Raw genomic sequence first — 49,443 nt, 5'->3', positions numbered from 1 at the left:
TCCATACATGCCATAATTTGTCCGACTGCTCCTGCCGCTACAGTGAAGCGTCCATTATCAAGCGCTGCCATCGCAATTTTGAATCCTTCTCCTTCTTCCCCAAGTAAGTTCTCTTTCGGCACTTTCACATTTTCGAAAAATAGCTCGCCTGTATTTCCAGCACGGATTCCTAGTTTTCCTTTCGTTGCGATGGAAGAAAAACCTTCCCATGTACGCTCTACGATAAATGCAGAAATTGCTTTATGTTTTTCTGATTTGTCTCCCGTATATGCAAAAACTAAAAAGTGGTCTGCCACATCGCATAGAGAAATCCATGCTTTTTGTCCATTTAAAATGTAGTGATCTCCATCTTTGACAGCAGTGGTTTCAAGCGCTGCCACATCAGACCCAGCTGCAGGCTCTGTTAAACCAAACGCACCGATTTTCACTCCTTTTGCTTGAGGAACTAAATACTTCTGTTTTTGTTCTTCCGTTCCCCACTGCAAAAGTGTCAAGCTGTTCAACCCAATGTGTACAGAAACCGCCGTACGGAAAGCCGTATCTCCGCGCTCTAGCTCTTCGCAGACGATAGCTAGCGAATTGTAATCCATCCCGCTTCCACCATATGGTTCTGGAATACATACACCCATCAATCCAAGGTCGGCAAGTTTTTTATAAATCGCTGGGTCTGATTTACCTGCACGGTCCCATTCACCGATATAAGGTATAATTTCTTTGTCAACAAATCCTCTAACCGTTTTACGTAACATGTTTTGTTCTGCTGAAAATGAAAAGTTCATCACTTATCTCTCCTCTTTAATTGGTTGTTTGTGTAGTTCCTAATCGATTCATAATTTCCTCATTATGCTCACCCGGGTTAGGTGGATGGCGCTTCATCTGAACCGGCGTCCGAGATAACTTAAGTGGACTTCCTATCAGTTTAATACGACCCGCTGTTGGATGATCTTGCGTGATAAACATATCACGCGCTTGCAGCTGTTTATCTTGGACAACTTCTTTTAAATTTTGAATTGGTCCACTTGGAATATTGTTTTTTCTACACTGCTCTTGCCAATAAGCAGTCTCTTTTGTTAATAAAACAGCTTGTAATAATGGAACTAGTTCATCTCTGTTTTTCACGCGGTTAGGATTCGTTTGAAAAAGAACATTTTCAGCATATTCGGGTTTTCCAAGCACATCGCAAAATGCTTTAAATTGATGATCATTTCCTACGGCTATAACCATTTCCCCATCTAGCGTTTGAAATGCTTGATACGGAACAATATTTGCATGCGCATTTCCGAGCGCTTTCGGAATTTGTTCTGATATTAAATAATTACTTCCAATATTCACTAGTGCACTTACAGCAGAATCATAAAGAGAAATATCTAGTTTTTGTCCTCTGCCTGATAGCACACGCTCTAGTAATGCTGCTTGAATTCCAATGCATGCATATAAACCAGTCAAAACATCGACAATTGCGACCCCTGTCTTTTGTGGCCCAGACTCCTTTGTACCAGTGATGCTCATTAATCCACTCATCGCTTGAATGATAAAATCATAACCTGGAATATGTCGATCCGGTCCCGTTTCTCCAAAACCTGTAATCGAGCAGTACACAATACGTGGGTTAAGCTCCGCCAAGACGTCATAACCTAAACCGAAACGATCCATTGTTCCTGTTTTGAAATTATTAATAATTACATCACTTTCTTGCACCAACTTTTTAATAATTTCAACCCCGGCTTCTGATTTCAAGTCTAAAGTGATTGCCTTTTTGTTTCGATTCGCACTTATATAGTAAGCACTTACTTCTTCTTTAAAGGGAGGACCCCATCTACGTGTTTCGTCACTCCCACCAGGTGCTTCTACCTTGATAACCTCCGCACCTAAGTCACCCATGATCATCGTGCAATATGGACCAGCGAGAACACGTGATAAATCCAAGATTTTAATATTAGCAAGTGCTCCGGTCATTTAAACAATCACACCTTTCCTTAGTCAATTCAAAAAGCCAATTCAAAAAGATTACAGACCCGCTGTAAATCAAATTGAACTGGCTTATTATCTGCGGTAAAAAATCCTGGTAAGAATTTTTAACAGATTAGGCAGTATTGGCTTTTATATTTTTCAAAAATAGTCATGGTTGTGAACGTTAAATCGTTTCGGCATGACTTATTGCTTCTTATTCTAGTACACCAATACGAGTTTTTAAACCCCTTTATCCAAATTTTACGAAAATTTAAGTTTTATTTTTTCTCAGCTATATACAAATCATAATGCTTATATAAATCTTTCAGTGCAGACATTACCGCATTTCCCGCTTTACCTAAATAATGATTTTTTATATTGGTAAGCGGCTGTTCAATCCCATCTTGCAAACTATGTCCTCTCAACAGTTGCTGTACAAACGCTCGTCCATGTTCTGTTGCTAACGTACAGCTCGCCGCAACAATCACTCCATATTTTTTATCGATTTCCACTGTAATTGTCAATGTTTCATATAAATTTTGTGCCGCCATTCCTGCTGGTAGCCTTGCATGTCCTGCTATAAAAACTGTATTCATAACCATATCCCCTTTTGTCTAAAAGCTTGCTTTAGTATAAGAATACAGGAAGCAAATAATATTTAATAGAGGTTAATGGGAATATTCAGTATAATACGTATGTGTTTATTTATTAATAATATACATTATTTGATTATCTTCCCATTTATCGTTAATTCGAACATTTTCTTTAGCAATACCTTCCTTATGAAACCTGGCATTTACTAACACTTTAATAGATTCTAAATTATGAGGCATCACTCCAGCTTCAATATGATGTAGCTTTAACTCCTTAAATCCGAACTCTACTGTCTTTCTTACAGCTTCGGACATATATCCTTTGCCATTTTGTCAGGAAACTTTTCTCCTTCTCCGTTCACAATAAGACCACCAGTAACAGTGAACCTTGGTTTTATGAAGGGTTCTTTTATTTAGTCGAAAGTAGGCTACTTTTTTAGACTTGTTTCTTCTATTTTTTATGACCTAACTATGTTTGTTTCTTTAAACGAAACATTTGGGCTACAGCTACTATTAGATGAAATTTTCTGATATTTCCTAGGCAATATTTTAATAGACCCCACAATTTCATTTTTCTTTTCATCTACAATGATACTAACCTCAGTAGTTTGGTGTTGTTAAATACGTTTTAATAATCGAACATCCTTCAACATTACTCAGATTTATGTATTGACTAATAAAAACTTATTGGACAATATCTTCCGCTTTCGCTTCGCCTTTTACAAATGAATAAGTAAGACGAACTAAGTAATGGCCGTATACATTCATCGCTTGCATAAGCAAATGAACTTTTTCTTACCGATCCAACTCTTCCTATCCATTCGGTTTCAAATAATAAAAAAACTTTTAACGGAGAAATAGCTACAAGTCATTCATACCTTAACCCACCTGAAAGCTCCTCTATCTTTGTCCACTCTATAACAATTATTTCTTTCTTATTCTTCTCAATGACTTTATCAAAAACTAGTTTTTCCATAATTCGATTTAAATGCCTAGTCGTTGTTCCTATTAAAGAAGCTATTTCCATACTATTTGCCGTTTGAATTTCTTTACCAAAGCTTACACCATTTCGAACCGTACACAAATAGCTCGCGAACCTCGTTTCTACGGAGGCTAGTAAATTAATGCGAGATGCCGTGGTACATGTTTGAAGTTTGTATGTAGCATGAGCTAATAGTTGCTGTAAAAAAGCTATATCTTTCATTAATTCGTTGTATATATATGTTTGATCAATAAAAATAAAATCTGTATCTTCCACTGCTGTAACATGGGATTGAATCGGAACCTTTTGGACTAATTCAATATCTCCCATAAAGGAAATCGCTGAGCAAAACCTGAGCAATAGAGCTTTTCCCGTAATAACACTTGTTGTGATTTTCGTTCTTCCGGAAACTTGTATATAGAAACCATCGATATCTTCACCCTCCTCGAAAACAACTTCGTTGCGACTATATCGTCTAATTTGAAAGGGGTGTTCTTCACTAGTAAAAACTTTTTTTAATTCTTTATGGTTCAAATAATAAGTGCAAAGTACATTATCTTGGATTATTTGCAACGTAAAAACTCCTTTTGGGACATTTGTCCTTTTCATTATATCGAAAATTTTCTACTATTAAGAGAGTGAAAGGACGGAGAGCGATGAAGTTTGTTTTTGATCTAGATGGCACCATTTGTTTTAAGGGGCAACCTTTATGTAAAGAAATAACGGAGGCATTACAATATTGTCGCCATATCGGACATGAAGTCATTTTTGCTTCTGCAAGACCAATTCGAGATCTACTTCCTGTGCTTCCAAAAGAAATGCATACGTATCCAATGATTGGCGGGAATGGGGCATTTGTTGCAAACGAAGGAAAAGTTACACATCTAACATCATTTGATAATCAAACAAAAAAACAGATAGTAGAAATTATAGAAGAATTTCAATTAACTTATTTAATCGATAGTGCTTGGGATTATGCATATACCGGAAGTACAGAACATCCCATTTATCGAAATCTGGACCCTGATCAGTTAGCAAAAAACATTTCACTGCATAAGATTAATGAAATGATTAAAATTGTTTTGTTTCCAAACGAACAGGCAAGTGAAATAGTATCTATATTGAAATTTCTTCCAGTTCGAACATACACCCACGGGCAAGAAAATATTTTAGATATCAGTCCAATTGGTGTTGATAAATGGGTGGGCTTACAAAAACTAAATGTGAAAGAGCAAGAATTCATCGCATTTGGAAATGATGCAAATGATATTTCTATGTTTCAATTTGCAAAAGAATCTGTTTGCGTCGGTAAACACGAAGAATTGCAGAAAGCAGCGACATTAAATGCTGAAAGTAATGCAGGGGCAGTCGCAGATAAGATTAGGGAGCTTAGTAAAGTTTATGCTGCTCATTTGGAAATGAACAGATGAAGATTCTCGTATTTCAGTTATAGCTAATCGCATTTTGATACTTTTCTAACTAAACTTGAAATTTTTCCAACTAAATCATTGTTTTTTCCAACTAACCAACCAAATTTTCCAACTAAACCGATATTTTTTCCAATTACGACTTGTAGCGAGGATAAAATTGTTACACCAATACCAAAAAACTGTAGACAGCTCCTCAAAAGAGTGTCTACAGTTTTATTATACTAATCGCTTTTTAGCTTCTTCAATTTGAATAGCAACTTGGTCAAAGCCCGTTCCGCCTAAAGAATTTCTTCTTCTCACAGCAGCAAGCGGTGATAATACGTCATAAATATCCGACTCTATTAAGCTGCTTGCTTCTTGTAAATCTTCTAGTGGAAGATCTAATAAGAAATAGCCTCTTTGGATGCAAAGGAAAACTAATTTCCCTGTTACTTCATGTGCTTCACGGAATGGAAGTCCTTTAGCAGCAAGATAGTCTGCAAGTTCTGTTGCATTGGAGAAATCTTTGTGTACAGTATCGTGCAGACGTTCTTGGTGAACAGTCATCGTACGTACCATACCTTCAAATATCTTCAATGATCCGACGATTGTATGCACTGTATCGAACATGCCTTCTTTGTCTTCTTGCATATCTTTATTGTAAGCTAGTGGCAATCCTTTAATTACTGTTAGTAAGCCCATCAGGTTTCCATACACACGCCCTGTTTTCCCACGGATTAATTCAGCCATGTCAGGGTTCTTCTTCTGAGGCATAATACTAGAACCAGTAGAGAAAGAATCATCTAGTTCGATAAAGTTAAATTCGGAACTTGACCACAAAATAATTTCTTCTGCGAATCTTGATAAGTGCGCCATTAACATGGAAGAGTTACTTAAAAATTCTACAATGAAATCGCGATCACTTACTGCATCCATACTGTTTGCATATACATTTGCGAAGCCTAAATACTCCGCTGAAAGTTTACGATCAATTGGAAAAGTAGTTCCTGCAAGCGCACCTGCTCCGAGCGGTGAAATATCGATACGTTTAATCGAATCTTTAAAACGATCTTTATCTCGGTCCAACATCCAGAAATATGCCATTAAATGATGCGCAAAAGAGATTGGCTGCGCACGCTGTAAATGTGTATATCCCGGTGCAAGGGTTTCTATATGTGTTTGGGCTTGTGCTACTAGTGTTTGTTGGAAAATCTCGATTAACTCGATAATTTCTCCGACTCTATTTTTTAAATATAAATGCATATCCGTTGCTACTTGATCGTTTCGACTACGTCCAGTGTGCAGTTTTCCACCTACTGGGCCAATCAAATCAATAAGCATTTTTTCTAAGTTTAAATGAATATCTTCATTTGCTACTAGAAATTCTAATGCATTATCTGCTGCTAGTTTTTTTAATTGCTCCAAACCACCTAGAATTTGCTGCACGTCTTCTTGGGGCAAGATATTACATGCCCCTAGCATTTTAACGTGCGCAATACTACCATCTAAATCTTCTATTACTAGTGTTTGGTCAAATCCGATAGAAGCTCCAAATTCATCTACCCATTGTTCGGCAGATTTTTGGAATCTTCCTCCCCAAAGTTTGGTCATGCTTTCACCTTCTCTGCTCCCTTGTTCACCATAGCGTGAACTTTTGTTGGAAGACCCCATAGTTCGATAAATCCAACTGCTGAAGCATGGTTAAATTCATCTTCTGCTGTGTAAGTTGCTAGTTTTTCATTATATAAAGAGTTAGGAGATTTACGTCCCTCTACAATTGCATGCCCTTTAAATAGTTTCACACGAACTGTACCATTTACATACGTCTGTGTTTCTTTTAAGAACGCTTCTAAAGCAGTTCTTAGTGGAGAGAACCATAGTCCTTCATAAATAAGCTCTGTTAGTTTTTTCTCCATAACTGGTTTGAAATGCGCTAATTCTTTTACTAGAGTTATATCTTCTAATTCTTTATGTGCAAGTAATAATGTATGAGCACCTGGAATTTCATATACTTCACGTGATTTAATACCAACTAGACGGTTTTCTACGTGATCTATACGTCCAACTCCATGCTTCCCAGCTAAATCATTTAATTTTAAGATTAGTTCATAAAGTTTATATTCCACACCGTCAAGCGCAACAGGTACACCATTCTTGAACTCGATTTCAATTACATCTGGAACGTCCGGAGCATTTTCAAGTGAAACAGTTAAATCATATGCATCTTCTGGTGGTGCTGCCCACGGATCTTCTAGGATACCGCATTCATTTGCACGCCCCCAAAGGTTTTGGTCGATTGAGAACGGGCTATCTAGGTTAATCGGAATTGGAATATTTTTTTCTTTTGCATATGCAATTTCTTCTTCACGGCTCCAGCTCCACTCACGTACTGGTGCAATTACTTCTAATTCTGGGTTTAATGCTTTAATAGAAACCTCGAAACGAACTTGGTCATTCCCCTTACCTGTACAGCCATGCGCTACTGCAGTTGCTCCTGTTTGTTCTGCGATTTCCACTAGTTTTTTCGAAATTAACGGTCGTGATAATGCAGAAACAAGCGGATATTTGTTTTCATACCATGTATGTGCTTGTAATGAAATTAATGCATATTCATTCGCAAATTCTTCTCTTGCATCAATCATATAGCTTTCAATTGCCCCGACTTGCAGCGCTTTGTTTTTTACGAATTCTAGATCTTTTCCTTCACCAACATCTAGACATACTGCCACTACATCATATCCTTGTTCCTTTAACCATGTAATTGCAACAGATGTATCTAATCCACCTGAATAAGCTAAAACGACTTTTTTATTCATTTTATATTCCTCCTATGTATCTTTATACGTAATTTTAGTATTAATATACACAATGTATCATGAGTAATGTATAAATACAACTAATAATTTATGATTATGAGAAATATTTTTATGAGACAGACAGATTAATTGATTCCGAGTGAGGAAACAAAGATAATGGAAAAAAGGAGTGATTTTGTTGAGTCATTTATTTTCACCTATTACACTAAAAGGTCTAACATTAAAAAACCGTGTAGTGATGCCCCCTATGTGTCAATATTCAGTTGAGGCAAAAGATGGTATACCAACAGATTGGCATTTTGTCCATTATGTTTCTAGAGCGGTTGGAGGTACTGGGCTTGTGATCGTTGAAATGACCGATGTAGAACCTGATGGCAGAATAACAGATTTCGATTTAGGATTATGGTCAGATGAGCAAATACCGGCTTATGAAAGAATCGTAAAAGAAGTACATAAGCATGATGCAAAAATCGGGATTCAAATTGCACATGCCGGAAGAAAAGCAACAGATGCAAATCCACCTGTTGGTGCTTCTAACATCCCTGTTGCTGAAAATTGGAAAGTGCCAAGACCCCTTTCCACGCAAGAAGTGAAAGAGATGGTTATTAAGTATAAGGATGCAGCGAAACGAGCTGTGGCTGCTGGTTTCGATACAATTGAACTCCACGGAGCACACGGATACTTAATCCATCAATTCCATTCACCAGCTATTAATAATCGAACAGATGAGTATGGTAAAAACTTATCCAAATTTGGAGTAGAAATTATTCAAGCAGTGCGCAGTGTGATACCAGAAGAAATGCCGCTTCTTTTCCGTATATCCGCGATTGAATATATGGACGGTGGCTATGATTTAGAGCATTCATTAGAAATTGCTAAAAAGTACAAAGAAGCTGGCGTAGATGTTTTTCATGTGTCGAGTGGCGGTGAAGGCCCTGCTGGCAAATTAAAACCTGCTAACACTCCGGGATATCAGGTATCATTTGCACGTGCATATAAAGAGGCATTAAATGTACCAGTAATTGCAGTTGGTATTTTAGAAGATGCAAATTTGGCAGAGCAAACAGTTGCAAATGGTGAAGCAGAGCTTGTGGGAGTTGGTCGTGGAATGCTGAAGGATCCATACTGGGCATTGCATGCAGAAGAAACAATTACAGGAAAAGTAACTCCACCAACACAATATGAAAGAGGTTTTTAGTTACACTTCACCTGCCATAATGTTATAATGGCAGGTGAAGATGAGTATATAAAAAAAGACTGCTCGGTGCGCCAACACCAAACAGTCTTGCAATAAAATAGTATCGCTTCAAAGGCGATCAGCAATAAGGACGAGTAAACCTTCCCATGCTTGCTAGGCTCAGGGACGGTTTACTTTTTTTATATGCAACTTCTTCTCAGTATTCTTTGAAACAAATGATATGATAAAATCATTCTGTGTAGTCTTGAAAACTGTTTATTTTGAAAATAAATAGGCCTAGAAAATCTAACCTATACTAAAAACAAAAAATAGAATGTAAACAGCTCGTTTATTATGTGATTGTCTACATTCTTAAAAGTTTATATTTGAAAGTCAATTAACCAATAAGCGTTTTAATTATTTCCTTTGTAATTGTTGGAATCACTTCGGTAGAAAATTCAATCTCCATACGTTCATAGCGTTTGTGAGCATCATAACCATAAGGTCCAATATTAATGGCAGGTACATTGATTTCTCTTATATCTTCATAATTCACGTAATGCTTTGTGCCCCAAGCAGGATTATTATTAATCACAGATTGGATAGATTTTTCATCATCTTTTAAAGCAACACAGCTCATGTCACAAATATACGGGAAATAATTTTTAGAAACGATTGGATATTTATATTGTGACTGAACCTTTTCTATTGCTTTATCTAAAGCCGAAATCAAATTTTCTTCTTGCTCATTTTTACCTGTAAGGTCTAAGCAAGGGGAATATAGGGATGAATAAAGTAAAATAATTGCTGGGCTTTGATCTTTCATCCATTTCCATTCCTCTTCCACAACCCTAGCTGCAAACATTCTTGTATCTAATTTTTCATCTAATAGTAGATTCGCTTTAAACTTGTTTATATGCGCTACAAAAACTTCCCCATGTTCCTCTTTTAACGATTTCGTCATGTCTTCATACAAGATTACCCGAGATTTCCATGGTAATTGCTTGAAAGGTTGCTGACTTAGTCTACAAAAACTTTCATAACGTTCGTTCATTGTATTGAGAGCGTTTTCAAAAGCGATTACTGCTTGCTCCGAAAGCTTGGTTAGAACCTCTTGTGGAGACCATGAATGCACGAATAGATTAAAATATACATAAGCAGAAAGAGCTGTTTGCACTGTATAGTTAGGCTTTAAATCCATCTGTTTTAAAGAAATTGGAGGAGCGGGTGTTTCACCTAAATGACGATCACAAAGTTCTGGATTGTAGCTAATTTGTCTTGTTAATTCAGCTGCGATATAATTGGGATCTAATCCTTCGAAAGCAGAACCAACATGCGTTTCCGCTCCCGTAATGAAAAAAGAAGGAAGTAATTTACCAACAGTTCCTTTATAAACATAACGATTTTCATCACCGTCATATAAAGGAGCAACGAAATCCGAATTTATTAATCCTATATATTCGAAATCACGCTCTTCTTTCCATTTTTTTAATTCTTTAAGCCCTGATAAAACGCCTTTGGAACTTACTTCTTCGTCACATTCCGAAAAGAAAACAAGATTTCCAGCTAATTCTTCTGGGTGTTCAGAGAAATACTTTAGTAGTGACATATGACTTGCTACACCACTTTTCATGTCTAATACACCTCTACCAAAATACCATTCTCCTGAATCAAGCTGCTCTTTTACTAATTCCGGCAGTTGTTCATCATGTAATTTTTTCATCAGTTCTTCAGGATTACATGCAACATCTTTTAAATTTGTATAATCATCGATTCCAACCGTGTCCAGATGTCCCATTAGGATAATCGATTTTTTGTTTCTTTTCTCTTTTGTTCCTTCTACAAATGCCAGGACGTTATATCTTTCCAATTGGTCATCACTAGTTTTTGAAAGAATTACTTGATCAGGTTTTTGGATAAAGTAAGGCATCTCAGAAATTATTTCATATATTTTCTTAGCAGCATCAATTTCACCTGGCGTTTCTACTATACTTTCAACACGAACTAGTTCTTCTGTCAATTTCAGGATTTCATTTTTTGTAGTAATCATACTTCCTACTCCTTTTCTTTATGCTTTACAGTTGGGTCTTTTACTTTTATGAAGAGAAAGCTTACTTTTTTAGTTTTTTGCCTACTCCTCCCGTATCTAATCTATTCTCAACGTAATTGAGTAGTAGCGTGAATATTAATACTAATGCTAAATAATAGAAACCTACAACTAAATATGTCTCAAAGGGCATATAGTTTTCAGCTGAAGCAGTTAAGGCATGGCTAAATAGCTCAGTAACAGCAATATAAGCTACAAGGGATGAATCTTTAAGACCAATTATAAACTGATTACCCAAAGCAGGAATCGCTCGTTTAAAAGCTTGCGGTAAAATAATCGTACTCATTGTCAAAGGAGCAGTCATACCAAGTGATCGTGCTGCCTCGTTTTGACCTCTATCTACAGATTGGATTGCCCCTCTGAAAATTTCTGCCAAATATGCACCCGAATGAATCCCTAATGCAACCGCACCAGCGATAAAATCACTAAGTACAATAACACTGGAAATTCCGTAATAGAGAAACATAATTAAAACTATTAATGGAAGACCACGAACTATAAAGATATAGAGATCTGCTAGTTTCACAAGTATCCAAATATTCGATACTTTAAAGAAGGCAAATACTAATCCTATTACAGTTGCAATTACTAGAGAAACAGCTGTTATAGATATCGTTATAGTAGTCGCTTCTAAAAAGGCAGTTCCATGTTTTTGGATAATGGACACAATACTTTCGAAGAAATTCATTGTCAGTTATCTCCTTTACTAAGGGAACCTTAAAGTTGTAGTTTAGTCCTCCATAATATTTACGCCAAACCATTTCATACTTATTTTTTCATATGTGCCATCTTCTATAATTTCTGCGATGGCCACATTAATCTTGTCTAGTAAAGCTTGATGGTCTTTATTAATTGCTACAGCTATTTCTTCTCTATTTAGAACACCATCAACTGTTTTTATTTTCATTCCCTGTTCCTTAATCGCTGAGACTCCGACGATTTTGTCAGTAATCACTGCATCAATACGCCCTGGTATTAAATCTTGTAAAGCAAATATTTCACTAGGATAACCTTTCACATCGTTCGATAATGTCTCTGCTACTTCTTTATGAGTGCTAGCTTGCATTACACCAACTGACTTCTCACCTAAATCATCTTTTGATTGAACTGTGTCGTTTGTTTCTGCGACGAAAATTTGTGCACCGGAAATATAATATGGGTCGGAAAAGTCAACTTGTTTTAATCGTTCTTCTGTGGCAGTCATACTTCCTATGATTACATCATATTTATTTCCTTTTAATCCTTGAAGTATTGTTTCCCAAGGATTAGTTACTGGATTCGGCTCGAGCCCAATACGTTTTGCAATTTCGGTTCCAATTTCAACATCAAAACCAACAAGTTTGCCATTATCCTTATAATTTAAAGGTTTAAGTAGACCACTCATAGCAAAAGTAAGTTTTCCATCATGCACTAATTTCAAATCCTCTTCACTTTCTTTCACTGTAGCACTAGCATTCGATGAATCTTCTTTCTTTGCGCATCCTGCTAATAGTAAAATAAGAGTTGTGCATAAAATCATTATGGCGAACAATGTATTCTTTTTCATCTTTTTTCCTCCTTCTCTATATTTACAAACTATTTATTATTTTTTATAAAATTTTCGATAGAAATGTCTTTGTACGCTCATGTTGAGGTTTACTAAATAATTGGGTCGGGCTAGCTTCCTCGATGATATATCCTTCGTCCATAAAAATTACACGATCCCCTACTTCACGTGCAAACCCCATTTCATGGGTAACAACAACCATCGTCATTCCATCTTTAGCTAGCTCTTTCATCACATTTAGAACTTCTCCAACCATTTCAGGATCGAGTGCAGAAGTTGGTTCATCAAAAAGCATTACTTTTGGCTCCATTGCAAGCGCCCTTGCTATCGCAATCCTTTGTTTTTGCCCTCCAGAAAGCGAGTCGGGATATGCTTCTGCTTTCTCGACTAAACCCAACTTTTCAAGTAGATTATATGCCATACCTTCTGCTTCTTGTCTGCTTTTTTTTCGTATTTTCATAGGGGCAATAATAATATTTTCTAAAACTGTTTTATGAGGAAATAGGTTGAACTGCTGAAAAATCATTCCGATATTTTGTCGCACTTTATTGATATTGATCTTTTTATCTGTAAGGTTAATATTATCTAATAGAATTGTTCCGGAAGTTGTCTCTTCTAGTTTGTTTAAACAACGTAAGAATGTTGATTTTCCTGATCCAGAAGGACCTATGACAACAACTACTTCTTTTTGGTTTATTTCCACATTAATATCCTTTAGAACTTCTAGATCCCCAAAAGATTTTTTCAAATTGGATACTTTTATCATGCGAGACACCACCTTACTTTTAATATCAATGACTCCCCATTAACAAGTGATTTAGATGTGTTAATGGGGAGAAAACCTTATGATCTTATTTTTTCTATTTCTTTACTCTTTTTTAAGTAAGACCTCCATGTAATTGCCCATTTTTCAGGGTTTTCAAAGAAATCTTGCTCATCTACTCGGTGAATAGTGCTATTATATGGGGCATTTTTTACTTTTTCAGGATTTTCATATGCTTCGTTTGCAATATATGTTAATGAAGCAATATACTCGTCTAGATCTGATTTCGAAGTTGACTCAGTTGGCTCTAACGTAAAAGGTTCAGGAACAACGTATGGATGATGACTAGTCCAATATTGATGAGCAAAGTCGGCCATTCTTCGTGATATATCATCGGTTGTAACTCCTGTCTCTCGAGTTAACTGCTCCCAGCTATATCTCACTTGCTCCAATCGTTGACCTTTAATATATGGAGCACTTGCACCACGAATTTTCAAAATATGGTGATACAAGTAATTGTTGTTCAAAACTGCTATTTCAGCAACATCTTTTAATCCTTCTGCACCAATCGCTCGAATCCATGCATATGCGCGGACTACCATCTGAGGTACCCCTTGAAACGAACGAACTTTTCCAATGCTATGCTTCATATCACTTTTTAAAGTATATTGATCACCTTGCTTTTCAACTATTGGACCAGGCAAAAACTCTTTTAGTTTTGCAGCTACTCCTAGTGCCCCTGTTGCTGGACCTCCACATGCATGTGGTGTAGAAAATGTTTTATGAAGATTAAAGAAGCACATATCAAATCCTGCTTCTTTAGCTCTAGTAATTCCAAGCAAACCGTTTGCATTTGCCTGATCGTAATAGCAAATCCCACCAGCATCATGAACAACTTTTGTAAATTCTTTTATACGTGTATTGTATATACCAGTATCCTCTGGATTTGCTACTACAAATCCAGCTGTACGGTCAGATACTACTTCCTTTAACTTTTCAAGATCAGGAAAACCGTCTTTATCAGGATACAATGTAATGATTTTATATCCTTTTACAGCTGCAGTTGCTGCTTGAGATGGATGCGAGAAGATAGTTGTAATAATTTCATTTCGTTGCTCACCTTCCCCATTGCTTTCATGAAAAGCTCGAACGATGGAAGCCATGGTAAACAACGACTGTGTTCCACTGCCCGGTTGGAAAGAAAAGTAATCCATACCGGAAATTTCTCTCAAACAAAGGTCTAATTTATGTGTTATTTCTAAAATACCTTGCACAGTACTTTCATCTTGTAGAGGATGAAGCTCTGTCATTTTGGGAGATGAAGCAATTTCTTCATTAATCTTAGGTGAATATTTAATTGTACAAGTACCTTGACCTATTTCAACGTTAAGAGCGCCTCCTAACATCTCTTGTGAAAGTCTTAAATAGTGACGAAGCACTCTGTTTTGCGAAATTTCAGGTAATTTAGGAGCTGATTTTCTAATTAAAGATGCAGGTAATGCTGATAGCCCATCCCCTACACAATCTACAATTTCACTTTCCACGTGAGGGAGTAAAACACCTCTTTCACCAGCATTATGAAGTTCAAAAATAATCGGTTCATCCCATTTAGCTTGCTGGAAATTTCGTACTTTATGTTCGCGGTTAATTTTCTTCATAGCAACTCATCCTTTTCAATTTATTTCATTTTGAGTTTATGCACTGCTTAATAACGGAAACAAGCTGGTCGATATCTTCTTTTGTATGAATTTCTGTTACACAGAATAAAGCACTTTGTTGTAATTCTGGAAAATCTTCAGAAAGGTCTTTACCTCCAAAAATTCTATTGTCTAGAAGATACTTATTAATCTCTTTTACTGATTTCCCAGTATAGGAGAAGTCCACAACGAACTCTTTAAAACTAGTTGACTCAAATCGTGATGCTACTACATTTGGAATACTTCCTATCTGTTGCATTGCATATTGCGATTTTTGCATAATAGATTTTCCAAGCTCATACATTCCCTCAGGACCCATTAAAGATAAATAAACTCCTGCAGTAATACCCCATAATGCCGTCTGTGTACCTACGAATTCTTTTCCTTTTTCTCTTTGTGCAAAGGAAGTTCGATCATAATACACATCACCAAACCCATACTCACCTTCTACAACTGTAGGTGCAATTCCAAATAATCTGGATGGGTATTCTTGCACAAATTTGATATCATCGTGGGTTGCAATAAACCCTGATTGACCACCACCGTAATTCATATGCATACCTAATGGTTGAAGATCACCACAAACAATTTCAGCGCCATAGTGACTAGGTGGCTCGACAATACCTAGCGAACTAGGATCGACTCCCACAATCGTAATTGCTCCATGTTTTTTTGCTAGTTTACTAATTTGTTGACCTTGTGTTTCTAAAAATCCTAAATAGGATGGATTTTCAAAGTAAACAGCTGCTGTATTAGATGATACTTTATTTTCCAAATCTTCGAGATCAATTTGTCCAGTATCTTCTTTATAGTCAATCAAACTTACATTTATATACGGAGAGCAATAGTTTTTAATAACTTTTAGCCGATCAGGTGAGATTGTTTTGGGTAATAATACATCTGTACGATTTGTTATTCGGGTTGCCATCCGAATAGATGTTGACGCTGCTTGCGCCCAATCAAATGTCGGAACATTGACAACATCCATATCGACTAACTCTGCCATTAAACTCTGGTACTCAAAAAGAGCTTGGAAGCGACCGTGATCTTCGTATGGATCCCCTGCATACCCAGTTACAAATTCTGCACGAGAATTTATTTCATCACAAATAGCTGGGATAAAATGATTCCAACAACCAGCACCTAAAAAGTTCAGATATTCTGTTGTACTCGTATTTTTAGATAATAATCCCTCCATATATCTACGTAGTTCATATTCCGAAAGTGCTTTCGGAATGTGCAATGTTTCACGGTAATGCAGCTCTTCTGGAATCCCGGAAAATAGCTCCTCAATCGTCTTTACTCCAATTTCTTTTAACATTTGCTCTTTGATTTCAGGTACTGTATTTGGAATATAAGGATGTGCAACTTTTTTCAATTCTTTCATAACAATTTCCTCCTCATTTATTATGCTAGGCCTCCGCCATCAACCGTAAGAACCGTTCCCGTCACCCATGAAGCCAAATCACTAGCCAAGAACAATACACCTTTACCGATATCTAACGGGGTTCCAATTCTATTTAGTGGTCTATCAACCGCAGAAGATGCTAAAAAAGTATCCTCATCATGTTTTAATTGTTTTGCTTCATCTCTTAGGAGAGGTGTGTCTGTATCGCCTGGACAAATACAATTCACTCGAATATTTTGAGGGCCATGATCAATAGCCATTGCTTTTGTTAAATTCACAACACCAGCTTTCGCTGCGCAGTAGGATGCTGCCAAATCCCCACCTTTCAATCCCCATCCTGATCCAGTATTAACAATACTTCCCCCACCATTTTTATCCATGATAGGAATAATATATTTAGACAATAGAAATGCTCCTTTTAGAGAAACATCTAGTACTAAATCCCAATCCTCCTCAGAATGATCAACAACCGTTTTTCGCCGGATGACTCCTGCATTATTAAAAAGCACATCAATTTTACCGAAGTCATCTTCAATTCTCTTTGCAGTTACCCTGCAATCCTCAGAAGATGTCACATTGCATTTGTAAAATTTCACATTTATGTTTTTAATAATCATTTCCTCAGCAACTTTTTTTCCTTGGTCTTCATTGATATCTAATAATGCTACTGAGGCACCTAGTTCCCCAAATAAATTTGCAGTTGCTAAACCTATTCCTGACGCAGCACCTGTAATCGCAACTACCTTATTTTTAACACCTAGTAAATCTTCGTAATTCAAATACATCTCTCCCCTTTCTACGTAAATTAATATTGCAATTTTTGTGCCAACTTTTTTAAAGTAAAGAAGCACATATAAAACACAGGAAATTGCTAACGATTATAAATTAATTCAATTAATATCTAGTGTCATAGATGACAAAAGTATGACTGTTTTGTCATCTACGTCACTCGGTAAAAACTAGTGAAGTTATGCTAGCTCTCCACCGTCAATTGGAATATGTTGTCCTGTAATATACTTCGCCTCTGAAGATGCTAAGAAAGCAAATAGTCCAGCAACTTCTTCAGGTTGAGCATGTCGTTTTAATGGTATTTTCTCATTTACTTGCTCTAATGCTTCTGGGCTATATTCTGCAATTTGCATTGGGGTAAGTACATATCCTGGACAAACTGTATTTACACGAATCGTTGGTGCTAATTCCAATGCCATTGTTCGAGCTAAAAGATTCACTCCAGCTTTAGATGCGTTGTAATCAGCATACTTCGGATGACCAACTAAACCATTTGTAGAAGCTGTCATTAAAATAACCCCACTTTTTTGTTGGATCATTCTTTTTGCCGCTTCTTGTGATGCATAGAATATACCATTGAGATTAACCCCAATTACTTTATCCCACTGTTCTGGAGTAATATCTATAAAACTAGATCTAACGCTTATGCCGGCATTTGCAATAAGGATATCAATACCCCCAGCCAAGTTATCCATTTCTAGAAAGGCATTTTGTACACTTTCGTAATTGCTTACATCCGCGAAGATACCGTGTTTTATTGTCGGATATTCTCTCAATATTCTATTTAATGACTCTTTATTATTATCAATAATAGTAACAATAGCTTCTTCATCTGCAAATCGAAGAGCAGTAGCTAAACCAATGCCACTTGCACCTCCAGTAATAACAACACGTTTATCCATTAGACTATCCTGATAATTACTCATAATTGTATCCACCTTTCAAATTTCAAAATTTTATTTCGTTTTAATATTTTATTATTTAAATTTCCCCATCTAGTTCCTCCCCTATAATTCAGGGCACTAATATCTTTTGCACCGCTGAATTTTTAAAATCTGTATTTATATTTTAGTCTTGCAATTTCTATGCCAACTTTAGTAGGCGGACTAAAAGTATGACGTTGACAAGGAAATTAGTAAAAGTGGAAAGAGAAAACAATAAAATGCTTCTGACACTTTTGACATAAGACATGACATATCAAATTTTTATATATTGACTATTCCGAATTTTATAAATACAATGAGTTTTAAGTTGAATATTTTTTAAAGAGGTGATTAGGTGATTTTATTAAGTTCTATTTCGAAAGTGATACAAGCTTTTTCAGGGCTTTTGCAAGTCGATATTGCTTGTTTTGATAAAGAGGGACGTTTAATAGCCGCAACCGAGGATTATATTACCCAAAAGGGAATGAAGGTACATGTTCCTTTTTTTGATAAAATATACGGAAATCACATCACTCTACTTCATCAGCCAGGAGATATGAAAATGTGTGAAGGGTGCCATTTTTTTAATAATTGTCCATCCAATGCAGAACTAATTCAAGATATGATGTTAAATGGTGAAAAGTTTGGATATCTTTCATTGGTTAGTCTATCCCCTCAAAATAAAAGTATTTTAATCGAACAAAAAGATTTATACACAGAATGGTTAACTCGTTTAAAAGATATTATCATATCAATTTTAAGGGATTCTAATGAGTTTAAAAGTAATCTTTCTCCCATTTATTCTTCAGGCAATTACATTTTTGGAAACAGTCAAGCATTCAAACATATTACAGAATTAGTGAAGAAAATACGAAATAGTACATCTACAGTACTCATTACAGGAGAGACTGGGACTGGGAAAAGTATGTTGGCAAAGTATATTCATGAAAATAGCACAGTGAGTAACGGGCCCCTAGTAGAAATAAACTGTGCAAGTATACCAGAGAGTTTATTTGAGAGTGAATTATTTGGCTATGAAAGCGGTGCATTTACCAACGCTCGAAAAGGTGGAAAAAAAGGTTATTTTGAATCTGCGGATAACGGAACATTATTCTTAGATGAAATTGCGGAGCTTCCCATACACTTGCAATCGAAACTTTTAAAGGTATTACAAGACGGGATAATCCAACGGGTTGGTGGAACTAGTGTGAAAAAGGTAAATGCAAGAATAATTGCAGCTACAAATCAACCTCTAGAAGAATCCATTAAAGAGAAGAAGTTTAGATCAGACCTATTCTATCGTTTAAACGTAATTCCAATCACAATACCCCCTTTGAGAGAGCGGCTGCTCGATTTACCTTTACTAGTAGAAGAAATGAAAGAAAACTTGAAACATAGATCTGGTAAGTATTTCAACTCTTATACCAATGGATTTATGGAAGTACTATCTTCTTATTATTGGCCTGGTAATTTAAGAGAACTTGAAAACGTTATAGAATATAGCATGAATTTTGAAACAGAAAATGCTTTAAGTGAACGATCACTTCCTCCATATCTTTTAGCAAGTTGCAAAGATGTTCAGCAACCACAAAAGAATCCAGAATTAGTAGATGTAGAGAGAGAGATAATAACTCAAAAACTTAATATCTATGGGTACAATTATAATGGCAAGCAAATGGTTGCAAAGGATTTAGGGATGAGTATTCGAACTCTTTATCGCAAGTTAGAAAAGCTTCAAATACTGTCCTGATTAACTATTTTTCATAACTTAAACTCAATTGTATGGAATAAATCTATATGCATCTCTCAATAATCTATACAATAGAAAAATTATTCAAGAAGAGACTTTAGAGAATCAGATGACGATAAAAGAATACATTGATCCTTCCACAGGTGAAGAGAAGTGAACAAGAATGTTAAAAATAGTAGAACCACTTTAGCGGTCATGTAAAGCGGAGTGCGGTTTGCGGACCTTTCAGTATGTCTTAAGACATTGGTCAGTATCCCGGCGTTTCAAGTGCAGAACAAACCACCAGTTATACTGGTGGTGCTGATTTAATATATCGTAAACCTGCTCTTGATTGAAGATTCACTGACCCAGAACACCAAATTCAAGCCATCCAATCAGTTAAAGTGTGTAAGACTTTTATAAGTAAGATCACCATTTACGTTTTTTCTAAGAACACTGCAAATTACCATATCATAAAATGAAAATATTAATCCCCAAACTTCAAAACATGGTGAAGCGACAAGGAAAAATGATAAAAGTAATTCATCTCAGAACGGCTCCTTTCAGTCATTTAATTCTTTTTTGATATTTATGATGACCATCTTTTAACCCGATAAGTTCAAAATTGTTTTTCTTATAAAAGGCATTTAACTTTGGGTTGTCTGAAACGCAATCTAGTTTAATATATTCTTTGTGGCCGTTCATACTGTTTTGGATCCAGCTTAATATACTGCTACCTAATTCTTTTTTCATATAAGAGGGAATGACTGCGAAACGGTGCAAATAAAGAGAACTCGAGTTTAATTCTTCTCCCCAAATATGCTTATCCCACTCACTCTGTGTACTTAAAAGCGTAAATGTAGCAACTAATTGATCATCTTTTAAGACGGTATATGTTTCTTGATTGTTAATTGCTTGTTCAATTTCGTCATCATCACCACCCTCTAAAAGAAATCGCCACTGGTCTATTTCATTGTCCTTCATCCATACAGCTAGTTGTTTTAACATTTCGATTATTTTAAAGGTGTCTCTACCTGTTGCAATTTTAATTTCAAGATTATCACAGTTATTCGAAAACATTATTTATCCCCTTTATATTTTTTCATTAAAAACCATGACTATTAACTATAAATTGGTAAATATATTTCCACTTCTTCCTCACTATTTTCAATTGGATGATAGGTCTCAATAATATAAGATTCCAAATTTCTTTTATAACCTTGTTGTTCTCCCCAATTTGATAATTTGGAATGAAGATCTGCTATATCCGAGATTCTCCCTCGAACAGTCATATAATCGTGTGTAATCTCGATCAATTCCATGCCGGATGGGATTTCATTTGAAGCACCATTAACGATTAATCCAACATAATAATTGCCTTCTATATGATCAGCTGCTCTTTTTGGTTCGTAGAGAGCAATTTCTGTTGCTGTATGATTTTTTATCTCATCCGCTCTTTTTAAAAGTTGATGTGCAAAGATGGGTACTTCCTTTCCAAAGTTTGCAAAGAACCCTCTATTTTTCATGCCCACTAATTTAAATTCTCTTTTTACCTTTCTGAATTCCATCTTAATACCCCCCAATTCCATTTTCTGTGCAAAACCCATTCTACACATGGACCAATTCAATGTTGTCTTTTGGATTTTCTCATGTAAATCCCATAAGCTGTCGACTAATCGCAATTCAATATTCCTTTTAAAGAGAGCAGTGAATAAATTATCTATTTTGATTTTATTAATCGGTATTTGCTTTTTATCACTTATAAAATAACCCGCATTTTCGTCCAAAAGGGTAAATTCCAAAGTGTTAAATTCATATAAGTATAAGGTAGTATTTTGCATCACTTCGAACCATTTATGTTCTATCGCTACTACATAAGGGCAAGACTTAGACGAAAAATAGGTTCTTTTATCTGCCTCCGAAGTGTTCGGTCCCACATGATAGCATACACGCGGGCAGTTCCTTGGAGTCAAAAAGTTTGGTAAACATTCTTCATTTATGGCCCATACAAGCCCTTTCGTCTGATCTAAATCTGTTCGAGTTGGTATTCTTGGTTCAAAAAATTCTATATTACTTTCTTCGCTAACATGAAAGAGTCTCATTTGATAACATCCTTGTACAGATTATTTATTTTCTTCTAAGAAGGGAAATACTCCATAGGTTCTTTACAATGAACGTATCCATTTCTTTTATAGTAGTCAACGCTATCATCACTTGGCCAAACGATGATAAATTCATAGTTATTCTCGCTCACCCATTCATTAATAGTTGTGATCAATTTACTTCCTATTCCTTGTTTTCTTGACTCTTTTACTGTATAGACATTTGTCATATAGGCAAATGGGTAAGTAATCCTACCGGGTCGAGGTACTTTTTCTATTAATTGTATGTAAATATGAGATACGATTTTTGCATCTTCCTCTGCAACCCAAATAAACCAAGTGTCGCTTATCAAAGCACTCTCTAAAAAAGTACGGCATTCTGATTTAAACGACTCTAAATCACTCTCTGTAAATATTTTCGTTTTGTTATCTTCAAGAGTGAAATCCCATCTCATTTGGATTAACTGATCAAAATCTTTTCTATCAGCGAGCCTAAATTTCATTTGTATGTTCTCCTTTTGCTATTATTTCTTAATACCAATTCATTTGAGAAAAAAAAATGATTTATCCTATAGTGTTTTATTCTTCAAACAATCAATAAAACCCTTTTTGCAGCTTTTAAATCCAATAGAAAAACATCTCCATAACAGAGATGCTTTACTTAAACTATTCAATGGAAGTGACGATTTCCAATGCAATCATTGGATCTTTGACTTCGTCTAACATATAAACAACGTTTTCGTTTTGCCAAGCAATTCGGTTATTTGATTGGTAGACGTCAATATGTGCGAATCCATTCGGTTTTGGAATAGGCAATGTATGGGTTTCTAAAAATTCGGTAGCTTCCTTAGCAAGTTCTTCTCCTTTTTCCCCATCTGTAGTACGCGTATGAGTAGCGATCGCCCAACGACCTTCATTCCAGCTTGTCCACATAGAACCTGCGCCAGCGTCCTGGTAGCCGGTGATTCCGTAGCCAAGGTCGATAGGTTGTCCTCCCAGCTCACTAAAGTTTTCAAAAGCTATTTGTTCATCTGCTTCCTGCTTGCTCTCATATTTTTGAGCATGAAGACGAGCTATAATTTGGCCGTCAGCACTAGTTTCATGATTAATGGCAGTCGGCTCATTACTTTCGTAAAAAACAACTTCATAATGGCTCTCATCTGATGTAGTTGTTGCGGTTAAATACTTTTCATTTTGTAATGGCAGTTCGCTTGGAAGCAATTTAGTTAAATTGGTTTTCAAGTCCGTTTTAATTGCCTCTATTACTTCTGCTTGGGTCATTTCTGGATTAGTTTGATTAGATTCATGGGCAGTTGGGTCTTGTGTGGCGTCTGATTCAACCTCCACAGCCGGCAATTTATTATCATTCGTAGCGTTTTCTGCGTCACTATTAGGAGAACAGGCACTAAGCAAAATTATTGTAAAAGTTGGTATAAAAATTCGCATTAAAGGTTTCACTTGAATCTTCCTTTCTTTATACCTGTCATTTTTCCCTACGCCCAAAAAAGTAAACCCCATTTGAGTAACTTAGGAGTTTACTAACTGGAAATAATATTTACAGGGAGGTTCTATTGTTCCTTAAAACATTTTTTAATCAGACTCCATGTAATATCAGCAAAAACCATCGAACAAGGAATCATTAAGACAATTACTATAGACGCGATGAGCTCTGATGTAGGATTAAACGGGATAAAAGAGACAAAAATAATATTCATTATTTTACACAATACCATAAACATTAGAAGTGACAATAAAAGAAGAATTATTTTGTTGGTGATACTATAAATTTTCTACTCTCCTTTAGCAAATTTACGCTTCTAGGTGGCTTGTGCAATTATACAGTGTACAATCCCAACTATTTTCAATGTTTTTAAGAATAGTTAGGGACGCATTTTCCATGTTTGTATTAGGAAATCTCTCTGGCAACAAATGCCGTAATGTGAGACCAATCAATGCACCATGACTTACCACTAGTATACGTTTGTCTTGATAGGCCATGACTGCTTCTTCTAAAAATACACTACCTCTTTTGGATACATCCTCAAATTTCTCCATGCCTAAATCCAGTTTGCGCCAGTTACTACCCCACATTTGTAACCTTTCTTCTTCGGTTGTTCCCTCTATTAGCCCGCAATCAATTTCTCGAATTCTAGAATCATAAATTGCGATTGGCAAATTTAATTTTTCCGATATGACAAGTGCAGTTTCCTTTGCACGAGATAAATCACTTGCTATAATTATGTCCCATTTTTCACCAAGGGAAAGTCTTTTTGCTAGCGCATGTGCTTGTTTTAGCCCTGCTGAATTTAAAGGTATGTCAGAAATTCCTTGTGCCTTCCTCATTTCATTCCACTCAGTCAGTCCATGTCTTATTAATCCGAACTTAGTCATTTTTTCGCCTTCTTTTTTAATAGTTCTTAACACAATCTCCAGTTCCTATTTCTATAACTATTTTGTTAGGAGTTTTTTAGACAGATGGTAAGCGCTCACCGTAAATAACTGGTTGATCTTTCCTGTTGCAATCATGGTTTCCATATCATTCAAATCTACCAAATGAACATCTATAAACTCTGTCGGGTCCAGCTCTTGATCAAAAGCCTTATACGCATCTTTAATCAAAAAAGTAATTACTTTATTCGTTTGAGTTGCAGGATTAACAAAGAATTCACCTAATAATATAGGTTGCTTTTTACTAATAAATCCTGTCTCCTCCCTTACCTCTCTTAATATTGCATTTTCATATGCTTCATTTTCCTCTGGCTTACCAGCTGGAATTTCTAAAAAGAAATCTTGTGCAGCGTATCGATATTGTTTAACTAGTACTATCTTTTTCTCTTTTGTAAGAACGATAGCGTTGACCCAGTCGACATATTCATTCACATAATAATTCTCAATAATTTGTCCATCAGGAAGTTCACAAGTATCTTTACGCAAATTTCCAAAGGCTGTTTTATAGACATAATTTGCATTTAATGTTTTCCAATTGCTCATTATCTTCTTCCTTTCCAATCATTTTACACAATACTTCTTTTAATCCATTAGGATAGGTAATCTTCTTGTCTTTAATAATATCCTCCAATGAAATCCACTTAGCACATGTGATTTTATCTCCTTCTACTACCTTAAATATTTCTTGTTCATTTAAGCTTTTATCTTCCAACTCTACTATGTAAATTTGAATTAGTTCATGACCAATATGTCCATCGATGGTAAATATATTCTCCCGACAAGTAACATAGCGTTGGATTGTAATTTCCACAGATAATTCTTCTCCATATTCTCTTATCACTGTTTCATCGGATTTCTCACCAATTTCGATAGTACCACCAATTGGTCGATAAAATAGTCCTGTGCCTTTAGAATGTTTACCTTCTTGTTCTTCAAGTAGCATTTTATGATCTTTGAATAATAAGCCTAATGATTTAGCTTTTGGAAACATCCCTTTTCCTCCAAAATTTTGAATAGTATTGACCGTTTATCATTAAGTAGAATTTCTTCATCAATTATAGATGGTTTGTATCATCGCAACATAGCTTCTTTTCAACGAGTAAGTTCTCCCTTGTCCATTATTGCACAAAAAGTTGGGTCACTACATATGATGCAAAGAATGTGCCCCAAACACATTACATTGGGAAAAGGCAGGTTAAGCTATGGATTCGCCAATTGACTACACTTCTCCATCCGCCCAGTTCACTTTTGACGTCAATAAAAACCCTTTCTTTACAAAAGATAATTTTAACTTTATGAATATAATAGGTATCGAACAGTTGAATACATTAGATAATTTATCGCTGATCGATATTTTCCTAAGTAGAAGTAACAATATTGAACCACATTACCACCCGAATGCTTCCGAGTTAGTATACTGCATTTCAGGTGCTATGGCAGTTTCCATACTTAATCCGTTTACGAAGCAATATCAACATTACACAATCACTCCTGGCCAAGTAGCAAATATTCCACAAGGCTGGTGGCATTACCAAATGGCAACAGAGGATCGTACACATGCGCTTGCTATTTTCAACGCATCTACACCGGAGGTAATTCTTGGTTCGGATATTTTAAGATTAACACCATCGAACATTATGGCTCATACTTATTGCATGGACGAAAATCAATGGAGAAAAGCGATCAAACCTATTACAGCTTCCACCTATATTGGACCACCGAAAAATTGTCATCGGAACCATGGAAGTAACGCGCAGGCTTTTCCAAATTATATATACCCTTATGGAAATCAAGGATATCCAATGCAACCATATACGCCTTATAATCATCCGAGATGTTAATCTGTATCTTGCCAGCATAATATATCCGTAAAATAGTGATGGCATTTCATTTAGGATGCAAAGTTCCTTCATACAATGTGATTTATTTACATGTAAGCAATATTCTCCTTTTATTATCTATAGTCCTTTATAAATCAGTAATTCATGGGAATGAAAAAAGACTGTCTGATGATAAACATCCAAACAGTCTAATAGGTTCCTATTTCGTTTCTTCTAATAGTTTCTCCAAATCAGCTTTCGTAAATAAATAATATTCATTACAGAAATGGCATTGAGCCTCTGCTTTTCCATCTTCAACAATCATGTCTTGAATTTCTTGCTGTCCTAAACTAATAATTGCTCTGGCAATTCGGTCTCTCGAGCACTGACACTGAAATTGAACCGGCATTGTTTCCAGTACACTTACATTTTCCGCCCCTAACACTTCTTCCAGCATTTTTTCTGGTGTAAGACCTTCTTTTACCATTGTAGAAATAGACGGAATTTGTAGCAAACGGTTTTCAATAAATCGAATCGTTTCTTCCGAAGTTCCAGGTAACAATTGAATAATGAAACCACCCGCTGCTCGGATGGTATTATCCTCATTTACCAGCACTCCTACACCAACAGAGGATGGGGTTTGCTCTGAATTCATAATATACGAGGTAAAATCATCTCCTATTTCACCTGTTTCAATAGCAACTTGACCAACAAATGGCTGACTCAGCCCAACATCCTTTGAAACTGAAAGAGTTCCGTTTGTACCTACCGCACGTTTCACATCTAATTTACCTGACTCTGACACTTCGAAATGGGTTCTTGGATAAGATACATAACCACGCACCTCTCCTTTTGCATTTGCATCGACAAGAATCGTGCCAATTGGCCCTCCTCCGTCAATTTTTATCGTTAATTTTTCATCGCCTTTCATCATAGCGCCCAGTATAGCACCTGCTGTCATGGAACGTCCAAGCGCCACAGAAGAAGTGGGAAGTGTATCATGGCGTCGCTGTGCCTCACTAACTGTATCAGTTGACCGAATGGCATACGCCCGAACTTGATCTTGAAGTGCAATTGCTTTTACTATATAGTCATTCATATTTTTTTCTCCTTTTATAGTTGTCGAAAAGACGAACTATTAACATGCTACTAGCATAAAGTAAATCTCTTCTTAAGCAAAGAAATTCAATCCCTATAAAAAAGTCAATATATTTTATATTACTTATTATAGACAAAACGATTCATTTTTGCTTGTCTTTATAATTATACATATAGTTTGTGACTATTTTATGAACATTTAGTTTTTTTTCACCATACGACAATATTTGCATTTTTCCTGTTATACAATGTAAAAGTTGGTTTAGACACCACACAAAAACGGATATCAATTCGATAACTAAAATATTATTTGGAGGAAATACCGTGTTGAACTTATTGGATGAAAAAGCTTTATTGTTTCAAATTGCAATAAAAAGAAAAATCATGTACAAAAAAGCAAAAAACTATGGATTTACACATCCTACAGTTGTAGAGTGTAGCCAAGAATTAGATGTACTACTAAATAAATACCAAAAAATTGCTTCTTAGACTAACATACAAAACCGATTTACTTTCCTTAAGTCAGGAAAGTAATCGGTTTATTTTACGGATAAGTTAAAAATAAAAGGGGAATTTAAAGAATGAGGTGATAATTTGGCAAAAATTATTAAGGCATTGTTAATCTTCTATTTAATATTCCCCACAAATACTCAAGCAGAAACGGATATATCAGATGTAAAAGTTGCATATGAAAAAGACGGCTATTTATGGATAAAAGTCAACAACAAAGAAGAGAAAATAACCGAAGAAAAAGCTAAGTACAATTACCCTCTCACGTGGTCATTCGATGGAAAAATGCTTCTCTATCAAAAGATAGTTCCCGGTAATTTGACTGATTCCAGAGAAAACTCCAACGAGTTATGGATTTATATGATCCAAACTAAAACGCATAAAAAAATCTTTTATGACGGCTATAATCCCAAATGGTCACCTACTGAAAATAATGTAGCTTTTATGAGCGGAAGCGTTTTAAATATATCCGATTTAAAGAGCTTTACTAACATAGCGTTAGGTGTCGATAGTTATGAATGGCAGCCGGACGGGAAAGGATTTGTCACTTCCTCTAGTGCAGATCTTCGGCCGGATGGATGGACAAATCCAGTTCTTTATACAGTTGCTCTGGAAAAGGATTATATGAATAATAAAGATTTGACGAAAAATGTTAAGAAACTGTTTGTTATTCCAAAAGAAATAGGCATAGATAAGGCCAAAATCATTTCTATAAACGCTGATTCATTTAATTATTCTCCAAACGGACAATGGGTATCCTTTAGAGTGTCACCCACTGCTTCTTGGGCAATGGATAATGATATGCTATGCGTTCTTTCTGCAGATGGAAAACAATTTAAAGTGATTGATGAAATGGCTTTAGGATTCGATTCAAAATGGGCTTTTAAGCAAAACTTCCTTGGCTATATTGCTGGCGGTGGAAGAATAGTATATGGCTATAAGAACAAAAACTTAAAAGTAACCGAACTTCCCTCTTTTCTAACGTTAACTCTTACTCCTGAAAAATACGCAGATTTAGGCTTTACATGGGTAAATGACGATTCATTCGTAGTTTCTAGAGTAACTGAAGCAGAATGGTCGAATGAACCCGAAAAACGACCAAATTCCTCTTTATATTTTGTTCCACTATCAGGTGATAAACAAGTGAAAATAACCTCTCCTCCAAAAGGAAAAGAAGATAACAATCCACTATTTCTTCCTGCTATAAACAAACTTACATGGTTAAGACAAAAAGAGTTACCACAAAGTACCTCTGACTTATGGATCGCTGACCCAAATGGTGACAACGCAAGAATTTGGATAAACAACATTGGAATATACAGCTTTTTTCCAGAAAGATAAAGTGAAACTTCAATCAGTGAGGGTTTTCCGACTCGCAGGACGTGCTAGTGGGGACGTTGCGACATGGACGTTGCAACACGATGTTGCGTACTTAGTCTGCTATTATTCAATCGGGCTTTTACGGGCAGTTGATCTCCCACTTCTCTTTTGTTTTTCTTACATCCTGAAACGGGAGTCTTACTGCCCGTTAATGCGGGATAAAGTGAAACTTCAATCATTGGGGATTTTTCGACGCACAGGACGTGCTAGTGGGGATGTTGCGACATGGACGTCGCGCTTTTAGTCCCCGTCATCCCCCAATGATTGTTAGTTGTGGCCCACACGATGTGGGTCACACAGACGTTGCAAACGCTCTTTTATTTTGCGACGAGCTTTGCGCAGGAGCAACACGATGTTGCGTACTTAGTCTGCGATCATTCAATCGGGCTTTTACGAGCAGTTGATCTCCCACTTCTCTTTTTGCTTTTCTTACATCTTGAAGTGGGAGTCTTACTGCCTGTTAATGCGGGATAAAATAACGCACCTCTATACAAAAGGCTAATTAGACCTATTTTGTATAGAAGTGCGTTAAATTCTTTAGACTACGACAACAAAATTCGAGGCAAATGCCTGCTCTTTTTCTACTTGAATCTCTTGTAGATTTTCTACTTCTTTTTTCCTTGCATTCGCACATTCCATATAATTAAGCTGGGAGATATAATTTTGATCAATAAGCGATGCTAGAAAATCAGCATCTTTCAGTGCACTATTTAAACCAAAAGCTCCAGTTGGAGTCATCGTATGCACTGCATCCCCGATTAATGCAACACCGTTTTTCCCCCAGCTCTCACTTGTTGAGCTATATACATCCAGTAATACGAAATCTTTCCACGATTGAATATGATTGTGAACCGTTTCTTCCAGCTGAGGAAACGCTTCGGTTAGTTGGTCGATAAAAGGAGTAAACGGCTGCTTTCTTAACTGAGGAAAAGACCCTTCTTCAATATTCCAGCCAATTTGGATAAAGCCCTGTGCTTGGGTGAACAGAGATAATTGTTTTCCGTCAATAAGTGCCATTCTGATCGATGGCTCCCAATCAGCTGGAGCAGGAATTCTCGCCCAAAGCAAGTCAAATCCATGTTTACGAATTGTTACATCAATTTCTGCTTTTTTTCGAACAGTAGAATAACGACCATCTGCTCCAATAATTAGCTGACTTTCAATGAAAATCTCCTCCCCGTCTTTTACAGCACGGACTCCATTATAAAAGCCAGCATCATCCTTTAGTAGCTCTACTACTCTCGTGTTCATCATTGACTGAAAAGCGGGATACGCTTCCCCTGCTTCCAATAATATTGATAATAGATGCTTCTGTGGAACATGTATGCCTAAATGACCTACTTGTGGATCTGGTAATATTGTTTTAAAAGGCTCGCCTTTATGCCAATATTCTAGTTTTTCCATACGAAGTAGACCTAGTTGTTCGATTTTCTCAAAAAGTCCATGCTCCTTTAAAATTGCTTCTCCTTCTTCGTTTAAATGTTCCCCACGAAAAGCCTTCCCAACAGCCGAATGCTGCTCTAAGAGAAGAACCGATACATTTTTCTTTGCGAGTAAATAAGCAAGCAATGCTCCTCCTGGCCCTGCTCCTACAACACATACATCTACTTTATAATTCACTTCTTATCCTCCTGCTGTGGATAATCGATAACTTTACAAGTTTGACTAACCCAAATTTCTTCAATAACTCATTATTACTTACATAACGTAAGTTAGTATATTATTACAATCTATTATAGTCAAATAAAGTATTATGGTTTCTATAAAAGCAGTTAATTTAGAAGGATTTAAGCAATTTTTTATCAAATAGTAAAAGATGAAAGGATCATTCTAGACAAGTAGAGGGTAGTTTAATACCATGGATCATAATTTATTCTCTTTTATTCCCTTTTTCTGTCCTTCCCCGATGATTTTGTAATTAAATTGGAGGATGTTGTTGTTACGTGCTAAATAGACATACTCTACATATGTTTCATTGTTGAAGGTTACAATTACATAATAAGCTGGAAGCTTGAATCCCCATTTGGCCTCTAACGATTCGATTCTCTTTTCTCATAGACCTTTTCTTCTATTAAATAATTAGCCACTCTCTTTTTATAGGTATGTTTATTTGCTTGGATTGTTACTATAGGTATAATTATTATTCCTAAAAGGATAATAACTAAGAAAATCCAAAAAATCTTCTTAATTCTTATCACATTTACTTCGCAACTAGTCCTTGTCATTTAAAAGAGCTTACTTCAAATCCTTTTTCAAATAATAATGCTTATGCTCTCTTCCTACGTAGTCAATGCAGCCATATACTTCGTAATCATGTTTTTGGTAAAAATCTAAAGCTTGAAAACTAAGTGTGTCGAGCTTAATGAAATCGCACTGATTATCTCGGGCTACTTGCTCTGCTTCTAATAATAGTTTTGTTCCAAGCCCCAATTTCCTTACATTCTCGTTCACAATTAATATTTGGATTTCTAACCAGTTCCAACAGATCTCGCCTATTAACCCTCCACAAACATGGTCATTTTCATTTCGTACAAAAAGATTTATTTCCTTATATCTGCCCCTTAAATCTTCGGGAAAATGTTCTAAATTAAATTGATATAACTCGTTATTAATATATTTAACTGCTTCCTTATCCGTCTCTTTTGTAATATGAAACTGCATCTTTTCTCATCCTTTTCTAGTAGGCTTGTTTTATTGATCCACTATTTTTTTGTAAAAAAACGTTTCCCAACTGTTTCTACCATTTTAGGGAAAACTGCATATAATTTGCTTGTAATACTCATATAGGACGGGAGATCTATCTCACGAACTGGATTCTGGATTACTTTTTCAATAGAGGATACAACCGTTTCAGGCGAGAGGAGATGCTTGCTTAGTCTTTCGCGATAATTTCCGGTTTGATCTGCTAAATCGAGAAATGGTGTATCGATTGGTCCAGGATTAATGGTCGATATTTTTATTCCAAATTCCTTTAATTCCATACGAACTGCATTGGCGAAGCCTATAATAGCATGCTTAGAAGCTGCGTAAACAGTTGCTTTTGGAGTAGCGACTTTTCCTGCCTGTGAAGCGACAAAAATGATATGGCCGTTCCTTCTTTTTTTCATTTTTGTAGCGAAGTATTTTGTAAGCTTCATCGGTGCGAGCACGTTAATCTGCAGCATTTGATCCATATGGGTTTCTTCTAAATCTGTTAAATAAGCAAATGTACCTACTCCAGCACAATGCACGACTACATCGGGCGTTCCCATCTCTTCAAATAGATTTTCGAATGATTGTTCTACTGTTAAATCCGCTTGTATTGTATGTATGCCTAACAAATTTAATTCATCTAAAGCTGCTATATTTCTGCCTGTAGCCCATACTTCATAACCATCCGCTTGCAATTTCTTAGCAAGCAAAAGTCCGACGCCACTTGTAGCGCCGGTAATGCATACTTTTTTATGCTTGCCCATACATTAAAATCCCTTCTTCTGTTCGTCTTTCTGTTATATATTCATTATCCATTAAATAATCGACTTGCCCTATTGTTTCGGAAAGCGTTAATCCTAGTTCTTTTTCATACACTTTTGGAAATAGCTCCTGCGTTAGTTCAAAAATTGTTTTCTCTCCATCTTTCATCATATCTAAAACCTTCATCGCTCGTTCCCTTTGTTTTTCAAGTCTTACTGTAAGAAGCTCATACACATTATAAACTTCCTCTCCATGCCCACTATATACCATTTCTACTGGCAATGATTGGATTCTTTGCAATGACGCATTGTATTGCAGCATGGATTTAGCCCGTTTTTCTTTATTTAGTGGTGGCTCAATTAATGGGTTGGATGAAATTTTGTCTATTATTAAATCACCACCGATTAGCACGTTCTCTTTCTCTGACCAAAAAGAGAGATGACTTTGCGCGTGGCCTAATGTTTCTAACACTGTATACTCAGGATGACCAGGTAGTATATCCCCATCTTGTAGAATTTTTTCAACTGGACGGTTTCCAATAAAATGAAGTGGTCTTTTCATTTTTTCCACCCAGCGCAAATAATTCTCTGGGACCCCTTCTTCTATCAAACTTTGCAGGTAGAACTTGTCATGAAACTGAAAGAAATCCTTATCTTTCGTTAACCAAGGTTGATTATAAGCATGACCTAATATGGTAGCTTGTTCAAATGCATCCACCCAACCGGCATGATCTGGATGATGGTGTGTTAATAACACTTGTTCAATATCTGTTAGTGCATAGCCAGCTTCTTTTATCCCATTTTTGAGTGCTGCATGAGCTTCTTCAGTTTTTGGTCCCACGTCCACTAACGTTAATGCATCTCCTTTTAATAAATACGTATTCACATCTCCTACTGCAAAAGGTGTTGGCACACTAATTTTATGTATCATCTACTCAGTTCCCCTTTGTTATGAATGCTTATTCATTCCATTGTACAGCTTTTTCCATAAGACGTCACTAAAAGGACGTTGACTTTTTATTGGAACACACATATAATTTCATTAATTCAGAAATTAAAAGCCAAGATGAAGAATAGTACATATATGATGGAGTACTAGAGAGTGAAATGACCCGCTGCAAGTTTCACCTCCCGCTCATATGTCGAACCTACTTCGGAGCTACTATGAAAACATAGTCGTGCCTCCCGCGATAAGGAGGATTAAGTTGTGTCGATTTTTTATCGACAAATTTAGGTGGTACCGCGGAGACAAGCGTTTTCGTCCTTATTTATATAGGACGGGAGCGCTTTTTTATATGACCAAAAGGAGTGGATTGTACATGTCGAAGATCGTATTTGTGGGAGCTGGAGCAATGGCTGAGGCGATTATTAATGGCTTGACGAAAGAGGAAAAAGTTTCACCTGCACATATTCATGTGATGAATAAATCAGATATGGAACAGCTAGAACATTTGAAACGTTCGTATAACGTCCAGATTGTTTGTGAAGAGAAAAGAGCGTTAAAAGAAGCAGACATTGTCGTTTTGGCAATGAAACCAAAAGATGCAATAGAAGCTTGCAATGAAATTGCTCCCTATACAAACAAAGAAGCGATGATTATATCTGTTATTGCAGGTGTGTCCATTCAAACAATCGCATCTCATTTAGGCGACCGACCAATAGCGCGTGTAATGCCAAATACTTCTGCGGCAGTTGGGTTAAGTGCTTCTGCTGTATGTTGGAATGAACTTGTATCTGAGCATTCCAAGCTTGAAATTATCCATATATTAGAAGCAATTGGCTCAGTGAAAGCAGTTGAAGAGGATGATTTACATGTAGTGACGGCACTTGCAGGAAGCGGTCCTGCTTACTTATACTATTTTGCAGAGCAGTTTGAAGCAGCAGCTGTACAGCATGGATTGTGTTCTGAAGATGCACGTCAATTGTTTATCCAAACGATGGAGGGTGCAGCACAAATGTTGAAAAGAGGCGATGTTGAACCATCCGAACTTCGAAGAAAAGTTACAAGTCCAGGTGGCACAACTGAAGCTGGCGTAGAACAGCTAGTTCAGCATAAAGTAAACGAAGCAATATTTGCTTGTATCGACGCTGCCCAAAACAAATCTCGTGTTCTTGGAAAACAGTACGAATAAAGTGAAACTTCAATCAGTGGGGGTTTTTCGACGCACAGGACGTGCTAGTGGGGACGGTGCGACATGGACGTCGCACTTTTAGTCCCCGTCATCCCCCACTGATTGTTAGTTGTGTCCCACACGATGTGGGTCACACAGACGTTGCAAACGCTCTTTTTTTTTGCGACGAGCTTTGCGCAGGAGCAACACGATGTTGCGTACTTAGTCTGGGATCATTTCATCGGGCGCATGCCAGCAGTTGATCTCCCACCTATCTTTTCGCTTTTCTTCAATCTTGAAGTGGGAGTCTTACTGCCAGTTAATGCGGGATAGACGTGGGAAAAACTGTTTAAGGGAGACCCAGTGGTATTTAAGAGCAACCAAACAACGAGAAAGGTGTGTACGATTGTATGGATAATTCATACTTTGTCGGTTGGGGTACCCTTGCCCTCATTAATGCAGGCATAGCACAAGGAAAAAACAGAAGCGGATTAAATTGGTTCCTTTTATCACTTATTATCGGACCAGTTGCTACATTAAGTTTAGTTATCATTGAAAAAAAATAAAAGATCCCGAGTGGTGCTACGCCCTCGGAATCTTCTTTAATAACCCACTTGACCAATCATATTCAGCAAAATCCTCCGCTACGTATATGGGAAACTCATAATGTGCTACCTGGGCAATCATGTTTTTTATATCTGATGGCATAAATCTTGCACTTATATGATTGACAATCAAGTGCTTGGCCTCAGCTTCTTTACACACATTTGCTGCATCTATTATAGTGGAATGTCCGTACAAACCCGCTAGTTCAGCCGTTTCTTGGTCAAACGTTCCTTCATGCACGACAATATCTGATCTCTTACTCAGTAAAATTGAGCTCTCGCAAAATTTTGTATCGCCTAATATAGTTACTTGGAATCCATCTTTTGGTTCCCCTGTTACTTCGGAACTCTTAACGATTCGACCATCTGCTAACTCTACATCATGACCTTCTTTTAATTGTCTTAGTAAAGGACCTCTTGGAACACCAAGTGCATCCGTTTTTTCAATCAACAATTCAGGAGGTAGTGCTTTTTGCGTCACTTTGTACCCAAAACAAGGAATAACATGTTCAAGAAATTTTGCTTCTACAATGAATTGATCATCTTCAAAAATAATACCTTCTTCGATTTCCATAATATTCAGTGCATATTTAATATGTGTTTTTGATGTAGCAAGTGTTACTTCAATCCAAGCTTTAATACCAGCTGGTCCATAAATCGTAAGGGGTTCATCTCCACCTAAAAAAGAACGAGAACCAAGCAAACCAGGCAGCCCGTATATATGGTCTCCATGTAAATGTGTGATAAACAATTTCTCTAATTTACGCGGTTTTAAAGTAGTATGTAATATTTGATGTTGTGTTGCCTCCCCACAGTCAAACATCCAAAATGTTCCCCGCTCATCGAGTAATTTTAATACAGTGGCAGTTGTATTTCGTTGCTTTGAAGGCATTCCTGCACCTGTCCCTAAAAATAATAATTGCATCTGTTCACCTGCTTTCGTCATCAACCAAAAAGCCAACTTTGAATTCTAGGCTTTCATTTACTTTAATTCATTTAATACTACCTTTTCGGAACATGTCTTGCAACAGATTACCGTATGAAAAACATGAAGTAATAACAAATTCTTTTAAAATATAGGTTCACTTTATATTTGTCGTTAAAAATTATTTAAGGCTACTGTCAAACTCACTTTAGTTTGGCAATAGCCTTAATTAAATTACTCTTTTTCCATTATAAACTCATCTCACGACATACTTCCGCACATTTACGACATGCCTCCGCACACTTTTGACAATGTTCATGATCATGCTTAGCACATTCTTCTGCACAGCGATAACAGATTTCCGCGCAAAGTTGGCAAATTTCCTTAACAAATGGATTATTTGAAGTCATAGCTTGTATTGCAAAGGCACAAATATCAGCACATGCCCGATCTAATCGGATGCATTCTGCCATCATTTTCACATCATCTTCTTGTAAACATGCATCAAAGCAGGTATTACAAGCCTTTAGGCACTCTAAGCAAGCTTTAATACATTCATCATATTTTAGGTTCATCAAAACTCCTCCTACTATTTTAAATTATTGATTTAATAATTATTTATTTTCCCTATAAGTATTGGTTTAAACTAAAATAAAGAAGTCAATAACATGTTATTGATTTGAGTCATATAAAAAAGTGCTGTCCATAGAAGACAGCACCTTAGGCCACTCACTAATCCGAAAACACACTTATTTAGATGACAGTTCACTTTCAGTAACCCATTTATGATTGGTCACCTTTTCTCCATCAGTTGTTGATGTGTAATCAACCATATAAACCGTTGTTTTTTCTGCTGAGTCTATTTCAGCAGTTGCACCTTGCATCCCTTCCATATGATCAGCTTCTATCGTTACTTTTGATCCTGGTTTTAAGGCTTCATCACCAGCATCCTTGATCTCTTCATGAATAATCCATTTGTGATTGCTCACTTTTTCTCCACCTGTAGTAGGAGTATAGGAAATTGTGTAGACTGTTGTATCGTAGGCACCTACTATTGTTGCTACTGCACCTTTCATCCCGTGCATGTGATCAGTTTCGATAATTGCTTGACTTCCTACTGGGTAAATAGGATTATCTGCAACTTTCAAACCTTCCGGAACTTCCCCAGAAGTAGAATGGTGCATCATCGAGTGATCTGTGTTCCCGCTTTCTTCTTTGCTTGTACTACTATTCATATTTTCGTTGGAGTTCGTTTCGCTTTTATCATCTGCACAAGCTGTCAGTGTAAATATTGCAGTCAAACATATAACTCCTAGCATAAGTTGTTTTTTCATCTTTATCACTCGCCCTTCAACTTTGATATATTCACTAACTTACATTGCGTTAGCTTGTTACTTGTATACACTAGAATGAGGAAAAACTTGTCCGCTCAGTATACTAAGCTTGCACATTTCATTATCATACGGGATAGGGGTATATATCGTTGTAAGAAAGAGAGTGCTAATACAGCACTCTTACTGAATTAATCTACGTCATATCCTTGATCGTCTATCGTCTCTTTAATCTTAGCTACTGTTACTTTTTCGTTATCAAATGAAACATCTACTCTGCCTGCATCTAAATGAACTTTTACTTGCTCTACTCCATCTAGTTTTCCTACGTTACTTTCTACAGCATTTACACAATGACCACAAGACATTCCTTGTACATTCAATGTTATGTTTTCCATCTGTATCATTTCTCCTTTTATTTTCTCATTAGTTTTTGTATTGTTACTAATAATTCATCCAGCACTTCGTCATCACCTTCAGCTAATCTATCTACTACACAGCCTTTTAAATGCCCTTGTAACAGGACTTTTGCGACACTATTTAACGCGGATTGAGTTGCGGAAAGCTGGGTGATAATATCGTCACAATAGACGTCTTTATCAACCATTCCTTTAATGCCACGAATTTGACCCTCTATCCGATTTAACCGATTTGTTAAATCTTTTTTGACATGTTCTGGATGATGACTTTTCCGACACGATGCATCGGATTCGATAGTATGTTCTTCTTTTATATTATCCAAGGATTCAACCTCCTATCCCTATTTCTATCATACAGTACCCTTATGGGGTATGTAAAGTGATAATTGTATGCTTTGTCATTGAAAGATTTAGTATTAATGATCGTCGAGAAAATCTTTACTAAAGCTCGTTTTAGATTCCAACGAGGCTTTCTTTTTTACTTTTATTCCCCGTTTAATCGTATCTTTTCCGAACTTAGTTTGTAACTGTTCGACAAGTTTCAAAATGGGTTCTTCTTTTGCATGCTGTTCAAAGTTAAAAATGGATAGCTGCTCCACCGATTCTCCTTTATCGTATACATTGTTAACCGTAACACCGAGTAATCTAATCGGCTCATCTTTCCATGTAGTATGAAATAAGGTTGACGCAAGCTCGTATATTTCTTTTTCTTTATAAAGTCGGTTCGTCACTGTTTTACTTCTCGTTTTATTCTTCCAATTGGCATCGCGAATATGAATGGTAATAGAACGTCCCGCCAAGTTTTTTGAATCTAATCGAGATGCTACTTTTTTAGAAAGCAGTTTTAAAACTTTTTCAATTTCTTCCACGTCCGTTACATCATATGGTAGGGTGGTTGAATTTCCAACACTTTTTGTATCGAAAACTGCTTCTGGGTCGACCGCTCGATTGTCGATACCATTTGCTCTTTCGGAAAGTCGAATTCCTATTTTGCCAAGCTTCTCTTTTAAAATATTAGGAGTCGCATTTGCCAAGTCTCCAATTGTGTGAATACCAAATTCCGAAAACTTTTTGGAAGTGCTCTCGCCTACACCATGCATTTCGATTACGGGTAGCGGCCAAAGCTTTTCTGCAACCTCTCGTTTACGCAAGACCGTAATACCCATTGGTTTTTTCATATTCGATGCAGTTTTTGCCAAAAATTTATTTGGCGCAATCCCAATAGAACTTGGTAAATCTAGCTCCCGAACGATTCGCTGTTGAATAGATTCTGCAAAAGCAATTGCATCTTGACCCATTTCTATATCGCTCACATCCATATATCCTTCGTCAATCGACACCGGTTCCACAAGTGGCGTATACGAACGCAATATATCAAACATTGCTTTAGATGCAGCTCGGTAGCGTTCAAAATTAGGGGGTAATAAAATTAGTTCCGGACATTTTCGTTTTGCTTCCCAAACAGACATTGTGGTATACACACCTTTAGCACGGGCCTCGTATGAACAAGTGACTAAAATTCCACGTCTTTGTTTCGGATCGCCCGCAACTGCAATTGCTTTCCCTTTCAGAGAAGGATCATGTGCCTGCTCGACAGAAGCATAAAAACTATTCATATCTAGATGAAAAATTATTCTCGCCTTACTAGACACTTGTCTCACCTCCACTTTGTATTATTTTATTATAGCAATTTTTACGATATTTGAGCCATCGGGAGATGAGTTGCTCCGTCCAAAGCTTTTCGGTAAACAATTATTTGCCTTTTTCCACTATCTGAAAAAAGTTTAGCACTTGTCTAAATTTCTATCGTTTCACTAACTAAATAAAAATAGGTAGCTTTTATAAGCTACCTATTTCTTCCTTCTTCATATTTTCTAGATACGATTGGATATCTTTAATTCCTTCTAAAGAACGTACTAAAATAGATGGATCGACAATTGTAATCATACGGTTTTCTAAATTCGCGACCGCAGTAAAATATTGGGTCTTCGTGTAGTTTACTAAACCAATTTGCTTTAAATCTTCTGTTGCAATATCAAGAATCTCTTTTGCTTCTTTCACTAGTATTCCGAGGGACATATCTTGTGTATGCATCGTCACAACTCGAGCATTTTCAAAGTTTACGCCACTTCGATGATATAAGATTTCTTCAAAGTCGATAATTGGCATAAGTTCACCACGAATTTTCATTAAACCAATTAAATAATTCGGCAAATGTGGTATTGGGTTTACTTGTTCAAGCTTTTCAATAGATACGACATGTTCAATTGGAACCGCATATTCTTCATTTCCACATTGAAAAACAACTACTTTTTCACTAGACAATAGTCAGCGCCTCCTGTATACGTTATTCTGCTGCTACTTTTACAATTTCTACAAGTAAATCAGCTAATTTTTCGAGCTCTTCTACCGGCATGCGTTCATTTGTCGTATGAATTTCCTCATAGCCAACGGATAAGATAACCGTTGGAATTCCAAATCCGGCAATAACATTTGCATCACTGCCTCCGCCGCTTCTTTTTATATCGGCAGTACGGCCAATTTTTTCAACCGCTTTTTTCGCTACTTGTACTACTTCATGATCTTCTTCAAAATGAAAACCAGGATACATTAATTCAGTTTCTGTTTTAGCCATGCCGCCTAGTTTTTCAGCTGTTTCTGCGAAGGTAGCAACCATATGAGCTACATGAGCATCTAATTTTTCTTTATTGATTGAACGCGCTTCCGATAAAATATGCACTTCATCGCATACAATATTTGTAGCTTGTCCACCTTCAAATCGTCCGATATTTGCGGTCGTTTCTCCGTCAATTCGTCCTAGCTTCATCGCAGAAATAGCTTTAGAAGCTAATGTAATAGCAGAAATTCCTTTTTCAGGTGCTACTCCTGCATGCGCCGTTTTTCCAGTAATCGTCGTCCATAGTTTAGATTGAAATGGAGCTGCCGTCACAATCCCACCAACTGTTCCGTCACTGTCAATTGCATAGCCATATTTTGCTGTTAATAATGTAGAATCTAATTCTTTTGCTCCAACTAAGCCACTTTCTTCACCGGCTGTAATCACGACCTGAATATCCCCATGAGATACCTCTTGTTCGTCTAAACGACGAATAGCTTCAAATAACGCGGCAATACCCGCTTTATCATCTGCTCCTAAAATAGTCGTTCCATCCGAATAAATATAACTGTCTTCTTTTAAAATAGGTTGGATTCCTTTACCAGGTACAACCGTATCCATATGAACGGTGAAATAAATCGCATCTGCATCTGCCTTATTTCCTTTTAAAGTGGCGATTAGATTACCTGCACCATGTCCAGTTCGTTTTGCAGAATCATCTTGGATAACAGAAAAGCCTAATTGCTCTAATTTACGCATTAAAATAGGCGCGATTACTTCCTCATGCTTTGTTTCCGAATCTATTTTTACTAACTCAAAAAATTCTTCTATTAAACGGTTCACTTTATGAAGACTCCTTTTATAATGGAATATTTCCATGTTTTTTGTTTGGTCTTGTTTCTTTTTTGTTGCGCATCATCTCTAATGCTTGTATTAACTTAATACGTGTTTCACGAGGATCGATTACATCGTCTACCATCCCCATAGAAGCTGCTACATAAGGGTTTGCAAATTTTTCACGGTATTCTTCGATTTTTTCTGCCCGAACTTTTTCAGGTTCTTCGCTATTTGCGATTTCTCTCGCAAAAATAATGTTTGCAGCCCCTTGTGGTCCCATTACTGCAATTTCCGCATTTGGCCATGCATACACTACATCCGCCCCTATTGATTTGGAGTTTAGCGCTACATAAGCCCCGCCGTATGCTTTACGCAAAATAACAGTCATTTTAGGAACAGTTGCTTCCGAATAGGCAAATAAAATCTTTGCCCCATGACGAATAATGCCTCCGTGCTCTTGCTTAATACCTGGGAAGAATCCGGTCACATCTTCAAATGTAATGATTGGAATATTAAAGGAATCACAAAAACGAATGAAGCGAGCGGCTTTATCACTTGAATCGATATCCAGTCCACCTGCCATTACTTTAGGCTGGTTGCAAACGAGACCAACAACTTCACCTTTAATGCGGGCTAATCCGATGACAATATTTTTAGCAAATTCCTTTTGTACCTCTAAAAAAGATTCTCTATCCACTACTTGCTCAATCACTTTTCGAATATCATACGGACGAACAGCTTCAAATGGCACAATGTCTGCTAAATCTGGTCGATCATCATTTTCTGGTGCCACATCTGTAATGGTAGGTTTTTCTTCAAAGTTTTGCGGTAGATAGCTCAGTAGTAAACGTACACTCTCTAATACTTCTTCCTCTGTTTTTCCACGGAAATGAGCATTCCCACTAATCGTGTTATGTACTTTGGATCCACCTAAATCTTCCGCAGAAATTTTTTCGCCGGTTACGGTCTCAATCACTTTTGGTCCAGTTATGAACATTTGACTCGTCTCATCAGTCATAAAAACAAAGTCTGTAATAGCAGGTGAATACACCGCCCCACCAGCACAAGGTCCTAAAATAACCGAAATCTGAGGGATAACACCAGAATAAATTGCATTTCTATAAAAGATCTGACCGTATCCATCAAGAGACACTACACCTTCTTGAATACGAGCACCACCAGAATCGTTTAGCCCGATAAATGGGGCACCATTTTTAGCAGCCAAATCCATTACATTCGCTATTTTTTGCGCATGCATTTCACCAAGTGCTCCTCCAAATACCGTGAAATCCTGTGAAAATAGATAAATTGGCCGACCATTTACTTTTCCATATCCAGTGACCACCCCGTCACCAGGTCCTTCTTGCTTGTCCATCCCAAAGTCAACCGTACGATGCTGGATAAACGGATTTAACTCTACAAAAGAATCTTTATCAACCAGTAATGCTATCCGTTCTCGAGCAGTCAGCTTCCCTTTTTCGTGTTGCTTTTCGATACGTTTATCTCCGCCACCTAATTCGATTTTCCGCTTACGATCATATAAATCATTGATTTTCTCATAAATATCCATCTGTTTACTTCACTCCCCCTGTTTTATCGCAAAGCTCATATAAAACCCCACCAGAAGCTTTAGGATGAATGAATGCAACTTGCGCTCCACCCGCCCCAATTTTTGGCGTTTCTTGAATGAGTCTAACCCCTTTTACTTTCAACTCATTTAAACGATCATGAATATTTGATACACCAAAGGCAACATGATGTATGCCCTCTCCTTTTTTCTCAATGAAAGAATAAACCGCGCTAGTTTCGTCGATAGGCTGGAGTAATTCTAGTTTTACATTGCCGCTATCAATAAAAGCAACTTTCACTTTTTCAGAAGGAACCTCTTCAATATGTATTAGTTTCAAACCTAATGTTTCTGTGTAATATGGAAGCGAATCTTCTATACTTTTTACTGCAATTCCAATATGATCTACCTTTTCCATCCCTTTGCCCCCTTACTGTTTGACTATTCTCTATTCTATTGTACAGATTTCCAAAAAAATTCGCTACCTCTTGTGATTTTTTTCGTTTTTGTTAAAATGGTAGTACATACTAAAGGAGAGAATTTCATGAGCAATCAAAAATTCCGTAAAATTGTCGTTTATTTAATGATTTTTGTAATGATAATGTCTTCACTCTTATTTGGATTAAGCTTCGTCTTACAATAAGAAACTAAAACAGCGGAAGCTTATATGCTTCCGCTGTTTTTAGTCGTCCCAATTAATTCTTTTTCTTTAGTCAAACAAATAACCTTCATATTCCTTCAATAATCTATCTTTCCTAATCCCATACTGCTAATTAAAAATCTTCCAGTATTTAATTTTATTTTATTTTCTCGTACTCACGCTCACTGATACCAATTCTTCTATTTTAAAATGTAATATAGATGTAAATACCAAATTTCAGAGCACAGAGCTCTATCACAATTTAGTGATTCTAATGTAAAAAATAATACAACAGACTCTTGTTCTAATATTTTTCATTTGATAGGTTTCTTATTTTATATACGTATTAATAGGCAGGGTACCCAAAAACAAACAGGGAGAGGTTGAAGTGAAGATAACGGATGAAAACGTTGTACAACAAATAATCTTAAAAAATGAACAGACTATTCCTTATCTTATTCAGAATTATGGAGGTCTGCTTCATAGTATTATTCGACAATACTTAAAAGGCAATCAACAAGATACAGAAGAATGCTTGGCAGATGTAATCACTTCAATATGGTTCCATATTGATTCATTTGATTCTAGAAAAAATGAGTTCAAGCAATGGATTGCTGCAATTGCCAAATACCGAGCTATTGACTATATACGTAAAACGGAAAAAACAAAGCGACAAGTCAGTAAGTTTGAGTTTGATGAACATTTCTATCATCAATCAACGCTCAAACCGAGTGGAATCGATTTAACCGCTATTTTAAGTGAATTGAGCGATACGGAACGAGCGATCTTTGAAAAATATTATGTGGAAGGTGTTCCATCCAATGAAATTGCTGAGGAATACAACGTAAAGCAATCGTGGGTGCATAATAAACTATCTCGAGGCAGAAAAAAGTTGAAAACTCTTCTATTGAAGGATGGGGTGTGAAAAATGTCTATTTTTAAAGAGTTAAATAATGTAAAGTTAAACGTAAGTGAATTTGAAGAAAAGCCACTTTCCGCACTAGAACAAAAACGCATTCAAAAGAAAATATTTAATAAAATATTAACAAAGAAAAAAAAGAAAAATTATTTCTTATTAGCTGCAGCCTCCTTTATCGTCATTTCTAGTTTAACAATTAGTCTTACATTTCCAGCATTTGCCGCAAAGCTACCAATTATTAGTAACATATTTCAATTATTGAGTAACAATGAATACTATGTTTTTGAGGAATATGACGAGCATTCAACCGATATAGGGTTAACAGAAGAAAGTAATGGAATTAGTATTACAGCAACTAATGCAGTATATGATGGAGAAAATATAACAATTGCCTATACGATAACGAGTGAAGAGGATTTGGGCGAGAGACCTGTTTTAGAAGGTAACATGGTTGTAGACGAATTTGGAGATCAGTATGAATATAATGGGTTTGACCATAACTTTATAGTAGAAAAAATAAGTGACCATGAATACGCTGTAGTATATATCTATCAATTACTCAAAGGAACTAAACCAGATGCTATTAAAGTTACATGGGCAGGTGATTCTGTACGTAATCTAAATAATGTTGAACAAGAAACGTTCGGAAACTGGACTTTTCAATTTTCATTAAACAAGTTAGATAATAAAACAAAAAAATATGCTGCTAATGAATTTTCTACCGTGGATGAAGGAATTGAAGTAGAATTAACGAAAATAACGCAAACTCCTATTTCATCTACTATCTATCTGTCGGAACTAGTAGACGAGCGGCTAGTTTCACAAGAGAAGGAAGAAATGAGAGGCGTCCAAATCGAATACTTGATATCCGATAATTTAGGAAAAGAATATAACTATGTTCATTACCGTGATACTGGTCACAGTACTGATTTTGATGTTAATCATAAAAGTTATCCAAGGGTTACGACAACTGTTTTCGACGAGGCAGCAACCACTCTTACGATAACACCAATCGTGCTTGTGATGAAAGTAGATAATCCTAATACAAAAGGGGAAGGTCCCCTAGTACCAGTTATGGAACCTTATACTATTGAATCCATTCAAGTTCCAATAAATAAAAACTAAAATTTTCTCATAAGGGTCTACCATGCAAAGAAACTAGGTAGACCTTTATAAGAAGAAATTATTCATATTTACATCTTCACGTTAAAAAAGTAATAAAAATGACCCTCTCTTCTAGTATATGATTGTCATCTTCTTAAATTTAATAAAAAACCATTCATTTTTTAAATTTACTTGCCATCTTCCGAACGATCTTCAATACGTTCTTCAATTACTTTCTTTTCTTCGTGCCACCATAATGCTTCTTCTGGTTCTTCTAAAATCTCTTTTATTTCAGCTTTCTCTTCAACCGCTGGCGGTGAACCTCGAAGAGCTTTTCCTGAAGTATCTTTTAGAAAAATGGTTACCACAACAAGACCGACAATAGATGCAAGTATCGCATAGTAGGCAGGTATCATTTCATTCGCCGTCTTGCTAATTAACCAAGATACAAGTAAAGGTGTCGTACCTCCGAACAACGATGCAGAAATATTAAATGTTATCGCCAATGCCCCATTCCTAACATTCGTAAAAAATAGAGAAGGTAATAACGCTGGCATCGTCCCCTGGAAAGAAGCGGAGAATACGCCAAGAATCATCAATCCTAAAAATACAAGAACAGTGTTTCCACTACCGATAAAATTAAACGCAGGTATACTCAAAACTATCAACCCGATTAAACCGCCTTGAATTACCTTCTTTGCTCCAATACGATCACTAAAATAGCCCATTAATAGAACAATCGGAATCATAATAACCATTACTATAACAATTAACAAAAGTCCTTCTGCTTCTCCATAACCAAGAACAGCAGTTAAATGAGATGGCATATATGATAAAACAATATAGTTTACAACAATATAAAAGAAAACAACAAACATACCGATAAGTATTGCTCTCCAATGGAACTGTAAAATATGCTTTACGGATTTATTATCATCATCTTCCGTTTTACTTTCCTTCATTGCCTCAAATGCAGGTGTTTCTTCTAAATTATTTCGCAAATAAAAGCCAATTAAACCGATAGGGGCCGATAAGAAAAAAGGAATACGCCAACCCCATTCTAACATTGTTTCGTCTCCTAAAATATAGGTAAGTGCCGTAACAAGACCAGCTCCTGCGATATAGCCGACTAAGGTACCAACCTCAAGACCACTTGACATAAAACCTCTTTTTTTATCAGGTGTGGATTCAGCAATAAACGTCATAGCACCCGAATATTCTCCACCCGCTGAAAAACCTTGAATGAGACGAGCAATAAGTAAAAGCACGGTGGCAGTATAACCTATAGATGCATGACCTGGGATTAAGCCAATACTTAACGTGGCCAGGGCCATCATGATCAAGGTAATGGCTAAGACTTTTTTACGGCCTAAACGGTCTCCAAGCATCCCAAAGAAAATTCCACCAATAGGTCGAGCAATAAAGGCAACTGCAAATGTTGCAAAAGCAAATACTAATTGCATGGGTCCACTTACTTCGGGAAAAAATACTTGTCCAATTGTTACAGCTAGATACGAGTAAATTCCAAAATCAAACCATTCCATCCCATTCCCAACAGCAGTTGCAAAAACAGCTTTGCGTGCGGTATTCGTGTCAACAATGGTAATTTCTTCTTTTTTCAACTTTGGTTTCGATTTTCTTTTTAATTTTGGCCTCTTATGATTGTTATTATCATCCAATCGAAAAGCCTCCTTGCTGATTAATTGATCTTAGTCTTAAACTATCCAAATGTAATTTATTTATGTCTTCTTATTAATTTTTTTAACAAACTTAGTCAATTTATATCCTATATTCTCCTCTTAACCTCAGCACAATTCCTTCTCCATTTACGTTGTTGGAGTTAAGTTTTTTGAAGAATATATATAATAGAAGAAATGTAAAGACATACATGAAATTTTTTGGATTCTTGAAGGCTAAACGCGTAATAAAGAAAAAAGAGAAATTGAGTGGACTCAATTTCTCTTTTTTCTATATCTTAAGCTAGTTATGCCCTAGCCTGTTCCTATTTATTTATGATACGGCTAACAGTAAAACTCCCGATTTTACAACTAACTCTACAGCTTCCACCTCAAAGCTCATTATTGGAAGATACGACAGACAGATTCACTGGATATTTTATCCTTTTACAACTAATCCCGCAGTTTTTACAAATAAATCCTTCGAAATTACAACTAAAGCTCCCGTTTTTCCAACTAACTCTGTGGCTTCTGTTTCAAAACTCATTATTTGAAGGGAAAACAGGCAGATTTACTGGATATTTTATCCTTTTATAACTAAACCCACAGTTTTTACAACTAAATCCTTCGAAATTACAACTAAAACTCCGGTTTTTCCAACTAACTCTGTGGCTTCTATTTAAAAACTCAGTATTTTAAGGGAAAACAGGTAGACTTGCTGGATATTTTTTTCCTTTCATAACTAAAAATTTTTACTTTATTAAATACACTTCTAACTTCAAATTGTTTGGTATTCCTTTTGTTTGTATTGCACTGGAGTAAGCTCTTTTGGAATTAGGGCCGTATAAGTTTCTCCATCCAATCTTTCTGCTAACTCTTTCTTAGCATTTTCGAGTAACTCTGGTTTTTTAATAGCCGTAATAGCTGTACATGCTATTGCTTTTCCAGCTAATAACATGGCATCATGGGCATATTCTGTTTTACCTTGTGCCACAGCCTGCCAAGTATGAAATGGGGTTCCAAATGCCCATGTAGAAGTAACACATTGCGCTGTAGGAACATTCCAACTAACATCAGCTACATCGGTTGAACCTCCCATAAATGTTTCTTTCTCTGAAAAAGGAACAACAAAGTCAGCGATCGGTCGTTCCGCTAATTGGACAGCCATCTTTTTACCACTCTGCAATGCTGCAGTATGCTTTTCCTCCTCAGTCAATGTTTCATAAATAGCTTGTGTAAATTTTATATCATTTTCACTCACAGTGGGAAAATCTAATTGTTGCATATGTTCGTGCATTACTTTCTCAAGTGTCAAGTTGGGAATTAAGTTATGACACGAACCTTGAATTTCAAAATCTAATTTTGTTTGTGTCATAAGTGCTGCACCACGGGCACAATCTGCTACTCGATCATACAGATCCCTTACTTGATCCGGTTTAGGTGCGCGGATTAAATAGGTTACTTCAGCATCTGCTTGAACTACGTTTGGAGCCATTCCGCCTGTGTTTGTTACCGCATAATGTACGCGTGCCTCATCCACGATATGCTCTCTCATATAATTCACTCCAACATTCATTAACTCGACAGCATCTAAAGCACTTCTACCCAAATGGGGAGCTGCTGCTGCATGTGCACTTCTTCCTTTAAATTTGAAGTGTGCGTGGATGACGGCATTCGCAGTGGAGTGCATGACAGCATTCATTGTCGAAGGATGCCATGAGAAGGCAGCATCAACGTCTTTAAAATAGCCATCTCTTGCCATAAATGCTTTCCCGTATCCACTTTCTTCTGCGGGACAGCCGAAAAATTGTACAGTTCCAGCAAGCTTATGTTCCATAATGTACTCCTTGACTGCAACTGCCGCCGCTAAGGAACCTACCCCTAGCAAATTATGCCCGCAGCCATGACCATTTCCATTTTTAACAATTGGTTCAAACTTATTGCTATGCGCTTGTTGGCTTAGACCAGCCAAGGCATCATATTCACCGAGAAT

Annotated in this window: 50 protein-coding genes, 1 pseudogene and 1 other annotated feature (1 of these 52 running past the window's edge); of the genes and pseudogenes, 11 read left to right on the top strand and 40 right to left on the bottom strand. The window is 36.5% G+C overall.

The genetic code is table 11. The annotated features are described in order from the left end of the window. The 5 genes and pseudogenes from FG382_RS19850 to FG382_RS19830 form a co-directional block, all read right to left on the bottom strand. A partial coding sequence (locus FG382_RS19850; protein WP_211356432.1) for an acyl-CoA dehydrogenase family protein occupies positions 1 to 779 on the bottom strand: 779 nt, incomplete at its 3' end. Positions 780 to 795: 16 nt separating this feature from the next. Beyond that, positions 796 to 1,956 carry a CaiB/BaiF CoA transferase family protein gene (locus FG382_RS19845; protein WP_142540609.1) on the bottom strand — a complete coding sequence of 387 codons (1,161 nt, stop codon included), beginning with the start codon at positions 1,954 to 1,956 and terminating at the stop codon, positions 796 to 798. Between the two features lie 272 nt (positions 1,957 to 2,228). Next, positions 2,229 to 2,546: a DUF3870 domain-containing protein gene (locus tag FG382_RS19840; protein WP_142540608.1), complete on the bottom strand. Its 318-nt coding sequence runs from the start codon at positions 2,544 to 2,546 to the stop codon at positions 2,229 to 2,231. 105 nt (positions 2,547 to 2,651) lie between these two features. Continuing rightward, positions 2,652 to 2,873 (bottom strand): annotated as a pseudogene (locus tag FG382_RS19835) (GNAT family N-acetyltransferase); the annotation flags it as partial. A gap of 538 nt (positions 2,874 to 3,411) precedes the next feature. Next, positions 3,412 to 4,098: a Crp/Fnr family transcriptional regulator gene (locus tag FG382_RS19830; RefSeq protein WP_229677340.1), complete on the bottom strand. Its 687-nt coding sequence runs from the start codon at positions 4,096 to 4,098 to the stop codon at positions 3,412 to 3,414. An 83-nt stretch (positions 4,099 to 4,181) separates the two neighbouring features. On the opposite strand from FG382_RS19830, the gene FG382_RS19825 reads away from it, so the two are divergent. Then, on the top strand, positions 4,182 to 4,955 hold the full coding sequence (locus FG382_RS19825) for an HAD-IIB family hydrolase (protein WP_142540605.1): 774 nt from the start codon (positions 4,182 to 4,184) through the stop codon (positions 4,953 to 4,955). Between the two features lie 23 nt (positions 4,956 to 4,978). On the opposite strand, the gene FG382_RS23070 is transcribed toward FG382_RS19825, so the two are convergent. From FG382_RS23070 to FG382_RS19815, 3 genes are read right to left on the bottom strand one after another with little or no spacing between them, the layout of a single operon-like run. Continuing rightward, positions 4,979 to 5,152 (bottom strand): hypothetical protein, encoded by a 174-nt coding sequence (locus FG382_RS23070; RefSeq protein WP_211356431.1) that lies wholly within the window; start codon positions 5,150 to 5,152, stop codon positions 4,979 to 4,981. Between the two features lie 19 nt (positions 5,153 to 5,171). Continuing rightward, positions 5,172 to 6,545, bottom strand: a complete 1,374-nt coding sequence (argH, locus tag FG382_RS19820) for an argininosuccinate lyase (protein WP_142540604.1) — start codon at positions 6,543 to 6,545, stop codon at positions 5,172 to 5,174. Beyond that, complete coding sequence (locus FG382_RS19815) at positions 6,542 to 7,750, bottom strand: argininosuccinate synthase (RefSeq protein ID WP_142540603.1); 1,209 nt, start codon at positions 7,748 to 7,750, stop codon at positions 6,542 to 6,544. Before FG382_RS19815 ends, argH begins: the two co-directional genes overlap by 4 nt. 178 nt (positions 7,751 to 7,928) lie before the next feature. Between FG382_RS19815 and FG382_RS19810 the strand changes: the two genes are divergently transcribed. Continuing rightward, positions 7,929 to 8,948 (top strand): NADH:flavin oxidoreductase/NADH oxidase, encoded by a 1,020-nt coding sequence (locus tag FG382_RS19810; RefSeq protein ID WP_142540602.1) that lies wholly within the window; start codon positions 7,929 to 7,931, stop codon positions 8,946 to 8,948. Between the two features lie 376 nt (positions 8,949 to 9,324). On the opposite strand, the gene FG382_RS19805 is transcribed toward FG382_RS19810, so the two are convergent. The 8 genes from FG382_RS19805 to FG382_RS19770 form a co-directional block, all read right to left on the bottom strand. After that, positions 9,325 to 10,977, bottom strand: coding sequence for a M20/M25/M40 family metallo-hydrolase (locus FG382_RS19805; protein WP_142540601.1), 1,653 nt, complete (start codon positions 10,975 to 10,977; stop codon positions 9,325 to 9,327). Positions 10,978 to 11,038: 61 nt separating this feature from the next. Then, on the bottom strand, positions 11,039 to 11,722 hold the full coding sequence (locus FG382_RS19800; RefSeq protein WP_142540600.1) for an amino acid ABC transporter permease: 684 nt from the start codon (positions 11,720 to 11,722) through the stop codon (positions 11,039 to 11,041). A gap of 42 nt (positions 11,723 to 11,764) precedes the next feature. Then, positions 11,765 to 12,580, bottom strand: a complete 816-nt coding sequence (locus tag FG382_RS19795; RefSeq protein ID WP_142540599.1) for a transporter substrate-binding domain-containing protein — start codon at positions 12,578 to 12,580, stop codon at positions 11,765 to 11,767. 43 nt (positions 12,581 to 12,623) lie between these two features. Then, entirely contained in the window at positions 12,624 to 13,346 is a 723-nt protein-coding gene (locus tag FG382_RS19790; protein ID WP_142540598.1) for an amino acid ABC transporter ATP-binding protein, read from the bottom strand. A 77-nt stretch (positions 13,347 to 13,423) separates the two neighbouring features. Continuing rightward, a complete protein-coding gene (gene gcvPB / locus FG382_RS19785; protein ID WP_142540597.1) occupies positions 13,424 to 15,001 on the bottom strand; it encodes an aminomethyl-transferring glycine dehydrogenase subunit GcvPB in 1,578 nt (525 codons plus the stop codon). A gap of 25 nt (positions 15,002 to 15,026) precedes the next feature. Beyond that, a complete protein-coding gene (gene gcvPA, locus FG382_RS19780) occupies positions 15,027 to 16,418 on the bottom strand; it encodes an aminomethyl-transferring glycine dehydrogenase subunit GcvPA (RefSeq protein WP_142540615.1) in 1,392 nt (463 codons plus the stop codon). A 29-nt stretch (positions 16,419 to 16,447) separates the two neighbouring features. After that, positions 16,448 to 17,233, bottom strand: coding sequence for an SDR family NAD(P)-dependent oxidoreductase (locus FG382_RS19775; protein WP_142540596.1), 786 nt, complete (start codon positions 17,231 to 17,233; stop codon positions 16,448 to 16,450). Between the two features lie 183 nt (positions 17,234 to 17,416). Then, positions 17,417 to 18,163, bottom strand: coding sequence for an SDR family NAD(P)-dependent oxidoreductase (locus tag FG382_RS19770; protein WP_142540595.1), 747 nt, complete (start codon positions 18,161 to 18,163; stop codon positions 17,417 to 17,419). Between the two features lie 352 nt (positions 18,164 to 18,515). Between FG382_RS19770 and FG382_RS19765 the strand changes: the two genes are divergently transcribed. Continuing rightward, positions 18,516 to 19,910, top strand: coding sequence for a sigma-54 interaction domain-containing protein (locus tag FG382_RS19765; protein WP_142540594.1), 1,395 nt, complete (start codon positions 18,516 to 18,518; stop codon positions 19,908 to 19,910). Between the two features lie 546 nt (positions 19,911 to 20,456). Here FG382_RS19765 and FG382_RS19760 read toward each other — a convergent pair. The 7 genes from FG382_RS19760 to FG382_RS19725 all read right to left on the bottom strand — a co-directional run bounded on the left by FG382_RS19760 (position 20,457) and on the right by FG382_RS19725 (position 25,430). Then, a complete protein-coding gene (locus FG382_RS19760) occupies positions 20,457 to 20,969 on the bottom strand; it encodes a GNAT family N-acetyltransferase (RefSeq protein ID WP_142540593.1) in 513 nt (170 codons plus the stop codon). Between the two features lie 41 nt (positions 20,970 to 21,010). After that, on the bottom strand, positions 21,011 to 21,991 hold the full coding sequence (locus FG382_RS23315; RefSeq protein ID WP_229677342.1) for a GyrI-like domain-containing protein: 981 nt from the start codon (positions 21,989 to 21,991) through the stop codon (positions 21,011 to 21,013). A gap of 35 nt (positions 21,992 to 22,026) precedes the next feature. Further along, positions 22,027 to 22,494: a GNAT family N-acetyltransferase gene (locus FG382_RS19745; RefSeq protein ID WP_142540592.1), complete on the bottom strand. Its 468-nt coding sequence runs from the start codon at positions 22,492 to 22,494 to the stop codon at positions 22,027 to 22,029. A gap of 163 nt (positions 22,495 to 22,657) precedes the next feature. Further along, positions 22,658 to 23,449, bottom strand: coding sequence for a hypothetical protein (locus FG382_RS19740; RefSeq protein ID WP_142540591.1), 792 nt, complete (start codon positions 23,447 to 23,449; stop codon positions 22,658 to 22,660). A gap of 351 nt (positions 23,450 to 23,800) precedes the next feature. Next, positions 23,801 to 24,382, bottom strand: a complete 582-nt coding sequence (locus tag FG382_RS19735) for a histidine phosphatase family protein (protein WP_142540590.1) — start codon at positions 24,380 to 24,382, stop codon at positions 23,801 to 23,803. Between the two features lie 57 nt (positions 24,383 to 24,439). Next, a complete protein-coding gene (locus FG382_RS19730; RefSeq protein WP_142540589.1) occupies positions 24,440 to 24,982 on the bottom strand; it encodes an NUDIX hydrolase in 543 nt (180 codons plus the stop codon). Next, a complete protein-coding gene (locus FG382_RS19725; protein ID WP_142540588.1) occupies positions 24,942 to 25,430 on the bottom strand; it encodes an NUDIX hydrolase in 489 nt (162 codons plus the stop codon). The genes FG382_RS19730 and FG382_RS19725 overlap by 41 nt, the downstream gene beginning before the upstream one ends. 211 nt (positions 25,431 to 25,641) lie before the next feature. Here FG382_RS19725 and FG382_RS19720 point away from each other — a divergent pair, with 211 nt between their 5' ends. After that, a complete protein-coding gene (locus tag FG382_RS19720; RefSeq protein WP_142540587.1) occupies positions 25,642 to 26,280 on the top strand; it encodes a cupin domain-containing protein in 639 nt (212 codons plus the stop codon). A gap of 199 nt (positions 26,281 to 26,479) precedes the next feature. On the opposite strand, the gene hslO is transcribed toward FG382_RS19720, so the two are convergent. Further along, positions 26,480 to 27,358 carry an Hsp33 family molecular chaperone HslO gene (gene hslO, locus FG382_RS19715; RefSeq protein ID WP_142540586.1) on the bottom strand — a complete coding sequence of 293 codons (879 nt, stop codon included), beginning with the start codon at positions 27,356 to 27,358 and terminating at the stop codon, positions 26,480 to 26,482. 323 nt (positions 27,359 to 27,681) lie between these two features. Between hslO and FG382_RS19710 the strand changes: the two genes are divergently transcribed. Both FG382_RS19710 and FG382_RS19705 read left to right on the top strand, forming a co-directional pair. Continuing rightward, positions 27,682 to 27,846, top strand: coding sequence for an aspartyl-phosphate phosphatase Spo0E family protein (locus FG382_RS19710; RefSeq protein ID WP_142540585.1), 165 nt, complete (start codon positions 27,682 to 27,684; stop codon positions 27,844 to 27,846). Between the two features lie 105 nt (positions 27,847 to 27,951). Next, a complete protein-coding gene (locus FG382_RS19705; RefSeq protein ID WP_142540584.1) occupies positions 27,952 to 29,208 on the top strand; it encodes a TolB domain-containing protein in 1,257 nt (418 codons plus the stop codon). Between the two features lie 576 nt (positions 29,209 to 29,784). Here the strand turns inward: FG382_RS19705 and FG382_RS19695 are convergent. The 4 genes from FG382_RS19695 to FG382_RS19680 all read right to left on the bottom strand — a co-directional run bounded on the left by FG382_RS19695 (position 29,785) and on the right by FG382_RS19680 (position 33,630). Further along, on the bottom strand, positions 29,785 to 30,867 hold the full coding sequence (locus tag FG382_RS19695) for an FAD-dependent monooxygenase (protein ID WP_142540582.1): 1,083 nt from the start codon (positions 30,865 to 30,867) through the stop codon (positions 29,785 to 29,787). A gap of 615 nt (positions 30,868 to 31,482) precedes the next feature. Further along, positions 31,483 to 31,908, bottom strand: a complete 426-nt coding sequence (locus FG382_RS19690; protein WP_142540581.1) for a GNAT family N-acetyltransferase — start codon at positions 31,906 to 31,908, stop codon at positions 31,483 to 31,485. Between the two features lie 41 nt (positions 31,909 to 31,949). After that, positions 31,950 to 32,702 carry an SDR family NAD(P)-dependent oxidoreductase gene (locus FG382_RS19685; protein WP_142540580.1) on the bottom strand — a complete coding sequence of 251 codons (753 nt, stop codon included), beginning with the start codon at positions 32,700 to 32,702 and terminating at the stop codon, positions 31,950 to 31,952. Further along, complete coding sequence (locus FG382_RS19680; RefSeq protein WP_142540579.1) at positions 32,689 to 33,630, bottom strand: MBL fold metallo-hydrolase; 942 nt, start codon at positions 33,628 to 33,630, stop codon at positions 32,689 to 32,691. The genes FG382_RS19685 and FG382_RS19680 overlap by 14 nt, the downstream gene beginning before the upstream one ends. A gap of 123 nt (positions 33,631 to 33,753) precedes the next feature. Beyond that, positions 33,754 to 33,968, top strand: a binding site (T-box leader). 50 nt (positions 33,969 to 34,018) lie between these two features. Between FG382_RS19680 and proC the strand changes: the two genes are divergently transcribed. Continuing rightward, positions 34,019 to 34,831: a pyrroline-5-carboxylate reductase gene (proC, locus tag FG382_RS19675; protein WP_142540578.1), complete on the top strand. Its 813-nt coding sequence runs from the start codon at positions 34,019 to 34,021 to the stop codon at positions 34,829 to 34,831. Between the two features lie 389 nt (positions 34,832 to 35,220). Continuing rightward, entirely contained in the window at positions 35,221 to 35,376 is a 156-nt protein-coding gene (locus tag FG382_RS22815) for a hypothetical protein (protein ID WP_170206589.1), read from the top strand. Positions 35,377 to 35,392: 16 nt separating this feature from the next. Here FG382_RS22815 and rnz read toward each other — a convergent pair whose 3' ends face one another. The 10 genes from rnz to mce form a co-directional block, all read right to left on the bottom strand. Further along, positions 35,393 to 36,340 carry a ribonuclease Z gene (gene rnz, locus FG382_RS19670; protein ID WP_142540577.1) on the bottom strand — a complete coding sequence of 316 codons (948 nt, stop codon included), beginning with the start codon at positions 36,338 to 36,340 and terminating at the stop codon, positions 35,393 to 35,395. Positions 36,341 to 36,588: 248 nt separating this feature from the next. Continuing rightward, positions 36,589 to 36,915, bottom strand: coding sequence for a four-helix bundle copper-binding protein (locus FG382_RS19665; protein WP_142540576.1), 327 nt, complete (start codon positions 36,913 to 36,915; stop codon positions 36,589 to 36,591). 174 nt (positions 36,916 to 37,089) lie between these two features. Next, the gene (locus tag FG382_RS19660) at positions 37,090 to 37,674 is read right to left on the bottom strand and encodes a YdhK family protein (protein ID WP_142540575.1); all 585 of its coding nucleotides are present in this window, start codon (positions 37,672 to 37,674) and stop codon (positions 37,090 to 37,092) included. Positions 37,675 to 37,862: 188 nt separating this feature from the next. Continuing rightward, positions 37,863 to 38,069, bottom strand: a complete 207-nt coding sequence (gene copZ, locus FG382_RS19655; RefSeq protein WP_142540574.1) for a copper chaperone CopZ — start codon at positions 38,067 to 38,069, stop codon at positions 37,863 to 37,865. A gap of 17 nt (positions 38,070 to 38,086) precedes the next feature. After that, positions 38,087 to 38,413 (bottom strand): metal-sensing transcriptional repressor, encoded by a 327-nt coding sequence (locus FG382_RS19650; RefSeq protein WP_142540573.1) that lies wholly within the window; start codon positions 38,411 to 38,413, stop codon positions 38,087 to 38,089. Between the two features lie 93 nt (positions 38,414 to 38,506). Then, positions 38,507 to 39,742 (bottom strand): DNA polymerase IV, encoded by a 1,236-nt coding sequence (locus tag FG382_RS19645; protein ID WP_142540572.1) that lies wholly within the window; start codon positions 39,740 to 39,742, stop codon positions 38,507 to 38,509. 187 nt (positions 39,743 to 39,929) lie between these two features. Beyond that, positions 39,930 to 40,415, bottom strand: a complete 486-nt coding sequence (locus tag FG382_RS19640) for a chemotaxis protein CheW (protein ID WP_142540571.1) — start codon at positions 40,413 to 40,415, stop codon at positions 39,930 to 39,932. Between the two features lie 22 nt (positions 40,416 to 40,437). Beyond that, positions 40,438 to 41,550, bottom strand: a complete 1,113-nt coding sequence (locus tag FG382_RS19635; protein WP_142540570.1) for a M20/M25/M40 family metallo-hydrolase — start codon at positions 41,548 to 41,550, stop codon at positions 40,438 to 40,440. A gap of 16 nt (positions 41,551 to 41,566) precedes the next feature. Beyond that, positions 41,567 to 43,114 carry an acyl-CoA carboxylase subunit beta gene (locus FG382_RS19630; protein ID WP_142540569.1) on the bottom strand — a complete coding sequence of 516 codons (1,548 nt, stop codon included), beginning with the start codon at positions 43,112 to 43,114 and terminating at the stop codon, positions 41,567 to 41,569. A gap of 4 nt (positions 43,115 to 43,118) precedes the next feature. After that, entirely contained in the window at positions 43,119 to 43,529 is a 411-nt protein-coding gene (gene mce, locus FG382_RS19625; protein WP_142540568.1) for a methylmalonyl-CoA epimerase, read from the bottom strand. 126 nt (positions 43,530 to 43,655) lie between these two features. Here mce and prli42 point away from each other — a divergent pair, with 126 nt between their 5' ends. From prli42 to FG382_RS19615, 3 genes are all read left to right on the top strand, one after another. Then, the gene (gene prli42 / locus FG382_RS22810) at positions 43,656 to 43,754 is read left to right on the top strand and encodes a stressosome-associated protein Prli42 (protein ID WP_170206588.1); all 99 of its coding nucleotides are present in this window, start codon (positions 43,656 to 43,658) and stop codon (positions 43,752 to 43,754) included. Between the two features lie 385 nt (positions 43,755 to 44,139). Beyond that, complete coding sequence (locus tag FG382_RS19620; RefSeq protein ID WP_142540567.1) at positions 44,140 to 44,676, top strand: sigma-70 family RNA polymerase sigma factor; 537 nt, start codon at positions 44,140 to 44,142, stop codon at positions 44,674 to 44,676. A 3-nt stretch (positions 44,677 to 44,679) separates the two neighbouring features. Beyond that, positions 44,680 to 45,795: a DUF4179 domain-containing protein gene (locus tag FG382_RS19615; protein ID WP_142540566.1), complete on the top strand. Its 1,116-nt coding sequence runs from the start codon at positions 44,680 to 44,682 to the stop codon at positions 45,793 to 45,795. Between the two features lie 167 nt (positions 45,796 to 45,962). Here FG382_RS19615 and FG382_RS19610 read toward each other — a convergent pair whose 3' ends face one another. Together FG382_RS19610 and FG382_RS19605 are read right to left on the bottom strand one after the other, a co-directional pair. Beyond that, positions 45,963 to 47,453: an MFS transporter gene (locus FG382_RS19610; RefSeq protein WP_142540565.1), complete on the bottom strand. Its 1,491-nt coding sequence runs from the start codon at positions 47,451 to 47,453 to the stop codon at positions 45,963 to 45,965. Between the two features lie 775 nt (positions 47,454 to 48,228). Next, positions 48,229 to 49,443: the 3' portion of a M20 family metallopeptidase gene (locus FG382_RS19605; protein ID WP_142540564.1), read on the bottom strand. 231 nt of this gene lie beyond the right edge of the window; only the last 1,215 of its 1,446 coding nucleotides appear in the window; the start codon falls outside the window, past its right edge — the gene reads right to left on this strand; it ends in the stop codon at positions 48,229 to 48,231.

Origin of the sequence: Psychrobacillus lasiicapitis, from assembly GCF_006861795.1 — a bacterium.
Taxonomy (GTDB): Bacteria; Bacillota; Bacilli; order Bacillales_A; family Planococcaceae; genus Psychrobacillus; species Psychrobacillus lasiicapitis.
Note: the sequence above shows the minus strand (reverse complement) of the source record. Positions and strands in the feature narration are given on the sequence as shown.

Coding starts and splice junctions, on each gene's coding strand:
- FG382_RS19845 (WP_142540609.1), bottom strand. CDS start 1,956: ATGACCGGAGCACTTGCTAATATTAAAATCTTGGATTTATCACGTGTT.
- FG382_RS19840 (WP_142540608.1), bottom strand. CDS start 2,546: ATGAATACAGTTTTTATAGCAGGACATGCAAGGCTACCAGCAGGAATG.
- FG382_RS19825 (WP_142540605.1), top strand. CDS start 4,182: ATGAAGTTTGTTTTTGATCTAGATGGCACCATTTGTTTTAAGGGGCAA.
- argH (WP_142540604.1), bottom strand. CDS start 6,545: ATGACCAAACTTTGGGGAGGAAGATTCCAAAAATCTGCCGAACAATGG.
- FG382_RS19815 (WP_142540603.1), bottom strand. CDS start 7,750: ATGAATAAAAAAGTCGTTTTAGCTTATTCAGGTGGATTAGATACATCT.
- FG382_RS19805 (WP_142540601.1), bottom strand. CDS start 10,977: ATGATTACTACAAAAAATGAAATCCTGAAATTGACAGAAGAACTAGTT.
- FG382_RS19800 (WP_142540600.1), bottom strand. CDS start 11,722: ATGAATTTCTTCGAAAGTATTGTGTCCATTATCCAAAAACATGGAACT.
- FG382_RS19795 (WP_142540599.1), bottom strand. CDS start 12,580: ATGAAAAAGAATACATTGTTCGCCATAATGATTTTATGCACAACTCTT.
- FG382_RS19790 (WP_142540598.1), bottom strand. CDS start 13,346: ATGATAAAAGTATCCAATTTGAAAAAATCTTTTGGGGATCTAGAAGTT.
- gcvPB (WP_142540597.1), bottom strand. CDS start 15,001: ATGAAGAAAATTAACCGCGAACATAAAGTACGAAATTTCCAGCAAGCT.
- FG382_RS19775 (WP_142540596.1), bottom strand. CDS start 17,233: ATGTATTTGAATTACGAAGATTTACTAGGTGTTAAAAATAAGGTAGTT.
- FG382_RS19770 (WP_142540595.1), bottom strand. CDS start 18,163: ATGAGTAATTATCAGGATAGTCTAATGGATAAACGTGTTGTTATTACT.
- FG382_RS19760 (WP_142540593.1), bottom strand. CDS start 20,969: ATGTTTTCGAATAACTGTGATAATCTTGAAATTAAAATTGCAACAGGT.
- FG382_RS23315 (WP_229677342.1), bottom strand. CDS start 21,991: ATGAGACTCTTTCATGTTAGCGAAGAAAGTAATATAGAATTTTTTGAA.
- FG382_RS19745 (WP_142540592.1), bottom strand. CDS start 22,494: ATGAAATTTAGGCTCGCTGATAGAAAAGATTTTGATCAGTTAATCCAA.
- FG382_RS19735 (WP_142540590.1), bottom strand. CDS start 24,382: ATGACTAAGTTCGGATTAATAAGACATGGACTGACTGAGTGGAATGAA.
- FG382_RS19730 (WP_142540589.1), bottom strand. CDS start 24,982: ATGAGCAATTGGAAAACATTAAATGCAAATTATGTCTATAAAACAGCC.
- FG382_RS19725 (WP_142540588.1), bottom strand. CDS start 25,430: ATGTTTCCAAAAGCTAAATCATTAGGCTTATTATTCAAAGATCATAAA.
- FG382_RS19720 (WP_142540587.1), top strand. CDS start 25,642: ATGGATTCGCCAATTGACTACACTTCTCCATCCGCCCAGTTCACTTTT.
- hslO (WP_142540586.1), bottom strand. CDS start 27,358: ATGAATGACTATATAGTAAAAGCAATTGCACTTCAAGATCAAGTTCGG.
- FG382_RS19690 (WP_142540581.1), bottom strand. CDS start 31,908: ATGCAGTTTCATATTACAAAAGAGACGGATAAGGAAGCAGTTAAATAT.
- FG382_RS19685 (WP_142540580.1), bottom strand. CDS start 32,702: ATGGGCAAGCATAAAAAAGTATGCATTACCGGCGCTACAAGTGGCGTC.
- FG382_RS19680 (WP_142540579.1), bottom strand. CDS start 33,630: ATGATACATAAAATTAGTGTGCCAACACCTTTTGCAGTAGGAGATGTG.
- proC (WP_142540578.1), top strand. CDS start 34,019: ATGTCGAAGATCGTATTTGTGGGAGCTGGAGCAATGGCTGAGGCGATT.
- FG382_RS22815 (WP_170206589.1), top strand. CDS start 35,221: ATGGATAATTCATACTTTGTCGGTTGGGGTACCCTTGCCCTCATTAAT.
- rnz (WP_142540577.1), bottom strand. CDS start 36,340: ATGCAATTATTATTTTTAGGGACAGGTGCAGGAATGCCTTCAAAGCAA.
- FG382_RS19665 (WP_142540576.1), bottom strand. CDS start 36,915: ATGAACCTAAAATATGATGAATGTATTAAAGCTTGCTTAGAGTGCCTA.
- FG382_RS19660 (WP_142540575.1), bottom strand. CDS start 37,674: ATGAAAAAACAACTTATGCTAGGAGTTATATGTTTGACTGCAATATTT.
- copZ (WP_142540574.1), bottom strand. CDS start 38,069: ATGGAAAACATAACATTGAATGTACAAGGAATGTCTTGTGGTCATTGT.
- FG382_RS19630 (WP_142540569.1), bottom strand. CDS start 43,114: ATGGATATTTATGAGAAAATCAATGATTTATATGATCGTAAGCGGAAA.
- mce (WP_142540568.1), bottom strand. CDS start 43,529: ATGGAAAAGGTAGATCATATTGGAATTGCAGTAAAAAGTATAGAAGAT.
- prli42 (WP_170206588.1), top strand. CDS start 43,656: ATGAGCAATCAAAAATTCCGTAAAATTGTCGTTTATTTAATGATTTTT.
- FG382_RS19615 (WP_142540566.1), top strand. CDS start 44,680: ATGTCTATTTTTAAAGAGTTAAATAATGTAAAGTTAAACGTAAGTGAA.